Below are 54,456 nucleotides of genomic sequence, written 5' to 3'. Positions count from 1 at the left end.
TCTCTGAGCCGCTGACAGGCTCGGCGGTTCAGGGAAGGTTTGAGATTGCTTCACCCCTGCGTGGTTCGCAATGACGTTTTTGTGTCACTGCGAGGAGGGCGAAGCCTGACGTGGCAGTCTCAAAGGAGAAAGGATGTATGGATTGTCCGAAATGCGCTTTTGAAGATACGAAAGTTATAAGCACCAGCAGCTCTACAATCAAGGAGCGCACAAGGAAATGCCCTGTGTGCGGATATGTTTTTGCCACTGTGGAGTTGCCGAAGGTGGATACATACCTTGAGGACTACGCCAGAGAACTGCTGAAAGGGGATAAAAAGCTGATTGAGGCTATCGGCGGAAAACAGAAGGACAGGGAAAGGGGCATTTTATGAAGCGTTATTTTGCCTCTTTTCTTCCGCAGACACCGCCGCCGAACGAGGTATGCACCTGCGGAGCTTTTAAGGAATACCGCTATCACGGGGGAGAGTGGCACGAAACCGAGTGCGAAAACTGCGCAAAGGCAGCCGCCGAGAAGCAGAGGCTTGAGCATATCAAAAGCAATATCGGCTCTGTTCTGGAGCTTGCGGGTGTTCCGGCGAGGTACAGGGCAGTGACAATAAACGATATGGAGAACCTTTCTGCCGCCGCTATGGACGGCTTTTTTCAGGGCTTGCAGGGCAAAAGCCTTGTTCTGCACGGCGGAGTGGGCAGCGGGAAGACCATGCTCGCCTGCTGTGTTCTGCGGGAGCTGGCACTTAAAGGAAAAGAGGTTCTTTTTCGCACTGTGCCGAACCTTCTGGCGGCTGTGCGCAGCGCAATGGACGAAACAGGCAAGCTGCCGGAAAATGTGCTTAGAGAGGTTATAACCGCCGAAGTTATCATTCTGGACGACTTAGGCGCAGAATATACCACAGAGTGGGCTAAGGAGTGCATCTACCGCATAGTGAACGACAGGTATAACGAAATGCGGCAGACCATTTACACCAGCAATTTCCGCCCTGATTCGGGCGGAGAGATAGCCCGCACACTGGGAAGGCGTGTTACCTCCCGCCTTGCTGCCTGCCGCTGCATCCATGTGGGTGAGCAGGACAGGCGAAGCGGAAGAGGATAAAACGGATGGCAGTTCAGGAAAGAGACTCTTCGCATTTGCTCAGAGTGAAGAAAGCCAGTATAAAGAAAATTCGCCCACAGGTTGAGTTACAGCTTTATTTCACATAACAATTATGTTATTATGGCAATATAAATATTTGGTGTATCAATGGAAAGCAACGAAAACCCCGTTAAGAAAGTTTGCAGGGAATTAGGCATTAACCAGAAGGAACTGGCTGAGGAGCTTGGGGTTACTCAAAATACTGTAACTACTTGGGCAACGGGCAAGATAGAGCCTCCTGCCATTGTTCTCAAATGTTTAGAGCTTCTGATTATTGAAAAAAAGTTTAACCAGCTTAAAGAAATTTTCAACGAAGAACTTAAAAAGTGAAAGCCCCGCTTATTTAGCGAGGCTGATTTGTTTTAGTCTTTGTCTGTGAGCTTGCGAAACTCGTTACGGTATTCTAACGGTTTTGATATATTTGGGATTGCTGCCTGCGGGTTGCCCGCACCTGAGACCACTATGCTGCCGAAATTAAGAATACGTCCGAAGATGCCTTGTTCAACCTGAAGGCTTTCTATTTTTTCCAGCCTGATTTCAATCATTTTTCTTTTGATAAGCCCTGTTTTTGCAACAACTTTTTTATTTGTGATGGCTATCTCTGTCGTAATGTATTTCAGGGCTGCGATGAGGATAAAAATAAGCCCAAGAAAAATATCAGAGAAAAAGAGAATTACTCCCAGAAAGATATAAAAACTAAGAGACCATAGGCTTACCTTTGCATGATAGATTATCTGTTCGCTGTTTCCTAATGTGTTTTTGATAAATCCCTTATCTTTAAATGCGAAAGCGAGCAGAACAAGGAAACCCAAAAATATAGTTAATGTAAAGGGTGTTAAAGAATTTACTGCGGCAGTATTTTCCATATGCTTTTCTCCTGAAAAAATATCATTAATCGTACTTTAAATTTTCACAATGATAAATATGCTATCACAGTGTTTGATAATAAACAATATTTCGGTGCTAGATAATCTCCTTAATACTGATTTTAATGGTTTTTGTGGCGCTAAAATCAAGATAATAGTGATTTGCATATTGACACAATACCGTTTTTCTGTATTATAGGCTCATCAAATCAAGGAAATAGGGAGGAAATAATGTCAACAGACCTTCTTCAAATAACATTCGCAGACACCACACTGGAAGTTTATCAGTCTAAGCTTTTTTCTTACCTCGTCTCCACCGAGGAAGTGGCGAGAGGGTACGGGGTAACTTCTCACAATATCCGTCAACACAAGTTGCAGCATAAAGAAGAGTTAAAAGAAGGGGAGCATTTCATCACCAGTATCAGTGTTCCTCTTAGTGAGAATTTCAATGCTTCAAACACTGATTCATCTAACAGCGTTAGTAATACTAACACTGAGAACACTTCAAATGCCCATTCCCCTAACAGAGTGACAAATTGTCACGCTAAAACAAGGTATACCAAGAGAATCCTCTGGACAAAGCTTGGGGTTATTTATCTTGGTTTCTTCATTAAGTCTGAGCGGGCTAGGAATTTCCGTAGGTTCGCCGCCGACCTTGTGCTGGGTGAGGCTTACAGCCCACCTGCTTGCGTCAATGATGACACCGCAACACTGTTAAAGGGGGTTGGGCTTGGCGTTGAGCTGACCGACCTTGCGCCTATGCACCTTATAAACCGTGTGTGCTACTTCCGCAACCTTGGGCTTAATCAGGACGAGACGGCGAAGCTGACCATGCTTTACCCCAAGACTGTTTCGCAGATTGAGGCGAAGCTGAGGGAACTGGGGGTGGAACTGAAAAAGATACCCCACGGACCGAGACGGAAGGCGGATATGCAAAATGCGCTTAAACTGGCACTGAAAGGGGGTAAGTGATGGGCGGGAAGAACATGGAACTGAGCGACAGCTTAGAGGTGATACTCTGCCAGCTTGCGGCTCTGCGGCATTTTACTGTTCTGTGCGGTGACGGAGGCAATGAGCAGGTGAAAACAGGCTTGGGCTACCTTTTTGACCATGTGGAGCGGGATATAGAGAAGCTGAATATATATACCGAGATAAAGGAGAACTGCCATCCGTAGGCTTATTTTTTGAATGCGTAAACTTGCCCCGCCGTAAAAAAAGCGGGGCTTTTTTCGTTTATGGTATTGTCAAGGTGTTATCTTTTAGGTAAACTTGTTTAATTCACGATAGTTCATGAGGGTAATATGAAAAAGCTTTTTCTGACCGGGTTTATATTTCTTATTTTTTCCTTATCTGCCTATGCTGAACAGTGCCTTGTATTCCTCGGACCTGATACGAAGGTGATGAGCGAGGAATATGGCTATGTGAAGGTATCTGTTAAGGTTGAGGTACGCAATACTTGCAGCCGTGAGGTTTCGGCATGGGTGCGCTTTAACGGGCTTGAGAGAGGTTTTTTGGTTGATTACAAGCCGTTCCGTGTAAAAGTTGCTGACCGTGAGTGGAAAACAGTAAGCGAGATATGGTCAATAAAGAGAAGCGAGTTTGATAAGATAGATACGTACACGTTTGAATCGAAAGAGTGAGTTATAGATATTGAAGGTGTAAGAGTTCAGGTTACTCACACAGAGGTAAAAAGTTTTTAAACATAAAAGTTGTTTATAAGCAACAACTAAAACACCCTTTTATATAGTTTTGTATAGAATATTATATATTATTATGCAATAAACTCTATGGAAAGGAGGTTTGCTATGTTTGAAGCGGCAGAATTCATGCCTTTGTATGCCCATTTTTTTAATATATCGAATCTCAGGGAGATTATTTATAAGAAAAAACCTGAATTTATTTCAAATGTTTTGAAAAATAGTGGTTTTTGGGATTACTACCGCAGGGATATGACTCTTTTAGATGTGTTTAATATCTCATATGAGCTTTTACTTGATAAATATAGATGTGAATATGTTTATAAAAATAGACTTCTTGTTCATGAGCTTGTTGAAAAGAAGCATCCCAAACTTATGAATATGTTTACAGAAATTTATATTAACAAGTCCAAAGCTGATATGTTAGTTGTCAATGGCACATTAACATTATATGAAATAAAAACAGAAATAGATAACTTTACGAGACTGCGTAATCAGCTTGAAGATTATACAAAAGCTGTTGAAAAGGTTTATGTTGTTGTTCCAGAGAAGAAGCTCAATGCTTTAGAAAAGGAGCTTGAAGGGTTTGAACAGGTTGGGGTGCTTATCATGGGTGATAGCCACGAAATGGAGATTGAAGAATACCGCCCAGCATGCTCAGATTTAGAGAAAATATCACAAGAACATATTTTTAATACCCTTAATGGGCAAGAAATACGGAAAATATTTCCTGACGCAGAATACCAAGAAGCAAAAAAACTGTTTTTAGAAAAGAGCAAAAAAGATTGTTTTGAAATATTCCATAAATTTTTAAGCAAAAGAAAAAGTTACAGGCAAGAGTTTGTTTCTGCACTGCCGTTCTCTTTGAAGATGGCAGGATTTCAGGTGAGTAAGCTAACACAGAAGGAGAGGGGTTATTTTGTAGATAAAATATATCAAAATTTTGAGAGGTGACTTATGTACTTTCCGTTTCTTATGGCAAGAGGTGTTGAAAAAAACGTTATAGTAAACACTATTGCAAACCGAAGACTTGAGAATGTTGTCCCAGTTATTACGCCTTACCTCGGTCTTGGAGAATCTCTGGCTAGTAATACGAATTACATAGCTATAGCCGAAGCTCTAGTCGAAAATGAGAAAAGGTTTATAACAATTTGCAGACCTAATGAGGCAGCAGAACTTAGAGAAAAGATAAGTAACTTTGACAATTTTTGCATATATGGGTTATATGCAACTGATATAGATGGGCTGTCACAAGGTTATAACTTTGCGCTCATCCATGATTTCCCGTCTCCAACAACGATTGACAGAGACAATATCACTTATCATCTATTTTTACCAAGCGCACTCGCCTCTTTTAGCTATCTTGAGAAATTCCCTCATTATAAGCGTGTTGCCATCGAAAATGCTTTCTCTGCTCAGAATAGAAATGCTGACTATCCATTTGAAAGTTTTTTTTCATCCTTATTCTCTATATTCAGAGAACGTTTTGTTGGTTTCGGGGATTATACTGTCCAGTCTATGGACTTTGAACCTGCCAGTGGAAGTAACATGACTTTTGTTTCCCCTGCGATACATCTATCATACGTGAGAGATAGTTCAGTGTTTGTGAGGCATTACATAACAACTCCTGCTGAAAGCCCAGATTTTAACACAAGGGTACGATTCTCAATGAGCAAAGCATTAATGGATAAAAATATATTTTTTTATTCAGCGGGCATCAGAGAGTTGGAAGCAAAAGCCGCACTTGGGGCAACAAATTTAGCAAAATTAAAAGAGATAGGAATGCAACACCATATTGAATTAATGAACAACCTAATTAATTGATAGTACCGAAGGCGGTCGATGACCGCCTTTTCTTCACTCCTCTAACTTCCGTTCAATATACCTGATTATCCCCTTCTGTAAGCTCGGCTCAAGCTGACCGGACTTGCTGACGGGGAGGAACGGGCGGGCGGGAATGCTCGTCCTTCTGCCTCTGCCTGCCTTACCGCCGAAGTGGTGTATGCGGGCGTAGACTTTGTTTGTGCCTACTGTTACCGAATCGCTATCTGCCTTTACCGTGAAGGACATACCTAACTGACCGCTGGCGGTGAGTATCTTGCGCCCTTGCAGGTAGTTGTGGGTTTGTTTGGTTTCCCTGCCTTTTTTGCCTGTGAGCCTGCCCCGCACCCCCGCCAGAACAGTGAACACGGCTAAGGGTTGCCACCTCTGCCCGAAGGGGGACTGCTCCCGCTCAAAAGCCTGTTCAATATCGTTCCGCACCATGTTGCCCACCTCCAGCAGGATGGGACGGAGGTTTTTCAGCTTTTTCTGCAGGCTTGTCAGTTTGCGTTTCAGCTCTTCGTCCTGAATTTTGATGTCGATGTCCATAAAATCCCCCTCTATCCCCCTTTGACAAAGGGGGAAGGTGTGTTATATTAGCTTTAGTTGGTGATGTGTTTTTCGTAAGTCTCAAGCGGGTAGAGCGGGGGGCGGGTTAACCGTCGCCGTGTTGGAGGTTCGAGGCCTCCCGAAACACATCACTTTATCTCTTCATAAATCTTTTCTGCGGTCAGGTCTTCCGGCTGAACCTTTCCGCTGGTCAGTATCATGTTTCTTTTTCCCTTTGCCGTGCTGTAGTTTACTTCCACTGCTATTTTGTTCTTTTTGCCCTCTTGCTCGCTCTCAAAGATGTAAAGCACGTTTCCCTTAACCTTATCAAACAGCACCTTAGCCGCCATAGCGGTGAGAACCTGCGGAAAGTGCATTATCTCTGCCTGTGTGAGGGCGTTTCCCGTGCCTTTTTTGGTTTCCCTCAGCATATGGGTTAAGCCCTTTTTTGTGAGCCAGATGTGCGGCTCTGCGGGGGTGATGCCCTTTGTGCTGAGAAAGCCGTAAACATCGGCATCTATATACCCCGCCACAGCCTCATTCACCGGAGAGGTTACATCCGCCGTGACTGCGGACACAAACTTCTCATACGCCTTAGCGTCAAAATTCGCCCTGAGATCGCTCAACGCTGTTGCAAAAGCCACACGCCCCAAGCTGGAGCCTTCCGCCGCTGTGAGGGCGTTTTTGGCTTTCTGGTAATAGGTTGTCTCCAGCTCTGCCGATGCGCCGATGCGCACGTCATATGCCCAGTCGGGGTGTGCGCCTTTATACTCCTCCGGCAGGGGCGTTTCCGGCGGAGTAACCTTGTAGCCTCTTTGGGCAAGCTGCTCCCTGTTAAAAGCCTGAACCTTGCACCTGCACCGCCATGCGTTTGGCGGGCTGTTTTTCACCCAAAATGGGTCGCTTTTGTGCCTTACCATGCCGTGCAGGGCGGCGTGGGAGGGGCGCACCTTGTGGTCAAGGATAGCCACATAACGCCAGTAAACAGCGTCCGGCAGGTCGTTAAACTGTTTATAACGCCCTACGTTGTAAGCCACCCGCAGGTTGGTTTCGTATATGTTTCGCAGGCGGTAGGGGTTTACGTTTATCTCCTTCACCTCGCCTGTTTTTTCGTCTGTTACTTCGGTTTTGCCGTACCAGCCTTTTTCCTGCAATGTTGGGCGGAGTTCCCTTTTCCACTGCTCAAAGGGTTTGCCCTCTTCCATAGCGTTGATAAGGCTTTGGTGAACATCGTTCAGCAGGTCGAGGCGGGTTATCTTCGCCACCGTAAACGCTTTATGGTGCTGTTCGTGCATCATTTCTTCATAATCAAAGGTGAGTTCAAGCCCTTTTGATTTCAGGTATGTCAGTGCGTCCTGCGGGGGAAGGTTAAAGCTGAACATGGAATGCCTCTGAGACTGCCGCACCCCTGCGGGGTTCGCAGTGACTGTAAATCATCATTTGCCGCCTTCCTTTTTCACTTCTGCTCTGCCCAGTATCTCGGCGTTTGCCATGTAGTCTGCTAGGTTTTGCTCCAGCTCATCAAGGGAGAAAGTGGGATATGCCGCTTCCAGAGCGTGGATAGCTTCCTCATAGGTTGTTGCTTTTTTCAGAATATCAGCCAAACCTGCGACCATTTTATTCTCAACGGGCGTTGTGCCCAGCTTATCGCTCTCTTTATCCAGATTATCAGCGGGCAATGCGGCGTTATGTTCTGGCTGGAGATTCTTCGGCTGCGCCTCAGAATGACTGAACAAGGGTTTGTGAGATTCTTCACCCTGCGGGTTCAGAATGACGGAAGAGCGGGAATTGAACCCTAATCCGCCGCCTTCCTGCCTTTTCAGCACCTTTTCCCCTTTTGTGGGTGAGGGAATGCGGAAGAAACGGCGCACATGGCTTTCCGGTATCTCCAGCCCTAAGTTTGAGAGGCTGGTCAGCACTTCGGCTGCGGTCTTTTCGTCCCGGTATTCGTTTACATCAAAGCTGAACACAGGGTATTCCCGCACGTTTGCGAAGTTCATATCCAGAATGGTTTTGAAGAGGTCGTTTACTGTTTCCTCCACCAGCAGCGCATCCGCCTGCATATACTCAAAGCGCACTGTTTCGTGCGTTTTTGCGGCGGCGTAGCTGCCTGAACCGTTCATCTGGCTGGTGAGGGTTGAGCCTAAGATAGCCTCAGAAAACAGCGTGTCGGCATATTTCAGAAACTCCATGAAGAGCGTGGGGTTGCCCTTGCCCTCCAGCAGGGTGATGACCGACTCACGGGGGAATGCGCCCACGCCTGCGCTGCGGAGTTCCAGTGCAGCGTCCACAAGCTCGGTCAGTTTGTCGCTGTCGGACTGGATGATTATGGGCGGAACGCCTAAGTTCTCGGTGTATTTGCCGTAGTTAGCCATTATGAAGCTTTTCAGCGTGAAGAGCCAGACCAGCTCCTTCATAAGGGCGTAGTCAGTTATGTCTCCCGTGTCGTTGGGGTGCAGGTGGACAAGGAACTTTTGCTCGTCTGTTATGTAAAGCTGCTGTCCGGTTGTGAGCTGAACGTAAAGCCCGTTGTTGTCCGCATTAAAATACTTCTGCGGAATGAAGTAAGGCGTGGGGGTGAAGGTTCCCGCATCCCTTTGCCAGACAAGGTCAAAAACCGAAAAGCCATAGGCAACGCCGCTCATCATATTTCGCAGAAGGTGGTTCAGCTTTGTCTTTTTTGCCCATGCTTTTATGAACTCTGCCTCTTTTCCCTCGCCCTCTATAGCCCAGCCGCAGGAGAGAAGCTGCTGGGTGCGCTTGCGGAGTTCGGCGGAAATGTGCAGCTCACGCTTTTTCATAAGGCTGTAAAACTTGGTGAGCTTTTGCAGGTCGTTTTCATTCAGCATCCGCTTTACATAGTCCACGCTGATTACGCTGAAATTCTCATAGATGTAAGGCGAGTAGTTTATTTTTGATGTCAGGTGTTTATTGCTCATGCGAACTCCTCCCTTTTGAGCAGGTGTTTTTTCTTTTTAAGGGCTTTTTTGAAGGCGGCTAGGTCGAAGCTGTTTTTCTTCATCTGCCTGAAAGCCATCTCCACAGCGTCCAGAATGTCGTCGTGGGCAGACTTGGGAAAAGTTTTCAGCTCCTCCGCCAGCAGGGTGTCGTTCCGGTTAAAGCTCAGTGTGCCGTCGCTCACATAAGGCGAAAGGCTCATAATGCGCATTTCCTTTGCTGTTTTATGCTTTACCTCCACTATGGGCAGGTAGACATCATGCTCCGCTGCCGCCTCTTTCAGGTGGTCTTTATAAAACTCCTGAAAGGCCACTGTCTCCATCACAAGGAACTTGGGCATATAACGAAGATAGAGGGTGATTATACGGCTTATCATTTCCTTTGGTTTCAGCCTGAACCCGTTTGCATAAACACAGAAAAACCGCTTTTGCTTTGCGCTTTTGCCAACTACCGCCACGCCGAAGAGGTCGCCCTTCTTCTTGCCCAGTGCAGGGTCACAGGCAAGGCAGTAAACAAGGTCGTCCGGCAGGGACTCATAAAAATGATGCTGGCTGAACGGTGCGCCCTCCGCACTGATGGGCTGCTGCTGAAACTCGCTGAAAAAGCTGTCTATGTCCTCAAAGTAGTCCATCATTATTTCAAAGGGGTCTAGGGCGGGGTCGTCCAGCACCAAGCCTTTGTCATAGTGCGCCTTTTTCCTGCGGTATATTTCTTCTGCCTGTTTTTGGTCGGGGTTTTGGAAGAGCTTTTGCCAGCCGTCCATATCATCCGGAAAGGACTTCACCAAAGGAAAGGTGAAGCTTTTGAAATCACGGCGGTTTTCCAGCCTTTTCAGCACAGCGTCATAGTGCAGCAGAGTGCCGATTATTATGATATTGTAATGGCTGCCCCTTGCGGGGAGCTTCATTATTGCCTTTTTGAACCAGTTTTCCAGTTTGTCACGCTGGAGCTTGCTTTCCACGTTTTCATCGTTCTCTATATCATCCAGAATTATGAGGTCGGGGCGTTTTCCCAGATAGTTCTGCCCCCTGATTTTCTTTCCGCTGCCGAATGCCTTGAACTTTGCCGTGCGGTCGGGAAATTTCAGCGTAAATTCATCTGCCCGCCATGTGTCCCCCTGCTGAATATCAAAATCTGCAATGAGTGAGGCGTTGTCCTCAAACTCGGTCTGGATAAACTCTATGGAGTTTTGCGCCACGTCTATCGTGTCGGAGATTATGGCGGGAAAATGCTTTCTGCCTCTGCACACTTCCCACATCACAAAAAGCCGTGCCAGCAGGGTTGTTTTTGCCCCGCCCCTGTAAACGAAGAAGAGCAGGTTTTTCTGCCTTTCGGTGAGGGTGTCTATATCGCTGTAGATAAACTGGCGGAACTCGCTTGTTTCAACCTCTGAAACATGGTGCGGGAGGTAGGTTTCCACAAAACAGCGGAAGTCCGCCTTCGCTTTTTTCACCCTTCCGGCTCTGCCTTTGTCTGCCAGCTTGGGGAGGGTCTGGAGGTATTGTTTTAACTCCTTAACATCTTTAAAACCCATTATTTATGCTTCCTTGCCAGAGTGCGTTCTATTATCTCGTTGCCGTTTTCATGGAGAAAGCTGATAACATGGGTGTTTTCTTCCTCTATGGCTATCTGGCTTATTTCGTAGATTGTGCCTGTTATTGCGTCTATCACCGCCTGCTTGCTGTCGGTTTCTTTCGGTGCTTTCAGCTTGTAGTAGGCGTTGATGTACTTCGTGAGGGTGTCCAGCTTTTTCACCGGGTCGGTCATTTCCTGAATGTCCTTCAGGGCTGCTTCAAAAGCGAGAATCAGCGTGTTAAGAAATTCGGTTTCCTTCGCCGCTAGATTTCGCTCACTGCGAAGGTTTGAAAGACGCAGGGACTCTATATCCGTTCCGTCTTTTTCCATTGCTTTTTTGTGGTAGTAGAATGTGTCTCTGCTGATGTTGAGCGAGGCACATATGTCCGTTACGCTCATTCCGTCAATGTAAAAATTCTTTAGCTGCTCCTTCTGGAGCTTTGTCATTCGTGCCATTCATCCCTCCTTTTTTCTTATTTCCTGCCTAAATCAGTACGTCCTGTCTGATTCAGGCACACGCTCACGCCTTGCAGAGCAAGTCTTCACTTCGCACGGCGAACTCCCATCCGTGGGAGTTTTTTCAAAATAAATCAAAAAAAATATGCTGTTTACCCAGATAGCCCGTATCTGGAATGACCCGCCTTTTTATTCATGTTTTGATGCACTTACACGGAGGCAACAGCATGGGAATCAGAATCAGACCTATTGAGCTGAACTTTAAACAGGGGGAAAAAGTGCGTGTTTCCCCTGTGGGCAATTTCTCCGGTTTGGACGGCAGAAACTATGTTCTGGACGGCAAGGCAATCATAGCCTCCATTCAGAAAAACGGGCTGCATATACCCCTTGATGAAAACCACCGCTACGGGCGGGCTATGGGCTGGTTTGACTTCAACAGCTTTGAAGAAAGGGAGGACGGCATTTACGCATCCCTTGAGCTCACTGCGGAGGGTGCGGAACTGGTGGAAAAGAAGGCTTACCGCTACCTCAGCCCCGCTTACATCATGGGGCAGAACCGCATAGTGGCGGGGCTGGACAGCGTAGGGCTTGTGAACACGCCAAACCTGAGTAAAGACGCACTCAACAGCAGAGAAAAGGAGGGAAACGTGGGCGGAGAAAAGAAAGAAGACACCACCACAGAAGAGAACGGCTCACTGAAAAAGGAGCTGGAAACAGCACAGCAGAGCCTTACGGAAGCTAACAAAAAACTGCGTGAAGCCAAGCTGGAAGCGGCAGTGAAAGAGGGCAGACTTCTGCCGAACCAGAAGGACTTCGCTGCCCTGCTTACCGATGAGCAGCTTGACAAATACCTTGAGACCAACGCCGTGAACCTCAAGCACCTTGAGCAGAAAACGGATGTGAACTCAGGCGGGAAAGATGTTGACGCAAAAACGCTGGATTTCTGCTCATCCATCGGACTTACGAAGGAAGATGTGCAGAAATACGGCGGGGAGGAGTAATCAATGGCGCTTAATCAGGAAAACCTGCGCACAATTTCCACAGGCTTTAAGGCACTGTTCGGCAAAACATTTAACGAAACAGCCCGCCTTGCGGAAAAGATAGCCACTGTGGTTCCCAGCAACAACCTTCAGGAGACTTACCCTTGGCTCGGTGAGATACCCCGCATGACGGAGTGGGTGGGCGACAGAACCGTGAAGGAACTGAAGGACTACAAATACACCCTTGCCAACAAGAAGTTTGAGGCAACTGTGGGTGTACCTACGGAGTACATAGAGTACGACAATGCGGGAATATTTGCCCCTGCGATTAAACAAATGGCGCAGGAAGCCAAACAGTACCCCGATGAACTGCTCTCTGACCTTGTGACAAATGGCGGCACAAACCTGTGTTATGACGGCAAGGCGTTTTTTGCTGAGGATCACACAGTGGGCTCTGACACATACGCCAACATAGCCGACCTTACCCTAACGCCCGGTAACCTTCTGGCTACTGAGGCTTTTATGCGCTCCATAAAAACCGACAGCGGCGGCTACATGAAGGTTATGCCGAACATGCTTATGGTCGGCCCCGGACAGCTCGGCAACGCCATCAACTGCATTGACCTTGCGGATGACGGCAAAAACCCCACCTACAAACGCTACAGCTACATAATTAACCCTGCGCTGGAGGGCAAGAAGTGGACGCTTCTGGACACTTCAAAGGCTATCTGCCCGTTTATTCTCCAGCTTGCCAAAGACGGCGTTTTTGCTGAGGACAGCGGCGAGAAGTTTATGAAAGGGCGTGTGCTTTACGGTGCGGAAAGCTTCATGAACGCAGGCTACTCACTGTGGCAGCTTGCTTTCTTCTCAGAAGGCGGTGTGTAGATGGCTAAAAAGAAAACTGCCTCAGAAGAAACCCCCGCCGAACAGGCGGAAACCGCCGCAGAGCAGGAAACGGAAACTGCACAGGAAGAGCCGGAAGCCGAAGCGGGCGAAGAGTCAGCGGAGAAAGAGCAAAACACCGCAGCCCCCGCAGAAGAAGAGGAAGAACCGGAGGCAAAAGCCCCTGCGAAACCCTCAGGAAAGCACCGCAGCGTTAAAGATTTTTTAAGGAAGTAAGCATGTTTGAAACCGCACTGAAAGAAAGGGCAATGCGCAACCTGACAAACACGAGTGTTATCACGGATGAGGTTATCGCCATTGCCGCCGCAGAGACAGAGGAAATCTGCCTGAACCGCACTGTGCCGCAGTGGGCAAAGCTGGACATAGGCATTTACAGGCTGAAAGTGAACCTGAAAATCGGCATTTCGGATGCGGACGAATTTACCATGAAAGAAGCCATGCGGGAGGTGAAAGCCTCCCCGCTGGCTGTTTCAGAGACAGAGACGGTGACAGGCGGCGCAGTTGTTAAAAACGGGGGCAACTCATGGCTGTGAAAGAGTGTGCGGAGCGCATTGAGGCTCTGCTTCCCGTTACGGTGACAAAGACGGACAACCTGCCGGAGGAGATTGGATTTTTCCTCGTTTATGAAGGATTCAGCCGGACTAACGGAGTGTTTGAGCGGCGGTTCGGGCTTTACATAAACGGGGTAAGCTTCAACGGAATTTTGGGCTACGCAGAAGAAGCAGACAACATAGAAACAGCACTCGCAGAAGCTTCCGAGGGCTTGGCAGACATAGAGCTGACAGGCGGCGAGCTTGTGGACTTCCGTGAGGACGGAACATTTACATTCAGGATTCAGGTTATGGTGCGGGAGTAAAGCTGTCCACGGACGGACAGCCGCCGTGCGAAGCGTAACCGCATTTATTGCGGTGCGAGCGTGTGCCTTAAAAACACAGGAGGTAGTTTTTAAGGCGGTAAAAAAAAGAGGCGGGAATGAGCGAATTTGAAAAAGATAAATTAGCCAGTGAGATAGCCGAAAGAGTGGCGCAGAAGCTGATGGAAAAGCGCAACTGCCCCTGCGGGTTGGGCGAGAGGCACATAGAAAACCACAACGAACACCATGCCTTCATAGCCGGACTTATGGACGGAGTAAGGAATGTGAAAAAGTCTGTCATCAATGTGGTGGTCGCTACCACTGTTGCCGCTGTTCTCGGTCTTATCTGGCTGGGTTTTAAGGCAAATGTGAGGTGAGGAAATGGCGAATAATAACAAAGTTCCCACAGAAGGGAACTCGCCGTGCGTAGCGAAGGCAGGTTTTACCTGCCGTGAGCGTGTGGCAGAAAACCGCCGTTTAGATTTCGGCGGTTTCTGCACAGAGCTTGCTGGCAAAAACACAGGAGGTAGTTTTTATGCCTAGTTTAATCGACCAACTTATTCTGCACGAAGGGCTTAGATTAAAGCCTTATCGCTGTACAGAAAACAAACTGACCATAGGCGTGGGCAGAAACATTGAGGAACGAGGCATAACAGCGACAGAGGCTATGTTTCTGCTGAAAAATGACATTGAAGCGGTTGAAAAGGAACTGAGCCGTTTTGCTTGGTTTACGAAGCAGGATGAAATACGCAGGCGGGTGCTTATAGACATGGGGTTTATGGGTGTTCCCCGTCTGCTTGGGTTTAAGAAGATGATTCAGGCACTTGTGGCAGACGACTATGAAAAAGCCGCCGCCGAAATGCTTGATTCTAAGTGGTCTCGTCAGGTCGGCGGGCGTGCTGTACGCCTCGCAGAAATGATGCGAACAGGGAAGGACTATGACACGGAATAAGCTGTCCATGGACGGACAGCCGCCGTGCGCAGCGAAGGCGGGTTTAACCCGCCGCGAGCGTGTGCCTTGAAAACCGCCGTTTAGATTTCGGCGGTTTCTGCACAGAGCTTGCTGGAAAAACACAGGAGGTAGTTTTTAAGGCGGTAGTTAAGATGCGAACAGGGAAGGACTACGATTCCAAGGAGGTTTAATCGTGGAAAAAAAGAAATGGTATCAGAGTAAAACAATGTGGGTGAACCTCGGTGCTGCTGTTACGGATGCGGCACTCTCCGTAGTTACCGATTACGGAACGGGCGGGGTTGTGACTGTTATCTCCGCAGCAAACATGCTTCTGCGCACATTTACCAAAACCCCCGTGACGAAGTAAGGAGCTTTCAGCATGAGTCAGGCAAAGGGAATGCGGGCTAGGCTGCTTCTGGACTTTGAGGACTCTTACGGGGTAAGCCCTGCCGTGAAAAGCGGCAGGGTTATTAAATTTAACTCCGAGAGCTTATCCGCAAGTCAGGAAGCCGAAGAACCCGCCACAATAACAGGCAGGCGAGACAGCGTTGAGCCGATACTGGGCAATATTGATGTAAGCGGTTCGCTTACTCTTCCTGCGGAGCTTATCAGCATGGGGCTTGTGATGAAGGGGCTTTTCGGCGCACCGGAGACAGCGGCGGATGGCAGCCTTTACCGCCATGTGTTTAAAACATCTGCCGAGCCGCCCAGCATGGTTATCGAAAAAGGGCTTACGGACATCGGGGCTTATTTTCTTTACAACGGCTGCAAGGTTTCCGGCTTTGAAATGACAGTGGGCGGCAGCGGAGAACTGACCGCATCAGTAAGTATCATGGGCGGCAAGCGCACTCTGAACACAGAAAGCTATGACGATGCGCCTGTGAACCTGCCCTTTGTCCGTTTGCAGAACTTCAAAGCGAGCATACACGAAGGCGGGGTGCTTATCGGCAATGTTTCCAGCTTTTCGGTGAACATAAACCCTAACCTTGAGAACGACAAATACGCCATAGGCGGAGATGGCTTCCGCACGGAACTGCCCGAAGGCTTGTTAAGCGTGAGCGGAAGCATCAGCACATTTTTCAGGGATGTTTCCCTTCTGGAAAAGGCGGTGAACTCCGCAACAACAAGCCTCAAGCTTAGTTTTGACGCAGGGGTTAAGGGGGCTTTTGAACTGCTTTTCCCCGAAGTGCGCCTTGAGCAGAAAGACCCCGAAGTTTCGGGGCCGGGCGGAATTATGGCTACTTTTAACTGGAAGGCGCATTACGAAGCATCCGCCGAGGGCAGCAGTGTTGTTGCTACGCTGGTGAACGAAGTCGAAAGCTACTAGGAGGAAGGCATGGCACTTAAAGCAAGGGCATTGAAAAGAAAGGAAATAAAGGCACTCAAGGCGCAGGGGATAAACCTCGCACAGGCAGGGAACACAGACGCTCAGGAACTGGTAGACACAGTGCTTGACATGGCTTTTGCGGATAAGCAGGACGAGCTGGATGAGATGGACTACAGCGAGTGTCTGAAGCTTTTTAAAAAGGTGGTAGCTCTCACCTTCGGCACGGATGAACAGGAAAAAAACTGACAGAGGTTGTCCGGCACGGCATGAGGTACGGGGCTTACTGCGCCGAGTGCCGCAAGCTGGGCAACCTGAAATGTGAGGGCTGCGAGTTGAACATAACTTGGGAACTGGACACAGCGGCGGCGGATGCGCTCACGCTTTTTGCGGATGTTCATGCGCAGGTAAAAACTGTTGGTAAGCAAATTCTGGGGCTTGATTACGGAGCATTGTTTCAGGTGGCGGATGTTTACTGCATGGAAGTAACCCCAGCCATATGGCGTTATATAAAAGCGATAGAAGAGGAAGTTTTCAACAATGGCAAACACTAACGTAGGCATAGTTATAACAGCGAAAGACCTTACCGCAGGGGCTTTTAACTCTGTGCGGTCAAGCCTTAACCGTGTAACGGATATGATGTTTTCATTGAAAACTGCTGTTGCTGCGGTTGGCGGCGGTGCTTTAGCAGGCTCTGTTATCAAAACAGGGGCAGGCTTTGAGCAGATGGGCGTTTCTATGAAAACTGTTCTTGGTTCTGCAAAGGCGGCAGAGGAGGCTATGAGCTGGATAAAAGACTTTGCCGTACAGACCCCATATGAGCTTAAAGAGGTTAATGACGCATTTATCAAGCTGTCTGCCTACGGTATTGATGCCGCTAAAAATATGCAGTGGATAGGCGACACTGCCGGAGCAATGGGAAAGCCGCTTAATCAGGCTGTTGAGATGGTGGCGGATGCCATAACAGGTGAGTTTGAACGCCTTAAAGAGTTTGGCGTAAGAGCCAGTCAGGAAGGAGAGAACGTAACCTTTGCATGGACACAGAACGGAGAGCAGCTTACCAAAACAGTCAGCAAAACATCCGAAGACATAAATACCGCCTTGCAGGAGATTTTCAGCCGCTTTAAAGGGGGAATGCAGGAGCAGTCACTAACCATGAACGGCATTGTTTCCAACATACAAGACAAGTGGTCGGAGTTTATGCTGAAAATAGCCGAAGGCGGAGCTTTTGACGGTGTGAAAGCTGCACTTGAGGAGGTACGGAAAAAGCTTGATGAATGGGCAAATGACGGCACAACGGACGAAATAGCCGCCAAAATTAACGAAGGTTTTCAGATTGCTGTGCAGGTTATAGAAGTGGCTGCTAAGGGTGTTCTGGCTTTTAAGGCGGGGCTTGATGCCGCTTATGCTATAGGCGCAAAACTTGTTGAGGTTATTTCAACAGGGTTTCAGAAAATTTATGACCTTTCCGCAAAGGTTGCTGACGGCTTGGGTAAGGTTTTCGGCTGGCTTGGTAAAGGTGCTGACTCTATCGGGCTTGACTCTGTGGGTGACTTTTTTAAATCTGCCAAAGAGGGGGCAGAAAACGCAAGCGCACAGTATAAACAAACCTCGGAAATGTTTGCCAACCTTGCAACAGCCGCTAACGAGGCTGTGGATGCCGCCTTGCAGAGAATTGTTGAAGTCAGTGAGGCGATGGACTCCGTGAGCGAGTTTTCCCAGAAAATTCTTGAAGCCATGCAGGAAGCCAGCAAAAAAGCGCATGACGAAATGGCGAAAAATGCCGCAGACAACTACGAAAAGGTAAAAAAGAAATGGCTTGAAATGATAGACCTCACCGACAGGGTGAACGGTATCTCAAATTCTTCCGTATCAGGCGATAACGGAAGCACAACAACCTTCGGCTTTGCTAACGGCGGGGTTATCTCCGGCGGTTTTCGTGCGTTTGCCAGTGGCGGAATAGTCACCCGCCCCACGCTGGGCTTAATAGGTGAAGGCAGATACAACGAGGCGGTTGTTCCCCTGCCGGACGGTAATAAAATACCTGTAGATTTACGCAGTGCAGACAGTCCAAAGACTTCCGGCGGCGATATACACTTTCATATCACTGCCCTTGACTCCAAAAGCTTTGAACAGTATGTCCGTGCAAATCCGCAGGCAATAATAAAGCTTCTTCTGGAAAAGCTGAAATATGGCGGAGACTTTGCCGATGCAGTAGCAAGGGTGAAGGCATGATTTATCCTTTAGTTCCCGCTCCTGTTTCGGCAGTAGCTTACACCACCAGTTATGATGTGCTTATAACCTCCACAGGCACAAATGCGGAACAGCGCAGGTTAAAGCAATATCGCCCCAAGCGGGCGTTTGACCTGCAATACGCTTCAAAAGACCTCACCGCCATAGAAAGCTTTTACCACAGGGCAAAGGGCGGGTTTGCGGGCTTTCTTTTCCGCTTTCCCCGCATTGGTTCATATGCGGCGGAGTTTGTGGCGAAGCAGACGGGGACAGGAACAGTTTTTGACCTGCCCTGTGTGAGTGCCGAAAACCTTAAAGTGTACGTGAACGGCGTGGAAACGCCAGTAACTCTTCAAGAGAGCGCAGGAACAGACGGCAGAGACCGTATAGTTTTTGAAGCTGCTCCCGCTCTCGGTGCGCTTATCACGGCGGATTTCACAGGCTTTCTTACGCTTAACTGCCGCTTTGAAGGGGAATACTCAGGCAGTGTCTTGCCTCTCTCTTTCAGCGGTTCTCTAAGGTTGGTGACGGTATGAAATTTTTAACCACTCACTTCCTGAACAGTCTGAAAGCCGAAGCCGCTTCCGACTGCCTTCTCCTTGAAATAAAATACCGCAGCACAGGGCATGTTTGGCGTGTAACTGACTATGATATTGAAATAATAAACAGCGGTGTTGCTTACTCTCCTTTCGCCTTCACTGTGGAGGATTTCAGCCTTGATTCCGGAACGGAGATTGACCGCATCAGCCTGAGCCTTGACAACACTAATCAGGAGCAGACAGGCATATACCTGAACAATGATGAGCGTAATTCATCACTGCGCCTTGTATTTGCCGCACTGGATGAAAAGACGGCGGTTATAGACACTTTATGCCTGTTTTCCGGCTATCTGGAAAACTTTGAGATTGAAGGCTCGCAGATAACACTCACCTGCGTTTCGCCCTTGTTTAAGACCATGAAGCGCACCCTGAACCATTTCTCCGCAAGCTGTATAAACAAGTTCCGTGACGGAGTCTGCGCTTATTCAGGCACGGATAACTTCTGTAATCACACATACACAGGCTGCGCAGCGAAAGGAAACACGGCAAATTTCAGAGGCGGCATAACCGCATCAAAGGTAAGCGGAACTATGGCTGCGGGAGAGATAAAATGATTATTCCCGTTGTCTACGGTAAGGCGGTCATCAAGCCTTTTCCCGTTTACCGTTATGACGCTGAGAACCGCTCATACTTTGCTTACGGCGTTTGTGAAAACACGGTAAGCAGTATAACTCTTTATGCCAGCGGCGCAGAGTATGAAGGCGTTTATACAGTTTCTCATCAGGGAGCGGTCAATCTTGTTATTCCTGATGATGCGGAGCTTCATTACCCGCACATAAATTCACTGCTGGCGGAATTTCCGGCTAGTCTGTTTGAGGAGTACGGCTCAAGGGAGATAGATGTAGCCTGTGTTGTGGACGGCTCTGTTATTTATGACCTTGTTACCGGAACAATGAAGGCGAGCTATAACCCCGTCAACTTCATATACGACTACTTGACAAACACCAAGTACGGCATAGGCATTGACCCGCTTATGCTGAACACAGCCTCTTTCATCACCGAAGCGGAATACGCAGTAAACTACGGACTTATAAATACCTGTGATTTCGGTATTGTCCTGAACTCTGAAAACACAGCCGAAAACCTGTCAAAACTGAAACAGCACGCAAATGCAGTGCTTTATCTTTCCGAAGGGCTTATTAACATAGCGATACGCCGCCTGCGTCCGGTATCTGCGGTTATTGATGATGAGGTTATAGTTTCGGGAATCTTCCGGAAGGGGCTTCTTTCCGAAACAATCGGGCTTATGCACATGAAAACCCACAGCCTGCCGGACTGGAACACAAACCAGTATACCCTTGACAGCGAGCTTGACTACGCCGAAGGGGAGCAGACGCTGGAGTTTGATTATATAGAGGATATTTCCCTTCCGCTCACCTTTGCCCGCCGGATGATGGATCAGGCAAACCACAACGACACGCTGGAACTTGAGATTTTGCAGTCCGGCTTACAGCTTGATTTGTATGATGTTGCTGAGGTTAGTTACTCCGAGCTTGGGCTTAGCGGCGGGCGGTGGCTGGTTAAAAGTATCTCTTACCCCACAAGTGCCACAGTTCGCCTTACTCTCACGCCAGACCCTGAAAGCCTTTATGACAATATAGAGGGCAACTTTGAAGGCGGTGACTACACCATTCGGGACAACAGCCTGAAACCGCCTGCGAAACCCGCAGGAATCAGCACCTCTGAAACTGTGCAGACCCTTGCGGACGGTTCTTATCTTACTGTGCTTGCCGTGTCATGGTCAGTCTCCGCAGGGGCAGCCAGCTACAAGGTATCTGTAATTAACGGAGGTGTGGAACAGGGTTTAACTGTGAGCGGTTTATCAGCTTCGTTCCGTGTTGTGCCGGGCAGTGCGGATATAAGCGTTTGGGCTGTTTCCTACGCCGGAGCGGAAAGCGGTGCGGAAACGATAAGCGTCACAGTCTCCGGCTTGCCCGGCATTCCGCAGGATGTGGCAGGGCTTGATTATGTTCTCACCCGTGAGGGGGCTGTTCTCACTTGGCAGCCGTCAGGAACTGCGGACTTCTCGCATTATAATGTTTATCTCGGCTCTGAAAAATGGCTTGGGCGCATAACTGCAAACAGGGTAGTTTATTCTGTTACGGAGGCGGGCTCTTTCGTTTTCAAGGTAACTGTGGCGAACCGCTACGGACGGGAGTCTGACGGGGTGAGCATTACGGTGAATATCCTTCGTCCGGCAGCAGTCACAGGCATTATAACTGTTCCGAAAACTTACGGCATAGGGCTTGAGCTGGCATACGCCAAAGGTGATTTCTTTGACGGCGTGGAACTGTGGGCAAGCCGGACAGACGACCTCATGACAGCATTTCATCTCGCCACAGTGTACGGAGGCTATTTTCAGCATACAGACCTTGACACAGTGGATGCCTATTACTACTGGGCAAGGGTTAAAAGTACATTCGGGTTGTATTCCGACTGGTTCGGAAGCGTCAGGGGCGAAACAGACGCAGACCCCGCCAAGCTCCTTGAAATACTCACTGGCGGGCTCACACCGGGGCAGTTTACTAACGATATAAGAGAAGGCTTTGAGCAGATAGGCAGCCTGCCTTACATCGAAAAAGCCATAGCGGGCATATTCGCCTATGAAAATGATGTGTATGAAGATGTCTATGAAGACTCTGTAAGGGATGTTGAGCCTATTGACCCACGTATTAAGCTTCAGGCACAGCAGATTGCAGGGAACAACGCCAAAATTACGGAGCTTACTCTCACAGCGGAGGGTATCACACAGCTTGTGGCGAACACTGCGGAAGGTTTGTCAACACTCACCGAGCAGACAAACATCCGTTACACGGCGGTTATTGTTGATACGGAAGCAGGGGAGATAATAGGCGGCTTTCAGATGGGCGCAGACCCCGAAACCCGCATAACAAAAATGCGCTTCATGGCTGACCAGATTGAGTTTGTAAACCCTGACGACATTAATAATTTCTTTGCGCTGTTTAATATGTCAGGCGGGCAAGTCGGGCTGAATATGGACGTTATCATAGACGGAAGTGTCACCACTGGCAAGCTTGCGGCAAGTTCCGTCACAACGGATAAACTCAGCGCAGAAGCAGTAACCGCCGAGAAAATCAAGGTCTCCGAGCTTGAAGCGGGCGGGAATATTTCTATCGCTGACGGCTCTATAAATACACCGCATCTCAAAGCCGGAGCTGTCGAAGGGCAGCACATTAAAGCGACTACTCAGATTACGCTGGATGACGGCGGTAAAATCATTGTCGGCAATCAAAATGTTATCATAGACTCCGCAGGGAGCGGCACAGGCTCAATAATAATCGCACCTGACGGCGGCACGGCAGGGCAGAACTACGCCAGTCTCAAAAACGGCGAGGTTGAGTTTTACTACTGGGATTCTATCAACTCTCAGCATGTTTTATACAAATCACTCCGCAGGGTGGAGACAGGAACAGCGGTAAACAACACCACGGTTAATATTCCGGGTATATTCCGCAGTCAGCCTAAGGTGCTTCTTTCTCCTGCAAATTTGCAGTCTTATTCCGGCGCACATTCGGCGCAGAGCCAGTCCTTCCTTCTGTCTGTTACTAATATGCAGGTGGCAAACGGACGCTGGAGCTTTAAACCCCTCGCACAGCTTGTATTGTCCGCCAGTTCGCTGACAGAGGTTTACAATCTGACTGCGTCTAATACGGCAAACAGCACGTATTTCTCAACAACACCTGTGAGTTCTCCCGAAAACACAGTCAGAATCAGGGTTAATGTCCGCATGAAATCTGTTTTATCAACCGGGCAAAACGGAGTTTACAGGTATAGGCTTGTTTTCTGGCAGGTTATGTACTCAGGCGGAGCAAGCGACACTAAAGATACAGAAATCGGGGCAACAGTTGACTATGTCAGTGATTATATGGAAGTCGATATTCCTCAAGGCACTCATAGTATTACTATACGGGCAAGAGCAAGCACCCTTGATATAGGCACGTTTTCAACAGGCGGGGCGCAGTATGAATATTGGAACGCATTAAGCGACTATTTTGATAAAGACCCGCATCCGGTTGTTCTGCTTACATCGCTCACATCAAAACAGATGATTCTGCCCGCACTCAGTATTCCCTCCGGCTACTCAGTTTATGAAGTCAACTGGGAGATTACTTACATGGGCTATGGCTATGTTTCATGCGGAGTGGCAAATAAGGTTATAAACCGCTCATCCTCAAGCCCTGCGCCCAGCGGCACAGTCATAACATCCACCAGCACATCGTGGAGCAATACGGTTGTTTTCACCCCTTCGGGCAGTCTGCCAAACATGACAATACAAAGGGTTAAAGCCCGTGTCTATGCACGGAAGGCAGTTACATCATCAACAACTCCATATAACGAAATAGTATTTGAAACAGCAACTTACGACATTACAGGTTCAACTATCCTCGCAGAGGGAACAGTGAACTGGATGGCAGCAGGAGAGTAAAATGGCAAGAAACACGACAGTTAATTTAGTAAGCGAGAAAGGACGGAAGCTCACGGCAGAAGAGCATGACGAAACTATAGGCAACCTCAAGCAGACGGCGGATGAGGCGTTTAACAACGCAGAGACATTGCAGAGCGAAATGTCCGAAGGGTTCGACTTTCTGTTTGATAATAAGCTGGATAAAACCGAACAGGCGGCGGACTCTGCGAAATTGCAGGGGAAGGCAATCGGCACAGCAGAGGGTGATGTTCTCACGCAGGGTGCCACGCACATTGTAAACAGCACATCTGAGAATCTCGCTTGCGCTGTTTCATCTGTAGCTCGTTCAGGGGCGGCAAGTGGTTTCTTCGGTTTCAAAGCACAGTATAGTGTAGCATCAAATACAATTTTCAAACTCTCCGGGACAAGATATTCGGGTTCGCAGTATGTGCCTTTTGAGGTAAAAATTACATTCTATACTGGTTCAGACGGAGTTGGTCAAATTGGCATATGTGAATCAAGTGATTTGAATTTGCCTGTCGTCTTTTATTACAAGCACAGTACAAGAGAAATTATAATCGGTGTGAATCAAAATAGTACATATAGAAACTTTAATATGTCAATCAGTTATATATCTTGGAGAGCAAGATGCTTTTTTGAAAACATAACAGAAGTACCTGCTGATTTTTCATTATATACAATTTCTTACAGGCAAATTGTATATAATGACACTGTAGACGTTCTAGCTAACAAGAAAATCAGCTTTCAAAACACAAATGATGTGGCAGCAAATATACTCGATTGGTATGAGGAAGGCAGTTTTACGCCCGGAATCTACGGTTCAAACTCGTCCGGTTCAGGCACATATTCAGCGCAGTCAGGCTTTTATCAGAGAATAGGAAATAGAGTGCATTTTCAGTTGCACATAGTCTGGTCTGCGCACACTGGAACTGGAACTATCAGAGTGAGCGGACTACCGTTCACCCCAAACAATATAGTATCAGTACCATGCAATTTTTTGGCGCAGAATATCGCTTTCGCGGGGACAGTCAAAGGTGCTGTCGGAGCAACTCTTCCAGTCATCGTAGTCTATACTGAGCAATCTGGAGGTAATTGGGATGAAGTTTTAATGTCGGGGGCTGGTGAATTAAGAATATCCGGTTCTTATCGAGTATAAGGAGGTAGTTATGAGTTTGACAGAAAACAGGATTCAAAAATCGATTAATATTATTAACACAGGTTATGGCATGGCAGCAGAAGTGCTGTGGATAAATCAAGTCATTAAAGCAGAAACAGTTATTGCTGAGAGTAACGAGCGTTGCGCATACTCTGAAGAAGACAAAGAGCGTTTTCTTGCTGATGTTGAAAACGCTGAGCAGTATCTCGCTGTGCTGTGCTGGGAATAGATAGTTCAAAAGGTCGCAGAATCGGCTGAACTTTTCGGCTGATTCTGCTGTTAAGATGGTCGCAAGTTTCACTGAACAGGTCGCAGATTATATTGAATTTGGTCGCAAAATTAATTGAACGCTGTATCAATGTAGTCAGATGTAGTCATTTCATGAATAAAGGGTTTCAAAGAAAAAATCTCTGAAACCCTTTATTTATAGTGCCCGAAGCCGGAATCGAACCGGCACAGAATTAAATTCCGAGGGATTTTAAGTCCCTTGCGTCTACCTATTCCGCCATTCGGGCTAAACCTTATAGAATCGGTTTAGTTTTATATGCTGAATTGTATTGTGTGTCAATTACCAACGGAAATTTATCATCCACAAAAAAAGGGGAACCGGAAATCCGGCTCCCCTCTGGAAGTTTTCTTAAAAAAGTCCGCTTACTTCGCGGCGAGTTCTTTGCATGCCTGATAGATGCATTTGAAGAGCTCTTCGCTGTCGCCAACCTCAACACATGAGAAGGCTATGCGCAGGTCTGTTTTGCTGGAGGAGATAGTGCCTATGCCGTATTTATCCAGCAGGTGAATGCGGAGTTCCTCAGCGTCCACAGTGTTCAGCTTAAGGCACATAAAGTAGCCTGAGTTGAAGGGGTAGTAAGTGAACTGGTCTGTGAATTCGCCTCTGTTAAGGATCTCTTTAAATTTAAGCGCTCTTTCTTTGAGCACCTCGAATTTCTGTTTTCTCTGTTTCTCGAAGTCGGGGTGTTCCAGAGACTTGAGAACAAGTGTCTGCGAGGGGTGGGGGCAGTTGGAGATTGTTCCCCTGATGAGGCCTGTAACCTTTTTCTCGATAGCGGCAAACATTTTGGATTCGTCCGCGCTGCTTGTGGCGCCGAAGGTGATAAAGCCCACACGGAAGCCCCATACGAACTCCTCTTTTGTGGCTCCGTCAAGTTTGACGGGGAGAAGGTTTTTGCTTCTGCCCACAAGCTGACCGTAGATAGATTCTGTTATGCTGTCCTCATAGAAAAGTGTGAAGTAAGCATCGTCAGTGACCACAACAAGCTTGATGCCTTTCTCGGCGATGGCTGTGAGGCCGTCCGCTATTGCTTTTGCCTCAGCGGGCACGGGTGTGTAGCCTGAGGGGTTGTTGGGGAAGTTGAGGATAACAACAGCCTTCCCTTTTATTTTGCCGCATTCCTCAACCTTGGAAAGCAGAGCCTGAACATTAAACCCGCCTTTCTCAGTGAAGGTTTCATAAGTGGCGATTTCTGCGCCGTTGATAACGGAGAATGTCAGCCTGTAGTTGCCCCAGAACATAGAGGGGAGAACAACATAGTCCCCTTTATCAAGAAACATGTCCGCAACAACGTTAAGGCCGTGGGTAAGCGCGTTTGTAACAACGGGCGAACCTATATTTTTCCCTGCGAGAGAGGGGTTTTCATCGTATATTTTCTTTCTCCATCTCGTTCTCAGTTCAGGCTTGCCTGAAGAGGGCGCATAGGTGAAAACATCCTTAGCGGGGAGCCCTTTGAGATGGTCATAGATGCACTGGAGGTACATGGGTTCGCCCTTCTCCATTGCTATACCTATGGTAGCGTTAAACTTATGAGCCTTTTCCTTAGCCTCTGCCGACTGAGTGATAATGCCTTTGGGCATGTAAATGTTCTTTCCGAGGTCGGAAAGCATTTCGTAAACGGCTGGGTTTACTCCGGCTATAATCTCGTTAAGTTCTTTTGCGAGAGCGTTCATTATATTGCCTCCAATTAACGCATGCTACGGGTGGTTTTAACAGTTGCGAATATACAAAAATTATACACAATTTTAAAGAAGAATATTATACTGTGTATAAGCATAACACTATCACCTACGGAGGATCCGGATGAATCTTGAACTACTTCAAGCACTAAAGACGGCACACGACGCAGAGGTGGAGGGGATGAGGTCCTATCTCAGCTTCGCCAAACAAACACAGGTTGCAGGCGGCAAGAATATTCTTATCCAGCTTGCCATGGACGAAATCGACCATATGGAGCTCATCAACAAGTTTATGGAACGCATGCTGAAAGGCGAAGTCTACCAGACGGTGGATGTGCCGAAGGCAAGGCTGGACAAGTTTATGCCCAAGGTTGCTGATGCCAGCCTTCAGAAGATGGATAAGGCTGATGTGGGCGATCTGGACGCGCTGAAAATTGCCCTTGCACATGAGGAAAAAGCGCGCCTCTTCTACCTTGATCAGGCTCAGAAAACAGACAACCTCCAGGCGAAAAAGCTCTTCACCGACCTTGCCGCTGTCGAGCAGAAGCATTATGACATTCTTCAGGCCGAAATCCAGTTCATCCAGCAGGATGGTTTCTGGTTTGACATGATGGAGTTTTCTCTGGAAAAATAAACCGTGACAATAAGATATAATCGCAGATATTTTTTTGACAAATCATATTGACAAACAAATCCGCTGTTGTTATATTCGTCTCTCGTTACGGTTGTGACGGTTATAATTCCCTGATAGCTCAACCGGCAGAGCAAATGACTGTTAATCATTAGGTTGCAAGTTCGAGTCTTGCTCAGGGAGCTTACAGAAAAGCCCGATTCCTCACGGAGTCGGGCTTTTTTCGTTCAGGTTTATCTGAAACAAATAACGCCCCCTTTTCAGGGGGCGTTTCTACCTGCGTTATCAGATTTATGGTACTAAAGCCCGCTGATCATCTCTGCGGCTTTTTTGGGGTTGTGCGGAAGGATCTTTCTGGCAAGCTTAACCTTCTCCAGCTTCTCCTTGTCGTTCTTATTGGCAAGCTCAAGCCTGTGGAGCTTCGCATAAAGAAGGTTGTAGTCGCCAAGTGCGTCTGCGTATTTCTTGTCATCAAACGGAATTGACATATCAATCCCTTTAACATCCCACACATTGCCGGAATTTACGAAGGGCATGAAATCCTCAACATCGCGCTCATCAACAGTGACCGGGGTTTCGTTCTTCCAGTCGGTGAAAAACAGGCCTTTCTTTGTTGCCTTGATGGTGTAGCTTCCGTTAAAGGTTTTCTTCACATCGTTCATGTTGTCATAAGTCCACCATGAGGTAGCTATCTGGTCATGTGATGAGTGGCAGGATTCGCAGTTCCTTGCCTTGCCTATGGAGTGGCTCATTTTGTCCATCTGAATCCATGCAAGCATCTTGCTGTTCTTTTTCAGCTTGGATGTGCCGTTCATAATGTACATATCGTTCACTTCGTCCGGCTTCCTCTCGACCGTAAAATCCTTCTCGCCTATTTTCGCATTGCCTTTGACAGTCATGGGCTCTATCTCGCGGAGGATAAGTTTATTCACCTTTTTCACATCCTCTTTGATGTTCAATACAGCCATAGGATAGGGCTTCATGGGTATCCACACGCCTCTTTCGGGGTGTTTCACAAGCGTGGGCATGCTTCTTGTGCCGTAATATTCTTTATGTTTGGTCAGCGCCTTCACCTGCCCTTCCTGCTTGCCGGGGCCCCAGAAGGTGAACTGGTATGCGCCTACAGACTGAATGTGGCAGGATGTGCAGTCCACATTGCCGTGATCCTCGCTTTCAAGAGCGGCCTGATAAATATCCTCATGGCAGTTTTTGCAGGATTCGCGGGCGGACTGGGAGCTCAGGTGGCCGTAGCTATGGTTTTCCATCTTGTGGCAGTCGTTGCAGGTAACTCCGTTTGCCATGTGCACATCATCCGGAAGCTCATTCACGGGAAAAGCAAACGCGCCCCTCATGTAGCCTGCGCCTCTTCTCCTGTCCATGGGGCCGGCATGGCAGATTGTGCCTTTGCCGTTTCCGTAGCATGAAAGGGGTTCGGGATCTTTTTTGAAGGTGTGGCGGGCGTTTGATGCCTTATATCCCTGATAGTGGCAGTCATTACAGCTTGCGTGGCACTGGTTGCAGTTTCTGGCTGAGCCGTCGTTGTGCGCCTTCGGGTATTCCACGGCAAGTTCGCCGCTGATAGCCTCATGGTTGTCACCGAACCATGCTCCGCAGTTCTGGGGGCCGGGTTTCAGATCGCTGAATTTTTTGTACCCTCTCTGGTATCTGTTCTGACCCATGCTGGAGACATTGTATTCTTTAACCTCATTCTCGTGGCATTTTCCGCAGGTTTTTTCCGCAATTGAGGGGTCATATGCCATGGTTTCGGGATCGTGGTCATGGTAGAAAAGCTGTGCGAGAACAGCAATTCCCTGAGCTTTGGCTTTTTCGGGATCAGGCTTTCTCATAAGGTATGCGAAGGGAACTTTTCCCTGAGGCTGAATGGGGTCGTAATTTGTGATGTCCCTGCCGACTGCCTGATACTTGTGGTTTTTGCCCACAGCCGCATAAAAGGGACGGGGCATTCCTTTGTGCGCCTCTTCCGCAGTCATTCCGGCGGGATTACCGAGGTGACAGTCCTCACAGGCGACTTCGCCCATGTTAACTTCCTTTTCAACCTCAGCAGGGTCGAGATAAAGCTGTGGGTAGCCGAGTTTTTCCATCTCCGCCTTGCTTCCGTGACATGTGATGCAGGATGACTTCTCCGCAGCCTGTGCGGCGCCGAAGCTGAAAAGCATCATAAGACAGACTATTATAAGTTTTTTCATAAAATAAACCTCCGTGTACTGCGATCTGTTGAGCAACACACATGCCACGGAGGCAGAAAATATTATGACAGAAATTCACCTGATTTGATATGAGTTTATGGTTCATGCAAAGGCTAGTTTCCCGCTAGGAATCTTGCATTATGCAAATGCTGTTTCTTGCAATTTGCAAAGAACTGCTACTTACCGTCCTTAATTTGGCTATGGTACTTGACATAACCTTCTTCATCAAAATTAAAATTATCGTTAACAATATATCCATCGGGAACTGAATCTAAGAATACATGCCAAATTTTTCCTCTGTATGTTTCAACAGTACTTTCTGCCCATCTTATTTTGTGCTGGACTTCTCTTAAAGTGAACGCCCTGTTCTGTTGCTTTGCATCATTAAAAAAGTGAAAAACTGCTCTTGGCTTCCTACTTCTGTCTCTTCCCATACTTGTTACCTCATTTTTAGTTAAAAGCGGGCAATAAGCATATGCTAACAAAAAATTATGGAAAGATCATGCCAAAGTCAAAAAACCTCACCCTATGCCGTATTCCTTGAGCCTGCGGTATATGGTGGAAGCGTCTATGCCGAGAATTTCGGCGGCTTTTGTCTTGCTTCCTCCGGCTTCGCTCAGTGCGGTCAGTATATGCTCCCGCACAACATCGTCCAGCTTCCGGGAAGTGCCTCTTCCCGCCGGATCAGGCATATGGAGTGACGCAGGCGATATAATATGCCCTGTTTCCAGTATCACCGCCCGTTCTATGATGTTCGAGAGTTCGCGGACATTGCCCGGATATGAATAATTTTCCAGAAACCTCACGGAATCTGCCGAGAAGCCCTCTATCTTCGGGTTTATGTGGCGGAACCTGCCGAGGAAATATTCAGCCAGCGGCATTATGTCCTCTTTTCTTTCCCTTAACGGCGGAACCTTAATCTCCAGCACGTTCAGCCTGTAGTACAGATCCTTGCGGAAAGTGCCGTTTTCCGCCTCCTCTGCGGGATTGCGGTTGGTGGCTGCGATGAAGCGGACGTTCGCTGTTTTCTGCTCAACAGAGCCTAAGGGGTAGTAGGTTTTTGTCTCTATAAAACGCAGAAGCTTTGCCTGCGAGGGGAGGGGGAGCTCGCCTATCTCATCCAGAAAGAGTGTTCCCCGCTCCGCAGCAGAAACAAGCCCCCGCTTATTGGAATCTGCTCCGGTGAATGCCCCCTTGCGGTAGCCGAAAAGCTCGCTCTCGAAAAGCTGTTCCTGCATATTGCCGCAGTTCACTGCCACGAAGGGCGCAGTTCTGCGGGCTGATACACCGTGTATGAATCGGGCGATTATCTCTTTTCCGCTCCCTGTTTCCCCGGTGATGAGCACGCCGCTGTCCGCCTTGGCGGCACGGGCGGCAAGCTGCATTATATCTTCAAACCTGCGTGATTTATAGACGGGTGCGAAGCTTCCGGCGCTCTGTCTGCCGAAGTCGATGAGGGTTCGTATCTGCTCCAGCTTTTTTATGAGAATGTCCGGATCCACAGGCTTGAGGATATAGTCGTATGCTCCGCTTTTTATGGCGTTTACCGATTCGGTGACAGTGCCGTAGCCGGTCATCAGTATCAGGCGCACTTCGGGCATCTCCTCACGCAGGGCTTCCAGAAGCCCAAACCCGGTCATCCCCGGCATACGCACATCAGAGACCACAGCGTCCGCACCGGAGCTCTTTATATGCGCCAGCGCCGTTTCCGGCTCATAGAACGCGGTAACGTTAAACTCGTTCTCAAGGCTCTTTTTCAGAAGCCCGCAGAGTGTTCTGTCATCCTCAACTATAACTACTTTCATTAAATTCGCACCTTACCGCAGTCCCTTTCCCTTTCTCGCTTCTCACGCTGATTTTTCCGCCGTGTTCGGTTATTATCCTGTGGGTGATGGAGAGTCCGAGACCTGTTCCCTTATCCGGCGATTTTGTCGTGAAGAACGGATCGAATATCTTCTCCAGCTTTTCAGGCTCAATGCCGCTGCCGTTGTCCTCAGTATCAAGAATAACCTTTCCGTTCTCCCTGAAAAGGCGGAACACCACCCTGCCGGACGGGAAAACAGCGTCCACCGCGTTCACTGCGATATTCAGAAAAGCCTGATTTATCAATGTCCGGCAGCCATCAATATATGCGTCCTCAAGCTCGGTTTCTATAAACACCCCGCCGCCGGCACGCATAAACCGCACAGTTTCACCGACTATTTCCTTAAGGTTCAGCCGCTCCTTGGTGCAGCTGTCATATCCGTCCGCCACAAGGCGCTTCATGGAGGCGATGATCCCGACACACCTTTCCGCCTGTGCCTTAACCGCCCGAACCTCGTCAGTGGAGCCGCATTCCTTTTCTATGATCCCCGCCGCAAGGAGGATGGAGTTCAGCGGTGTTGAAAGCTCGTGGGAAACTCCTGCGCTGAGTATGCTTAAGGATGAAAGCCTGTCTGCAAGCTCCATCCTTTTCTGCGCCGTTTCCCTCTCTTTTATATGATTCCGCAGGGATACCGCCATTTCCTGAACCTTGGCGGCTATGTCCCCCAGTTCGTCTGTATAGTCCTCTTTTATCTCGTAATCCAGATTTCCCCTGCCGTAGTTTTCCAGAGCCTTTTTCAGCCCGCCCAGCGGCTTAAGGAACTTTTCCGCGAATATGAAGGCGGTGAGAACTGCCATAAAAACAGACAGTGAAAGGACGAGTATGAACCCCGTTTTAAGAGCGCGGAGATTGCGAAAGGCGTACTTTGAGTCGATCACCGTGCAGACTTTCCATGAAATATCCGTCCCTTCGTAGGGGTAAACCGTGGTGTATCCGAGGAAATCGCCGTTTTTCAGGCGGATTATGCCGTCCAGCCCTTTGATTACTTCATCAAAGACATCCGCTCCGTAAACCGTCTGGAAGCGGTGGTCATGCTGCATCTGGTTTGCAAATTCGTAGCTCTTGTTTTTATGAAAAAGGAAAATTCCGTGGCGGTCGGGGTTGATCTTGTTTTTCTCCACTATGAAAGAATGCCCTTCATTGCGGTTAAGCCTGTTCACCACCTCGCCGAGGCGTTCGCCCCAGTAGTTCACCACCAGATACCCCGCATGCCCTGAACCGGCAAAGTAGGGGACAACAGTGCGGATCATGGACGGGCAGAAGCTTACCGCATCGGGAAGAAAGCCCCGCTCAAACTTGCTGAACAGAATCTCCGGCCTGTCAAGCTCAGCCGCATCCTGTATGAAATCCTTGGAGGAAATATCTATGGGTTCGTAGTCAGCTTCGCCGGAAAGGTTTTCGCACTCACGCATGAAAACCTGAATCTTTCCCTCCTTATCCACAAGGCGTATCGCCTGAACCTCACGGACATTATTGCAGTAGTCCATGAAAAGGGTTTCGGCGCGTTCCTTCCCCTCACCGTGGAAAATGAAGCGGCTGTTGACCGGGTTGGTGTAGAGACCGTAGGTTACGGAGCGGATATGCCCCAGAAAATCGGAGACCGTGCGCTTGTCCGCCCGCAGGAGCTCGGCAGTGCGCTTCTGTATCTCAAAGAGAACAGCCTTCTGCGACTGCGAATAATAAACACCTGTGGAAAAAACAAGAACCACAGTGACAAGAATGCTGATCCATACCGCAAGTTTTTTGCTCATTGCAATATATAAACTCCGCTGCCTGTTTTAGTCAAACTTATTAAATCTGTTGCGTTAAGCGGCTTAATAATTTTTAATAGGCTAATCAACCCGCGGCGGAGAACGGATGTTTATTCTTTACATCATCTATATCTTTTACGGTCTGGCTTTTTTTACACTGGGAGTTGCTGTTCTCACCAAAGACACAAAGCTCAGCAGTCTTGATATTGCGCCGATCCTCTGGCTTCTGGGCTTATTCGGCGTGGTGCATGGACTTCATGAATGGATAGAGCTTTACATGCACATGAATAAGGCTGACCCTCAGTTTAATTTCATGAGCTGGAAGATTGTCCGCCTGCTTATTGTGGAATCATCATATGTTATCATGCTTGTTTTCGCTCTGGAGCTCATGCTTGTTGTATCAAACAGGGCAAGGCTTTTCGCCAGCAGGAAAAACGCCAAGCTGTGGGGCGCTTTCATAATTCTTATCCTCACTGCGGCGGTGTTCCTGATCTCTGTGGAATACAGGCATGACAAGCTGATCCGAAATCTCATCGGCTTCACAAGTTCTATATTTGCGGGCATCGGCCTTGTGCTTTATTCAAAATCGGTTATGAGCGTGTCAAAAAGCGGTGCGGCAAACTTCCGCTATGCGGGCTTCTCGCTGGTTGCGTATGCGTTTCTCACCGGGGTCATACCTACAGGAACCATTATCCCCCTTATCGGCATAAATGTTGTGCTTCTGCGCGGACTCAGCGCCCTTTCCCTGATGTTTTTCATGCTGAGGGCAATGAAAACCTTTGATGAAGAGCAGTACAGGCTTATAGAAAAGCGGCTCCAGCTTCTGGCGCAGAGCGAAAAGCTCACTTCCATCGGCAAACTGGCGGCAGGCATAGCCCACGAGATAAACAACCCGCTCTCCAATGCGCTCCTGAGTACGGAAATACTGAAAGGCAAGGTAGAGGGGAACGAAAAGGCTCTTGCACGTCTTGAGTCCATAGAAAAAAATATAGAAAGAGCAGGCAGGATAGCCAGAGAGCTTCTGCTTTACTCAAGGGAGAAAGGTGTGGAGTTTACCGAAATCTCCACGGAATCGCTCCTTGAGAGTGTAAAAACCCTGCTGAGCAACCAGCCTTTTTATAAAAATATAAGGTTTAAATGTGAGCATCCTCTGTATTTTCAGGGCATTTTCTGGAAAGCGGAGGAGGTTTTGATCAACCTGATCATGAACGCCGCCGAGGCATGCCCGGAAAATCCCGAAATATCAGTGGAATGCTCCGAAGAGGAAGGCTTCGCGGTGATAAAAGTGCGGGATAACGGCCACGGGATTCCGGAAAATATAAAAACAAAGGTCTTCGATCCCTTTTTCACCACAAAAGAGGTCGGCAAAGGTACGGGGATGGGGCTTTACGTCACTTACAACATAATGAGGCTCCACGGCGGAAGCATTGAAATTTTGAGCGAGGAAGGGAAGGGGACGGAGGTTTCCGTGCGTTTTCCCGAAGAGGCTTGTGATGGCGGAAAAAATACTGATAATTGACGATGATGCCGAACTAAGGGAAAATATTGCGGAAATCCTTTCCGAAAGCGGCTTTGAAACGGACGAAGCCTCCTCAGCGGAAGCAGCTTTGGAAATTCTGAAAATATCTCAGCCGGATATTATCCTCACCGATTACATCATGCCGGAAATGCTGGGCACAGATCTTATCTCCTATGTGAAAAAGAATTATCCGGGGATAAGCGTAATAATGATCACCGCGTTTGCCACAGTCGACAACGCTGTGGAAGCCATGAAAAGAGGCGCGGACGATTATATCGCCAAGCCTTTCAGGAAGGATGAGCTTCTGATAAGCATCCGTAAGAACATAGAAGAGAGCAAATTTTCAAAATGTATCATCAATGCAGGCATGGACGAAACTCTCTCCTGCATATCAAACACCATAAGACGGCGTATTATCCTCCTGCTGTTTGAGGAGAAAAGGATGCGCTTCATGGACATTACCCGGAGCCTAGGCATTGACGACCACACCAAGGTGAACTTCCACCTTAAAATTCTCCGTCAGTCGGACATAATTTCGCAGGATAATGAGAAAAACTATATCCTGACCAAGGCAGGTGAAAAAATAGTCCACTGTCTCAAGACTATCTCTCAAAACATAACATCCTTGTAATAAAAATCTTTTTTCTTCTGTGTGAAATCCGTTTCACAGAAACTGTGCAAACTGTCAAGATCATTTTTCTGGAACTCTGCCTCCTGTTGAAAGTAATCATTCATTATGCAGCTTTTTATAAGCTGCCTGATGAAATCAGGAGGTTGATTTATGATGCGAAATGGTATCGTTTTTTTTGCATTGGCTCTGCTGGCGGTTTTTACCGCGTCAGCCGAGGCAAAAGACTCAAAAGGCTATATGTCATGGAAAACAGAAGGCTTTGCAGGTCCTGAAAAATGCGCCGAATGCCATGAGGATGTTCATGCTCAGTGGGCCACAAGCTGGCACACAAAAAAAACCGAATGGGGACCCGCTTACCCTGAATATTCCGCAGGAAGGGATTATCCGTGGGGAAAAGAAAAGATATACCCATGGGTAAAAAGGGACTGGGACAAGCTTGACACTTACATGATCCTCGATAAAAAGGATGACAATACCAACTACATAGCCATAGACAAAATACAGTTCAAGAATGTTGAGCTTGTTGTCGGCTCCCAGCGCAAGCAGAGATACGCTGTTTATTATGACGGCGCACCCCGCAAGGCATGGCTCGCCGCAACAGAAGACGGCGGTATTTCATGGAAGCTTGACAAGACAAAGACTGTGGACTACCCCGGCAGTAAAGAAAGAGCCGGCTACCATTTCCTTTTCATAGAGGTTAAGCCTAAAGACGGCGAAATGAACAAGGCCAATTACGGCGAGTTCCGCTCATGGCAGGAACGCTGTATAGCCTGCCACTCCACAGGATTTGATGTAAACGCGTGGAATAAGGCAAAGGCCGACTATGTAGCAGGTAAACGCAAGGATCTGAGAGACACATTTGTTTCAAGCATCAGCATATCCTGTGAGGCCTGTCACGGCGGCGGCGCGGTACATGCCGAAAACCCGTCAGCAGACAATATAATAAACCCTGCCAAGCTCACTGATGTCAAAGAAAGACAGATAGTATGCTCCCGCTGTCACACAAGAGCCCAGACAAATACCGCCCACGGCAAGGGCTCTAACGACAACAGAGGCTTTATCCTCGGCAAAAACAAATACGAGGATGTAATGCAGTACACCCGTCCCTCATGGGGCAAAGGCAACCGTCAGGTTTCAATAGACGGCAAAGGCAGACGTGACCACCAGCAGGATATGGACATAATGCTCAGCGCCACAATAGTCGGCGAGCACAGCACCCATGCAAAAATGGCATGCTTTGACTGCCACACGTCCCATAATGTGGGCAATAACCCCAAAAGCCCGTGGCTGTTTGATAAAACACCGGCGGAAGTCTGCGCAAAATGCCACGGCTCAAATGCCGAAGCTGTTCTTAAGGTGCTTGACGGACGCAGCGGCTGGAAAAAATCAGGCTATCCCGACTGGGCTACCGAATACGGCCGTGAACCTAACAAGCAGCACATATTCAATTTCGATGCGCAGGGAAGATCCTTCGGCATAACACCCGAACAGTACCACTGGGCGCTGAAAAAAGAAGGTGATGCCGCCAAAGCATCCGACTGGGAAGCTATATGGCCATGGGAAAAAACAGCAGCGGAAAAAGCAGGGCGTACAGTGTTCATAGGCGCTGACCCTGTAAAGAAATAATCTTTTCTCCTTAATAAACCGACAAAAAACCCGCCGGAGCATTCTTCGGCGGGTTTATATTTATCAGCCGCTGAGGCTGAAGCGCACGGGGAGTTCAACAATAACTTCTTCCCCGGTGTGATTTTCGTACGGCGCCGCACGGTAAACGCTCTCAAATGCCTCTTTGTCCAAAGCCTTAAAGCCTGAGCTCAGTATAATCTCTGTTTTTTCAACCCCGCCGTTTTCCGTGAGGTAAACCCTCAGCATAACTGTTCCGTTCCAGCCCATTCTCCTTGCCAATTGAGGATAAGTAAGCTGCGAACGCACCTTCTGCCGCATGTGTTCGGTGAGGAAACTCATTTCCTGTTCGGTAAGAACAGGGGCAGCAGCCTCAGGCGCCGATTCCGCAGACAGGGCGGAGGGGAAATGCAGTGCCGCCGGTTTTTCAGCAGGCTCAGATTCCGCATCTGTTTTTTTCTCTCTTCCGGAAACAATTTCCGCACCGGATTCATCGGGCTCTTCGCGGAGTATCTGCTCAACGGCTTTCGCTGAGACAGCGGGATGCTCTGCGGGAGGTTTCGGTTTTCGGGATACAGAGGCAGAGGAGGACGGAGCTTTTGCTTCTGAGACGAGGAACTCATGCTTAGGCTCCGCCGCCCTGTATCTGCTTATGAGTGTTACGGCAACGGAACCCCCGGATTCCGCTGTACTTTTTATCTGAATCGGTTCCGCAAGATGCAGAACCATAATATGAACCAGTACGGAAAAGCCTGTGAAAACAATCAGGCGGGAGTTTCCGTCATTGCGCCTGTCTGCCTGTATCTTCAACATCATATATTTCCACATTTCTGAGACCGTAGCGGGAGCATACTGCATCAACTAGGTTCTGCCTCACAGTTATGACGGGTATCGCGCCTCCGGCTGTGACCTTTTTAAGAAGGCTGTCCCATCCGCCGCCCCGAATCTCATAGCGTCCTATTTCATCAAGAACCGTATAAACATTTTTATACGGGACGTCACCCATGCTTTTTTCCCCGAATGCCAGTCCGTCGGCATCAAACACAAAACCGCTTTTACTGCGTCTGCACAATTCGGAGGATTCACCTGTTTTTATATCTCGGATCCTGTAACCTGTTTTCATACCGTCCTCATATATGCCTTCCGCTGTAAACCCCCTGACATCTGCTCCATCAGGCAGTGTTTTGAGAAAAGCCTTAAGATAAGATGTTTTGCCTCCGTTAACCTCTCCGGTAATGAGTACCGCCTTGCTTCCGCCGCTGTCCAGAACAGAGTCCATCATAACTGCTATACCGCTTACAGGGTTTCTCAGCAACGCCTTAACATTTACATGGGGAGTCACTGTGCCAACAGTGCCCCACGCAAGCTCAAGCACCGAGTCTATTCTGTCGCCGTATCTGCGTCGGAAGAAGTCTGCTATCAGCGGATGCCCCATCTCGGAGACCAGTCCGCTCAGAGCGCATGTTGTTACAAATGCCCGCACAGCAAGCCTTACACCCTCAAGAAATCCATGAGTGCTGAAGAAGCTGCCTTCCGGTGATTTCAGCACGAAACCGGAAATGAACGATACAACCGCTATTGGCAGCCATATCTTCCACGAGGCGAACCGTTTCAGAAAGTTTCTGTACCTGACAGAAACAGCCAGTGAGTAAACCAGCAGCACATATGCGAGCCACTCACTTTTATCCATAAAGCCCACGACAGCGACTATCACCCCTATGTGCAGAAACAGCCACAGGAGTGAATAACGCCCCGCGCGGCCTTGCATAACAGAGCCCAATGGAGCACCCTGCTTTATTCCGAATGTTATGGGTTCACCACTTCCCTTGCTTCTCGCTGCTGCCGCACAGCCTATGGCAGAAGCACCTGCACCGAGAACAAAACTCAGCGCAAATATAAAAACTATACCGTACACAGGGCTGACAAACGGAAGCTCAAAACCTGTGGCTGCTTTTTCAAAAAGCTGCTCATAAACAAAATATATGCTGGCTCCGTAAAGCATCAGCAACCGGATTACTTTGTGAAGTACCGCCCACTGCATGGCGAGTCCGCCGCTTAATAGGAAGCCGCTGAAATTTCTACCGAGAATGCGTGTTCCCGCCTCAAACAGAAAGCTCTCGATGGTAATTGCTATCATCGGAACAACGACCTTAGGGCTGGGTGAAAAGGTTTTCAGCATAGCGGAGGTAAGCCCCGCCCTGTAAAACATCCCCTTGGTACGCCATTTTGTTCCGAAGGCACTGAGCACAGCAATGCCTATTGCCGTGAGAAAATGCCCCTTAAAAGGGATCCTCAGATTATGAAGAAAAGAGCCGAGGGTCATCTCGGAGGTCCCCCAGACACCCCCCGCTATGGCTCCTTTTCTCCATTTATCGTCGCTGCTGTCGGCCAGTGACATATTAAATTTTCATTTTAAGCTTGGCGTAGTATGTTCTTCCCGCCTGCGGCAGACCGTATGAGAGCTCGTACTCCTCATCCGCCACATTTTCAACGCCGACCTCAATGGAGGTGTACTTAGCCGGAATAATCTCAGCTCTGAGATCTGCCGTCCAATAGGTATCCAGCTCGGTGTAGCTGTAGTCGGCTTTCTGTGAATAACGTCCTTTTTCCATATTCAGTCTGCCGCCGAGAACAAACATTTTCCCTATTCTGTATGAATGATCCAGATAGAGCTTGTGTTTAGGCACATCGGCAACCGTATCGGAATCATCACCTTCTATGCTTTTTTTCGCATCTATGTAGGCATAAGAAACTATAGTGGTGGTATTTACGGTGAAATCACCCCCCAGCATCATCTCAACGCCTTTCATTGTCACGTCATCTATGTTATCAGAAGTCTGCGCGTCTGATGAGGCATCCGGATCACTGCCGGTGTAGGGCGCTTTAGTGTTGATTTTGTCATCAATTTTTGAATAGAAGATATTCGCCTGAAGAAGAACAGTGTCAAACAGGGACTGCTTAATACCTGCCTCATAGTTCATAGCAGTTTCTTCCTTAAGCCCGGGGTTGGCAAAATAAGTTATCTGTCCGCCGTTGTTATATGAATAACTGGAGTACAGCTCCTTCATTGAGGGGAAGCGTGTCTTACGCGCCGCTTTCACATGGAATACGGTTTCAGAAGACATGTTGTAGATTACCGCAGCCTGCGGATTGAAAACCTTTATATCATCGTTCAGTTCATCCTTGCTGTCCGAAGAGATCGCGTTGTTCACCTCATAGCTGCCGCCGAGGCTGACAATGAACCTGCCCAGAGTAACCCTGTCTTCGACACCGGCGAAGTAGGTTTCCGCCACATCCTTTTCCCATTCTGCCATGGAGGCGTTTTTGGTGCGGTGAACATCTTTTTTGTATTGTCCGCTGAGGATAACGGTATTGATTGCTCCGGTTTTCAGCTCAGTATTGAGGATAACGCCGTTGGAGTGATCATCATAAGCGCTGTCGCACCATGAGGCGCTGAAGCACTCACTGTATGAAGCATCCTTATAACGGTTCATCACGTTGTAGTATTCATCCCTGTAGAGCCTTGCTGTGACCGCATAGCTGTCTTTTCTCAGACTTCCGAGGAGGTAATATGTGTCCTTGTCCCAGTCTTCGTAATTCCAGTAACGCACGGGACTGTTGTTTTTACCGTTGTCCGTTTCCTTTGTGTTCGGAGGAAGCTCAAGACTGCTCTCTATATGGTTTATGCCGAAAGCGATCTCACTTCCCTTTGCGAACTCATAGCCCACTTTTCCTGTTACAGTTGCTCTCCTGTAGCCGCTGTTATCACGCAGACCGCCGTTTTCATTGAGCTCACTGTATCCGTCCGGAAGCATGAATCCTTCCGAATCCTCATAAGCAAGGGAAATCATTCCGTATGCTTTGCCTATCTTGCTTCCAACGCCGATTCTTGTCTGATAGGTGTTGTTGGTTCTGTACATAAGCTCAACAGCGGACTCAAAAGCCTTTTCAGGTTTCGCGGTGACAATATTGACTGCACCTCCCGCGGCGTTTGGTCCGAAGAGAACTGAACCGCCTGCTGTTTCAACTTCGATCTTGTCAATCCCGAATGTGTTGTAATTGCCCAGATCAATATAGGCTTCGTAGGGCAGGGCAACGGGAATACCGTCAAAATACACCTGAATGTATCTGTCTGAAAAACCCCTGATATTAAGACGCTTCTCCCCTTTTGAGTTGGGAGCGAAGGATGCGGAAGGAAGCTGCTTGAGCGCTTCCGCAACACTTGAGGCCGACCCAGCCTCAATTTCTTCGGAAGTCACTTCCTGCATGGGCTTTGCATTAAGCCATGAAGAGGAATCGGTTATCTCTATTTCCCCAAGTTTATAGATATGCTCCTCTGCCTTTGCGGCGGAACTGAATACCAGAGCCGCGCTGAGACACGCGGCGGTCAGAATTCTTTTTTGCTTGAACATTTCAGTTTCTCCATATCGTTATTCCCCTTGGCACATAACGGATATGCGCTATATAGATCACTATATAGCGCAAGTCAAGAATAAACTGTCAGAAATTATCAAAGATTTTTAAAAAAAAGGGTTTCAGGAGAGGAGGTGTTCCAGAAGGATCTTAACGCCTATGAGTATGAGGATTATTCCGCCAGCGGCCTCAACCTTTTTGCCGAAGCGCGCCCCGATCCGGCATCCGTAAACCGTGCCGACTACAGAGAAGGCGGCAGTGATAACCCCTATGAGGAGTGCAGGCTGAAAAATATTCACATTCACCGCAGCAAGGCTCACGCCCACAGCAAGGGCATCTATACTGGTGGCGACAGAGAGGAAAATAAGACTGAGCCCTCTTGTGGGGTCGCCCTTGATATTCTCTCCATCATCGTCACTGAAAGCTTCCTTCACCGCCTTAAGCCCTATGGCGGAGAGAAGTCCGAAGGCCACCCAGTGATCCCATGCGCTTATGTACCCGCTGACGCTTCTCCCCGCGAACCAGCCTATAACAGGCATAACCGCCTGAAAAAGACCGAAATGAAAGCCGAGGCGGAATATATGCCGGAAGGAGACATGGCAAAGGAGAACACTGCACGCAATGGACACGGCGAAAGCATCCATGGACAGCCCCACGGCAATCCAGAAGACTTCGAAAAAATTCATATGAACCTCACGGGATTTTGCGGTGTTAAGGATAAGACATCAGGCGGGATCTTTCAACCCCTTAAAACCGCATAAATACGGACAGAGGTATAAATAATCCGCCTGACGTTATTTAATGGAATTTAGAAAAATCTCTTATCTGCGGCATTTGGGACATACGCCGAAGAGAATGTGGCTTCTGTTTTTTACTGAGTAACCGTATTTTTTTGCAATTTCATCCTGAGCATCACGGATTTTCTCATCCAGAAATTCTACCATTGCACCGCATTTTTTGCAGATCAGGTGATCATGGGGCTCTTTTCCGATCACGCTCTCGTAGCGGACTGAACCGTCATTAAAATTGAGCTCGCGGGCTATTTCCGCCTCAACAAAGAGCCTCAGCGCACGATACACAGTGGCATGCCCAATGCTTGAATCATGCTTTTTGAGAGCTTCGTAAAGCTCTTCTGCTGTTGTGTGTCTGCCCAGTTCAATAAAGGTTCCGAGGATGATTTCCCTCTGGCTGGTGGCGCGGAGTTTTTTTTCGGATAAATACTCAGAGAGCCTTCTCAGGGCGATGTTTTTTGTTTCTTTTTTCATAATAACAACCGTCTTCTTGTGTATTAAGACCGCATATCAACAGCCTCTAAGAAAAACTTATTAGTTTTAGTAAAAATAATCAATATTTTTTTGATGTCTGCACCTTTGGGAAAAAGATTTTATTTTACAGGTTTTTCAGCGCTCACCATGTTCACATTGACAAACTAAGTTAATGGGTTACAATATAATACTATACAACTGGGTTTCGAGCCTTTTCCGGGGTGTTTATATGTGCAGCAATTTTATTGGCGGTGAAGAGAGTGTATCTCTCTCCGATGTCAGAAAGGGAGAAAGATGCGAGATCGCAGGATTCTGTAAATGCTGCGACAGGCAGTCCGTGCGCAGGCTCATAGACTACGGCTTCATAAAGGGGCGCATCCTCGAAGTGATAGAAGATGCCGGAGACGGGAACATCACAGTGGATCTGGAAGGGAACAGGCTCTGCATATGCGGCAGCCTCTCCAGTAAGATAACCATAACCCCGTGCAGACACAGGCACGGCAGACACAGATAAGAAGGAAAAAATGGCAGATATAATAATCACGGCTGCAATTGTGACAGCGGCAGTCTTTTACCTCTACAGATACTACACAAAGCCCGCAGACGGATGCGGCGGCTCCTGCGGAGGCTGTTCAGCAGCCAGAAGCGGATGCAGCGCCGCCGAAACGGCAGAAAAAATAAGCTCCGGCGGCAGATAGTTATCTCACATCCATAGTAAACAGAGAATCGTCCATTCCCTCTATCACCAGTGCGTCCACAGGGCGGAGGCTGATTTTCTGTCCGCAGGCAACCATAACATCACCCTGTCTGGTTCCTGTTATCCACAGCTTCCCTTTCTCACAGGACAGATTCGCGCTTTTTGCACCGTTTACAGACATCATTTTGTTCTTTCCCAGAGTCATCTTAAAGCTTTTCACGCTCATCCCCGCGCCCTCCTGATATATTTTTATCTTTACCGTGAAGAATAAATATAATAAAACTGTACATAATAACAGTTACAGTTTTTTTGAAATGTATACATAACAGTTTTACTGTGAGGCAGATTATGGAGCAGCAGAGTATTTATAAATATGAAGAAGTTCAGGAACTGATAAAGAAAATCATCTCCGAAAACGGGCTGAAAGCCGGTGATAAAGTTCCCTCCATAAGGAAAATGAGCACGGATACATCATTGAGCGTTTCGACCATTATGAAGGCCTATGTTGAGCTTGAGCATCAGGGAGTGCTTGAATCCCGCCCTCAGTCGGGCTTTTACGTATCAGCCGACAACTCCATACCCAGCCTTGAAATATCTGCTGAAAAAAGAATAACCGTTGCCCGTGTGGACAAGTTCAGCATGATATACAGCGTCTGCAACGCCATGGCTGACAAGCGGCTCATACAGTTTGGCGGGGCTTCCCCCTGCCTTTCCATGCTCCCTTCCGCTGAACTTTCCAAGACGCTCAAACACATCCTCAACCATAACCAGGACTTTAACTCCTTTGAAATATTCAGGGGAAATGCACAGCTACGCAGCTGCATATCCATGCAGATGCTTTCCGCCGGGCTGGAAATTTCCCCCAATGAGATAATAATCACAACCGGGGCGACAGAAAGCCTCAGCCACATTCTCCATGTTCTTTTCAAACCGGGGGACTGCATTGTCACGGAATCGCCCCTCCACTTCGGGCATCTGCACACGCTGGAATCCATGGGGATATACGTCATAGAGATCCCTTCACGCCCTGATCAGGGCATGGACCCGGACAGGCTTAAGGACACGCTGGACAGATATGATGCAAAAGCCCTGCTTATCCAGCCCAATTTCAGCAACCCCATGGGCGGAATGATTTCAGATGAGGACAAGAAGAGAATTGTGGAAATCTGCGCCGCAAAAGGCGTGCCGATTATTGAGGATGATGTTTACGGCGAACTCTGCCATGAGGGGCACAGACCCAGATGTCTGTCATCTTTTGACAAAACCGGAAACGTGATCTACATCGCCTCCTTCACAAAAACAATCTCCCCCTCGTTCAGGGTCGGCTGGGTATGCCCCGGCAGATACTACAAAGAGGTGATGGACAAGAAGATCTCCTCCGTACTGGACACATCGCGCCTGCTCCAGCTTACGCTGGCAGATTATCTGCTCTCCGGTAAATTCAGCAGGTATCTGAACAGGGTCAGGAGGATGTACCGCAGTCAGGTTGCCGCATACCGCTCATACGTAAGCGAGTTTTTCCCCGCGGGAACAAGAGTATCCAACCCAAAAGGAGGCTATATCCTCTGGATGGAACTGCCGGAAGCGGTTGATTCCTTCCGGCTTTATGAAGAGGCTATGAAAGAGGGGATAGGCATAGTGCCGGGGTTTCTGTTCACCGCACAGGACAGGTACAGAAACTTCATCCGCCTTAACTGCGGCAGCCCGCTGGATAAGAAACACATTGAAGCCCTGCGCAGACTCGGCTCCATGGCTGTCAGGCTGGCAGAAGGCTGAAAGCCTGAATCAGGCTCCGGTGAGCGAAGCCGCATTCATTTTACGGTACTACCAGGACAGAGACTCTTCGCATACGCTCAGAGTGACCTTTACGGCGTGTCATCCTGAACGCAGTGAAGGATCTCATGCTACTCAGACCCCAAGGTTCAAATAGCTCCAAGGACGGTTTCAACAAAAAGAAAGCCTGAATCAGGCTTTCTTCCTTCTGAAAATCCCCGTTGACGCATAAGAGTACAGAACAGGAACAACAATCAGCGTGAGCACCGTAGCAAAAGAAAGCCCGAATATGATTGCAACCGCCATTGAGCTCCACCATTCCGCAGTTTCAGACCCAATCTCCCACGCAAGCCTGCGGAAGCTGAAGCTTACTCCGGTCGCCATCGGCAGCATGCCGAGGATTGTGGTCACGGCTGTCAGAAGCACAGGACGGAGACGTGTTCTGCCCGCTGTGCGTATGGCCTGATCCGGCTCCATGCCGGATGCCCTGAGCTGGTTGGCGTAATCTATAAGCACAATGGCATTGTTCACCACTACACCTGCTAGGGAGATGACACCCACCCCGGTCATAATTATTCCGAAAGGCATACGCATAATCAGCAGCCCCATAAGCACGCCTGAGAGCGAAAGCACCACTGAGGTGAGCACGATCCCTGACTGGCGTATGGAGTTAAACTGAGTCACAAGCACCAGAGCAATCATAAAAAGCGCTATAACAAAGGCCTTTTCGAGGAAAGCCGTTGCCTTCTGCTGCTCCTCCTGCTCACCGGAATATTTTATGCTGTAGCCGTTTGGCAGTTCTATTTTTGCCACCTTCTGCATTATCTCCTGCAAAGCGTCATTGCTGTTGCGTCCTTCGACACCTGCACTGACAGTGACAACCCTTTTGCCGTCCTTGCGTTTTATGGAGCCGTAGCCCGTGCCTGTTTCAACCGTTGCTATCTCAGAGAGAGGAATGGGGTTCCCGCCCGAATTAGGCACAAGCAGATTTGCTATGTCCGCCACACTGCGCCTTCTCTCCTCAGGCAGGCGGGCAACTATATCGTACTCATCGTCCCCTTCCCGGTAAACGCCAAGCTTGTAGCCGCCTATTGCGGCCTTGAGGGTATAGGAAATATCCGCAGTGGAAAGACCGAGGAGAGCGGCCTTTTCCCTGTCCACACGCACGCTTATCTCAGGCTTTGACTTAACAAGGTTATCCTTGAGATCCACTATTCCGTAGACCTCCTTCACCTCAGCCTTCACCTGATTTGTAAGGCGCTCAAGGATGCTGACATCCTCGCCGCCTATCTCTATGCTCACAGGGTCGCCCACGGGCGGCCCGTTTTCCTCTTTTTCCACCTTTATCTCAGCACCGGGGAAAAACTGTAACTTTTCCCTCAGCCTGTCCAGAACATCGCTGCTTTTGCCTTCCCTGTCGTCCTTTTCGTGAAAGCGGATGCTAACCCGGCCGTGGTTGGAGAGTCTGCTTGAACCCTCCTCCCCGCTTGGGGTTATGCCGCTGTCTGCTATGATGTATTTCACATCAGGCTCGGCCATGACCATCTGCTCCACTATGTTCACATAGCCGTCTGTCACCTCAAGTCTTGTGCCTTCTGGAGCCTTTATCCCCACATAAGCCCTTTTCGGCTGCGTATCGGGGAAGAGTTCCACACCGCTGTTGAAAGCGCCGAAGAGCATGAGTATCACAAACATTCCGCCGAAAGCGCCCAGAACGGCAACCCATCTTCGGCGGAGGGCAAAATCAAGGCTTTTCACATACATCCGCACAAGCAGGGAGTCCCTGCCGTCATCCTCATACGCCTTGTCCCTTTTTTTAGACATAAACACGGCGCATATCACAGGGTTAAACACAAGCGCCACAAAAAGCGAGGAGGTGAGGGTTATTATCAGTGTAAGGGGGAGAAACCTCATGAATTCCCCCATTATATCCGGCCAGAAAAGCATAGGCGCAAATGCGCAGAGCGTTGTCACAGTTGAGCTTATAATCGGCCAGCCCACCTCGGCGGCGGCGATGGATGCGGCAACGTTCCGCTCTTTTCCTTCCTGTATATGGCGGTAGATATTCTCCACAATAACTATGGCGTTATCCACAAGCATACCCAGAGCAAGGATAAGGCTGAAAAGAACAACCATGTTCAGCGTTATGCCCATTATCTGGAGAACGGTGAAAGACAGCAGCATGGAAAAGGGTATGGCAGCGGCGACAAAAAATGAGCTTCTCTTGCCCAGAAACATGAACAGAACAAGCACAACCAGAACAAGGCCTGACATTATATTGTTCTCAAGCTCCTCCACCATCATCCTTATATCATCCGACTGATCTTCGGTAACGGTGAGCTGAATACCCGCAGGGACAAGTGTCCGGGCTATATCCAGAATAGCCTTAACACGGTCTGAAACCTCTATTATGTTTTCCCCGGCGCGTTTCTTTATCTCTATGGAAACAGCCTGATCACCGTTAAGCCGTGAGTAGCTTTCACGGTCTTCAAAAGTGTCCTCCACATGGGCGACATCTTTCAGGTAAATCGGCTTGCCGTTTCTCGCCAGCAGAACAAGGTTGTCTATTATGGCCGGGTCTTTAAATTCTCCGGGAATACGCAGAAGGTATTTGCCGCCGCCCATGTCCATTGTTCCGCCGGGGATATTGACATTCTCCCGCTGAACCGCTGCGGCTATTTCGCTGAATGAGAGTCCGTAAGCGGTGAGACGCTCCTGATCAAACACAACGCGGATCTGCCTTTCCCGTCCGCCGTTGATGACGACCTCAAGCACACCCTGAACGCTCTCTATCTCGTCCTTGAGATCTTCGGCGACCTCTTTGAGAATATACTCCGGCACATCCCCGTGGATGGCTATCTTCATTATGGGGAACTCAGAAAGGTTAATCTCCATGATCATCGGGTCATTGTCCAGATCCGCGGGCAGATCCCCCTTGGCCTGATCAACCTTGTCACGCACCCACTGCATGGCGTTGTCAATATCAGTGTCCGCTATGAACTCCACAACGATGATGGACGCGCCTTCGGAGCTTGTCGCTCTTATCTCCTTGACATTCTTGATCCCTTTCAGCTTGCGCTCAATAGGCAGAGTGATGAGGCTTTCCACATCCTCCGGAGCCACACCCTCATACTCCGTCACAACAAGAACATACGGAATGGTAATATCCGGATCAGACTCGCGGGGGAGGGTGATGTATGAATACATGCCGACAATTATAAACAGAATCATCAGCACGAAGACCGTGCTTTTCCTTTTCAGAGAGGCATCTGTAATAAGCATATGGACTTACTCCGCCTGAACCTTCGACCCGTCAGCCACAAACTGCTGACCTTTTACGATGAGCCTGTCCCCTTCGGTGAGGCCTTCCTCAATCACTGCGCTGTCGCCTATCACGGCGGAAACACTCACGGGAATCTGAACGGCTCTGCCATCTTTCTCAACAAAGACAACTTTTCCTTCCTGTTTGTCCACAAGGCTGAAAACAGGAATAACGAATACATCCGCATACTCCCTGCGGAGGAATCTGGCGCGGATTATCATCCCCGGACGGAGCTTTTCCTTCCCTCCGGTTATCTCAAGCTTTACCCTGTATGTCTTAGTGGCGGCATCGGCCTGTTTTGCCGCATAAACTATTTTCCCTTTGTACGCCGCGCCGTCCCTGTTCACCTGCGCCTCAAAGAGGTCAACCTCTGTTCCCTCATGAAGGTAGCGAACATCTTTCTCCGGAACATCCACGATAAGCTGCATCCTGTCGGTGTTCACTATTACAGCCACAGGATCGCCCGGAGCCACATATTCACCCGCATCAACATGCCGCCTGTCCAGCCAGCCGTTTATGGGGCTTTTCAGCACAGCTTTTCCCAGCTGCGCCTCGTTATAACGCAGATCAGCCTCTGCCTGTTCAAAAGCGGCCAGCGCCCTGTCATAGGTCTGCTTGCTCACCGCGTCACTCTCGTAAAGCTGCTTAGCGCGGGCGTACTCCTTCTCAGAGAGGGCAAGCGCCGCCCTGCTGTTGTCTGCCGCGGCTTTGTACGTTGATGTATCAAGGCTGATTACAGGGGAGCCTTTCGCTATTCTTTCCCCTTCCTCAGCGTAGGTTTTTATTACTGTTCCCGCCAGATCCACAGAAACCGTGACAGATTCCCACGCCTCAACATTGCCGGGCAGGGTAAACCAGTCGGGAATATTTTTCTTTTCAAGCACTGACGTGCGTATATCTACCGGCTTTTCCTCATTTTTACGTGTTTCAGCCTGCTCAGGCTTCTGAGAGCTGCATGCCGCTATAACTGCGCTTAAAAGAACTGCTGTTAATATTCTCATGGATTCTCCGTATGTGGACAACTATGTTTGCAAAAGGAATCATACACTTTTTTTGTCAAAAATAAGCCTGATTTTTGATGCGTATTCATTTAAATCTTCTGCCGTTTCCTCTATTTTCTTTCGGTTTCTGCGGATAGCAGCTCCCTGAATATAGAGTCCGTAATCGCTCACAGGTTCAAAGCCGAATGTTTTTGCCTCACCTTTGAGCCTGTGGCCTATGAACTGAATTGATTCGAAATCATCCTTATCCAGAAGCTCCCGTATTTTCTGCGGAGTATTTTTCAGGTCTTTCAGGAACAAGGGAGTCACGTCCCTGAACTCCGGCCTGACACTGACAGCTATGAATCCGTCCTCCCCCTTTTCGGGCATGGACGGTTTTTCTATCTGCCCCTCGCGGAAGATTGCCATTGTTTTCAGCAGCATATCCTTGTTAAGCGGCTTTGCCACATAGGCATCGCACCCCGCCTCCAGACATCTTTTCGCCTCCCGCTCAAGGTCATATGCAGTTATGGCGATTACGGGCGTGCGCCTCAGTCCTGTTGTCTCCTCAAAGGCGCGTATCTCCTTTGTGAGTTCATAGCCGTCCATGCGGGGCATCTGTATATCGGTCAGCACCATGTCGTATCTGTTCTTTGAAAAAAGTTCCAGTGCGGCAAAACCGTTTTCGGCGTAATCCAGAGCACAGCCTGTTCCCTCAAGGTATGACTCAGCCACGAACCTGTTGTACTCGGAATCATCCGCCAGCAGAATACGGTAACCCGGTTCACCTCCGGACGGCTGGCGGCTGTCAGGCATCACATGACTGTCTGCCCCGGCTTCATCCGGAGGGTTCACAGCGGTTAGCCCCGCTGATGAAAGCCTGCGGCCTGACACAAAGCAGTGCATCAGGATAAACAGAAGAACACCGCAGAGAATCACGAAAAAGACGGCAGCATAAGCAGATTTCATTACCGAACCGCCCGCCTTGGCAAAGTCATATATAATTTCCAGATAATACGTCTCAGCAAAACCGCTTTCCGAACTGCTCAGCCTGAAAACAGAGTACTCATAAATCCTGTTCCCCTGCCGCTTTTCAATAACAGTTCCGATGCTGATGGGGGAGTCGCCTCCGAGGGGAAACTCCCTCCCGGAATTGAAGAGCGAATAGCCTGAAACGCGGAATTTTGTGAAAACATCCACTGATTCTGTATAAATGCATGAGCTTACCAGTTCCTTGAAGTAGTCCCGGAAATAGTAGTCATACACATCTCTTCCGTGGTTTTCGGATATGAAATCCTCAAGGTAAATGGCAGTCTCCACAATATAGGAGCTTCCTCTGGGGCTGTAGTATGAGAACATGGCAGGTCTGCCTGTGACCATCCCGATGCTGAGCCTTCCGTGGGCAAAACCGCCTTTGCCGTAAAGCGAGTTTATGAAATCGCCCAGACTCTTGCCCGCTTTTGTGAGACTTACCCCCTGTTCTCTGCGGCTTGAAGTGCTGAAAACCACACCGTTTGAATTGATAAGATAAATCTCGCCAACGCCGAGCCCGTCAGCCAGTCTGCGCAGAACATCCGGTTCAGCGGGGATTCCCTTCGCGGCGGATTCTCCCAGAATGGCATCAGCCGCCAACAGAGCCTTTTCTGCGCGCTCCTCCATTCTGTCTGCTATTACCAGCATAAAAAGGTCGAAGCTTTTCAGCTTGTCACCTGCCTGCGCGCGGACGGTTTTTCTCTGTTCCTCAATAATATTGCGGACAGCTTCATCCGCTTTATGGAGTATGAAGGCAGAGGCGGCAGAAACAAGGATGACTGCTGTGATAAAATTAAGAATAAAGTTTTTTTTCTTCACTAACGGCTCTCTTACCCTGCAATTCTATCATTAAAAATTAGCATAAGCGAGTGAACGGACAAAAATTATCGCAAAATATACGGCTGTATTAACATGAGCCACGCCGGAATACCGATGCTGCTCAGGTCTGCTCCCTCTCAAAAGAGGGTATTCTCTCCGTTCCGGTGCTGAAAAACAGGCTGCGGAGGAAGAATGCATAGCCCACAACAGCGGCTATCCCTGCGGAAGCATAGTAATACCCCAAAGGTGCAAGGAGAACCACTATCACCCAGTGAAGCAGAATGGTTTTGCCGGAGTGGAGCCTTATGGGAAAGTCGTTGAACCTGCATATCACCGCAAGTCCGCTGAGGTTCCACCCGTAAAGGGCTGTTATGCGGTGAAAGTTCAGCACCAGAGCCTTGTTTTCCGGGCTGTTGAGGCTGAAAGCGTAAAGCAGGATATAGACTATCCCCGTCACTGCCGTGATTGTAAGAAAGAATATCCCCGATGTGAGGAATGACTTCTGCTGCTCCTTAACACCGAGGGTGACGTACATTATAAGCACATTGCACACTGCAATGAAAAGTATTGACGACACCGCAAGCTCAAGCACCACAGATTCCATGAGGATAAAAACAAAGAAGATGATCACCCCCATGTTTATCACCCAGAAGCTGATGAGCTTGAGGAATCTCTTGAACGGAGTGCGCCCCTTATGCATCAGCGTGAAAATAAGGCTGAAAGTTATCAGTGACAACGGAAAGGAAAAACCGAGAAAGAATGTGTTCAGTGTGAGCTTTTCAAAATCCAGCACACGGTAATACTCCTCATTAACTATGGCAAAGGCGGATATGAGCAGCCCGGAGGAGAGGCAAAGCAGGGAAGCCTGATGAAATTTCATCGCTGTGGGAACCTTTGTGGTGAAAAAATCTGACGGAAAAATGGAAAACTTTTTTATCCTGATGTACTCCACAATGGGGATCATGCACAGTGAGACGGCTATGGCAGGTGCATAAAGCTCAAGGGACGAAAGAACAGCATATATAAAAGAGAGCACAAAAAATGTCTTCACCCTGATACTGGGCGCTCCCAGCCCTTCCGTGAAATAAAGGACTATAGTGCCCCCCGTGCAGAGGTTGAACAGGAATATATGGAGCCGCTCGAAGTGGTATCCGGGAAAGAAGTGGAACATATACCCGAACAGCAGCGCAGCGGTCATCATCACCGAGAAAAGAAGCTTTATATTCCTTGTCATAATATCCTTCCGAGAAGATGCCTTAAGGCTCCCTCCAGCTTAGGGTAGCCGAATTCATAGCCTGTGTCAGTCAATGTTTTGGGCTGAACCCGTGCTCCGCTCAGCAGAACCTCCCTGCCCATCTGCCCGTAAACCAGCCTGATGAGCCATGCGGGAATCCTGAACCTTGCTCCGGTTCCCAGAACCCTGCCGAGGGTGCGGGCGAACTCCTTCATAGTAACATTCTCCGGCGCAGTGAGGTTAACCGCACCTTCAACCTCTTCGTTATGGATGCAGTGCGTTATGCCCCGCACAACATCATCCATGGCGATCCAGCTCAGCACCTGATCCCCTCTGCCCGGCCAGCAGCCAAGCCTCATGTGGAAAAACGGCAGAAACCTCTGTAATGCGCCGCCGGAAGGGGTGAGGGCAACGCCGATACGCACAAAAACAACCCTTACGCCTCGGTCAGCCGCAGGCTTTGCCGCCTCCTCCCATTTTCTGCACAAATCAGCTATGAAGCCTTTGCCCGCAGGGGAGTGCTCATCCAGAATCTCCGTTCCCCGGTCGCCGTAGTAGCCTATGGCTGATGCGCATATGAGCACCGGGGGCGGGTTATCCATTCTTGATATAAACTCAGCTATCAGCCTTGTACCTTCCACACGGCTGTCAGTTATCTTTTTCTTTTTTGATTTTGACCAGCGCCCTTCACCTATGGGTTCCCCGGCAAGATGCACCACCGCATCGCACCCGCCGAAGCAGTTGTCGATTTCGCAGGTGTCGGGGTTCCATGAAAACTCAAACTCGGAATCGCTCTGGCGGCGCACAAGCCTTTTCACGCTGTGCCCCTGCGTGGTGAGAAACGGAACCAGATACCGCCCCACCTGTCCGCCCGCACCGGAAACAACTATATTAAGCTTCTCCGGCCTGTATTTATTAATGAAATTCATGTCACCTTCCGTCACCCTGTGGCGGTAGGCAAACATTTTCTCCAGTTTTGCGGTTACGTATCTGCCCGCGATTATGTCAGACAGCGGAGAAAAGGGGAGCCTGTAGGTTATGCAGTCCTCAAGGGCGCTTCCGCCGCCGCACTCAAAAAAAACATGGCGGTGTTCCCACTCTTTGAAAGGGCCTTTCTCCATAACATCGGTAAATTCTTCGGGATAACTGTAGTTTTTGTGAAGTGCATGCCACTCAGTGCTGAACGGCCCCGCCTTCACCCTCATTCTCACAAACGAACCGTCGGCTATTCCGCCTCTGCGCTCCAGAACATTGACATCCTCCCACGGAGGGACAAGCCGGCCTATTGCGCCGTAACGCCCGTGCCAGTCGAAAAGCTGCTCTCTGGGGCAGTCAAAGGCTTTTCTTTTTCGGAAAACAGCCATCAGATCACCTTAACTCTTTCAAGATACTGCAATAAACCCAAAGCACGTTCCTTCAGCCCTGCCGCATCGGCGGTTTCAGCTAAAAGCATCATCTCCCGTCCGGCCGCGCTCACCTCATCCAGCCCGTAGGCTCCGCCTTCACCCTTCATTCTGTGGGCAAAGAGCGCAATTTCATCAAAGCCGCCTTCCGCAGCAAGGGAGACTATGGCAGAGCAGGTTTTCTTAACATGATCAATGTAGCCCTGCGCATAGGGCAGGAGTGCCTTGTCGATTTTTATAAATACCGTTTCCATATGTACCTAAAGTTTACCAGAAACAAATCGGCTGAAAAACAGATTCCATTCGCTGAAATTTTGCTTTGCCGGAAAAGTTTTAAGAATGAAAGAAAAAACTGCTCCCTTTTTACATTTTTGATAATTCAGGTTGACATTCATCTCATGTTATATATATAAATATCCATATATAAACTAATGTTTATTCGGAGGAGAACATGGATTTATCATGGCTTGACATCTATTCAGAAAAGCTCAAGGCGCTGGGGCACCCCGTAAGGCTTAAGCTTGTGATGGGGCTCATGGGCAATGAGTGCAACGTGACCAAAATATGCAAGGGGCTCAAAATCCCTCAGGCTACCACAAGCCAGCATCTGGCTATTCTTAAAAACAAAGGAATAATCAAAGGACGCAGAGACGGCACAAGTATCTGCTACAGCATAGAAGACGAAGCGATCAAAAAAATGCTCAAAATACTCATGGAGGAAACGGGATGCGATTTGGGAGACTGCCATCCGGAGGATTAATAGCCCTTATCCTGCTTTTTTCAGCCTCCGCACAGGGGGCTGAACGTCTGGGCTATGAACAGGGCAA

At 48.6% G+C, this 54,456-nt stretch carries 58 protein-coding genes and 2 tRNA genes (1 of these 60 running past the window's edge); 36 read left to right on the top strand and 24 right to left on the bottom strand.

Annotated elements, in window-relative coordinates; translation table 11 throughout:
• Window positions 1–137: 137 nt before the first annotated feature.
• The 3 genes from OSQ85_RS01860 to OSQ85_RS01850 all read left to right on the top strand — a co-directional run bounded on the left by OSQ85_RS01860 (window position 138) and on the right by OSQ85_RS01850 (window position 1,459).
• Window positions 138–371, top strand: coding sequence for an NrdR family transcriptional regulator (locus OSQ85_RS01860; protein ID WP_265820950.1), 234 nt, complete (start codon window positions 138–140; stop codon window positions 369–371).
• Complete coding sequence (locus tag OSQ85_RS01855; protein ID WP_265820949.1) at window positions 368–1,090, top strand: ATP-binding protein; 723 nt, start codon at window positions 368–370, stop codon at window positions 1,088–1,090. Before OSQ85_RS01860 ends, OSQ85_RS01855 begins: the two co-directional genes overlap by 4 nt.
• Before the next feature lie 147 nt (window positions 1,091–1,237).
• Entirely contained in the window at window positions 1,238–1,459 is a 222-nt protein-coding gene (locus OSQ85_RS01850) for a helix-turn-helix domain-containing protein (RefSeq protein WP_265820948.1), read from the top strand.
• A 32-nt stretch (window positions 1,460–1,491) separates the two neighbouring features.
• On the opposite strand, the gene OSQ85_RS01845 is transcribed toward OSQ85_RS01850, so the two are convergent.
• Window positions 1,492–1,995: a PH domain-containing protein gene (locus OSQ85_RS01845; protein WP_265820947.1), complete on the bottom strand. Its 504-nt coding sequence runs from the start codon at window positions 1,993–1,995 to the stop codon at window positions 1,492–1,494.
• Between the two features lie 231 nt (window positions 1,996–2,226).
• On the opposite strand from OSQ85_RS01845, the gene OSQ85_RS01840 reads away from it, so the two are divergent.
• The 5 genes from OSQ85_RS01840 to OSQ85_RS01820 all read left to right on the top strand — a co-directional run bounded on the left by OSQ85_RS01840 (window position 2,227) and on the right by OSQ85_RS01820 (window position 5,516).
• A complete protein-coding gene (locus tag OSQ85_RS01840) occupies window positions 2,227–2,967 on the top strand; it encodes a hypothetical protein (RefSeq protein ID WP_265820946.1) in 741 nt (246 codons plus the stop codon).
• Window positions 2,967–3,170 carry a hypothetical protein gene (locus OSQ85_RS01835; RefSeq protein ID WP_265820945.1) on the top strand — a complete coding sequence of 68 codons (204 nt, stop codon included), beginning with the start codon at window positions 2,967–2,969 and terminating at the stop codon, window positions 3,168–3,170. The genes OSQ85_RS01840 and OSQ85_RS01835 overlap by 1 nt, the downstream gene beginning before the upstream one ends.
• A 126-nt stretch (window positions 3,171–3,296) precedes the next feature.
• Window positions 3,297–3,635, top strand: coding sequence for a hypothetical protein (locus tag OSQ85_RS01830; protein WP_265820944.1), 339 nt, complete (start codon window positions 3,297–3,299; stop codon window positions 3,633–3,635).
• 165 nt (window positions 3,636–3,800) lie between these two features.
• On the top strand, window positions 3,801–4,646 hold the full coding sequence (locus OSQ85_RS01825; RefSeq protein ID WP_265820943.1) for a sce7726 family protein: 846 nt from the start codon (window positions 3,801–3,803) through the stop codon (window positions 4,644–4,646).
• A gap of 3 nt (window positions 4,647–4,649) precedes the next feature.
• Window positions 4,650–5,516 (top strand): sce7725 family protein, encoded by an 867-nt coding sequence (locus tag OSQ85_RS01820; RefSeq protein ID WP_265820942.1) that lies wholly within the window; start codon window positions 4,650–4,652, stop codon window positions 5,514–5,516.
• A gap of 33 nt (window positions 5,517–5,549) precedes the next feature.
• On the opposite strand, the gene OSQ85_RS01815 is transcribed toward OSQ85_RS01820, so the two are convergent.
• The 5 genes from OSQ85_RS01815 to OSQ85_RS01795 form a co-directional block, all read right to left on the bottom strand.
• Entirely contained in the window at window positions 5,550–6,062 is a 513-nt protein-coding gene (locus OSQ85_RS01815) for a phage virion morphogenesis protein (protein ID WP_265820941.1), read from the bottom strand.
• A gap of 149 nt (window positions 6,063–6,211) precedes the next feature.
• Window positions 6,212–7,444: a phage head morphogenesis protein gene (locus OSQ85_RS01810; protein ID WP_265820940.1), complete on the bottom strand. Its 1,233-nt coding sequence runs from the start codon at window positions 7,442–7,444 to the stop codon at window positions 6,212–6,214.
• A 54-nt stretch (window positions 7,445–7,498) separates the two neighbouring features.
• Window positions 7,499–9,001, bottom strand: coding sequence for a phage portal protein family protein (locus OSQ85_RS01805; protein ID WP_265820939.1), 1,503 nt, complete (start codon window positions 8,999–9,001; stop codon window positions 7,499–7,501).
• Window positions 8,998–10,554: a phage terminase large subunit gene (gene terL / locus OSQ85_RS01800; RefSeq protein WP_265820938.1), complete on the bottom strand. Its 1,557-nt coding sequence runs from the start codon at window positions 10,552–10,554 to the stop codon at window positions 8,998–9,000. The genes OSQ85_RS01805 and terL overlap by 4 nt, the downstream gene beginning before the upstream one ends.
• A complete protein-coding gene (locus tag OSQ85_RS01795) occupies window positions 10,554–11,051 on the bottom strand; it encodes a helix-turn-helix domain-containing protein (protein WP_265820937.1) in 498 nt (165 codons plus the stop codon). Before OSQ85_RS01795 ends, terL begins: the two co-directional genes overlap by 1 nt.
• Before the next feature lie 227 nt (window positions 11,052–11,278).
• On the opposite strand from OSQ85_RS01795, the gene OSQ85_RS01790 reads away from it, so the two are divergent.
• The 18 genes from OSQ85_RS01790 to OSQ85_RS01705 all read left to right on the top strand — a co-directional run bounded on the left by OSQ85_RS01790 (window position 11,279) and on the right by OSQ85_RS01705 (window position 24,726).
• Complete coding sequence (locus OSQ85_RS01790; protein WP_265820936.1) at window positions 11,279–12,052, top strand: phage protease; 774 nt, start codon at window positions 11,279–11,281, stop codon at window positions 12,050–12,052.
• A gap of 3 nt (window positions 12,053–12,055) precedes the next feature.
• Window positions 12,056–12,916 carry a Mu-like prophage major head subunit gpT family protein gene (locus OSQ85_RS01785; RefSeq protein ID WP_265820935.1) on the top strand — a complete coding sequence of 287 codons (861 nt, stop codon included), beginning with the start codon at window positions 12,056–12,058 and terminating at the stop codon, window positions 12,914–12,916.
• Window positions 12,917–13,150, top strand: a complete 234-nt coding sequence (locus OSQ85_RS01780) for a hypothetical protein (protein ID WP_265820934.1) — start codon at window positions 12,917–12,919, stop codon at window positions 13,148–13,150. It abuts the gene before it with no gap.
• A 2-nt stretch (window positions 13,151–13,152) separates the two neighbouring features.
• On the top strand, window positions 13,153–13,467 hold the full coding sequence (locus OSQ85_RS01775) for a hypothetical protein (protein ID WP_265820933.1): 315 nt from the start codon (window positions 13,153–13,155) through the stop codon (window positions 13,465–13,467).
• Window positions 13,458–13,790: a hypothetical protein gene (locus tag OSQ85_RS01770; RefSeq protein ID WP_265820932.1), complete on the top strand. Its 333-nt coding sequence runs from the start codon at window positions 13,458–13,460 to the stop codon at window positions 13,788–13,790. The genes OSQ85_RS01775 and OSQ85_RS01770 overlap by 10 nt, the downstream gene beginning before the upstream one ends.
• 116 nt (window positions 13,791–13,906) lie before the next feature.
• On the top strand, window positions 13,907–14,164 hold the full coding sequence (locus OSQ85_RS01765) for a hypothetical protein (protein ID WP_265820931.1): 258 nt from the start codon (window positions 13,907–13,909) through the stop codon (window positions 14,162–14,164).
• A 4-nt stretch (window positions 14,165–14,168) separates the two neighbouring features.
• A complete protein-coding gene (locus OSQ85_RS01760) occupies window positions 14,169–14,330 on the top strand; it encodes a hypothetical protein (protein WP_265820930.1) in 162 nt (53 codons plus the stop codon).
• A complete protein-coding gene (locus OSQ85_RS01755) occupies window positions 14,323–14,739 on the top strand; it encodes a glycoside hydrolase family protein (RefSeq protein WP_265820929.1) in 417 nt (138 codons plus the stop codon). The genes OSQ85_RS01760 and OSQ85_RS01755 overlap by 8 nt, the downstream gene beginning before the upstream one ends.
• Window positions 14,740–14,932: 193 nt before the next feature.
• The gene (locus OSQ85_RS01750; protein WP_265820928.1) at window positions 14,933–15,106 is read left to right on the top strand and encodes a hypothetical protein; all 174 of its coding nucleotides are present in this window, start codon (window positions 14,933–14,935) and stop codon (window positions 15,104–15,106) included.
• Between the two features lie 12 nt (window positions 15,107–15,118).
• Window positions 15,119–16,066 (top strand): phage tail tube protein, encoded by a 948-nt coding sequence (locus tag OSQ85_RS01745; RefSeq protein ID WP_265820927.1) that lies wholly within the window; start codon window positions 15,119–15,121, stop codon window positions 16,064–16,066.
• 9 nt (window positions 16,067–16,075) lie between these two features.
• Window positions 16,076–16,312: a hypothetical protein gene (locus OSQ85_RS01740; protein ID WP_265820926.1), complete on the top strand. Its 237-nt coding sequence runs from the start codon at window positions 16,076–16,078 to the stop codon at window positions 16,310–16,312.
• 20 nt (window positions 16,313–16,332) lie between these two features.
• Window positions 16,333–16,617: a hypothetical protein gene (locus OSQ85_RS01735; RefSeq protein ID WP_265820925.1), complete on the top strand. Its 285-nt coding sequence runs from the start codon at window positions 16,333–16,335 to the stop codon at window positions 16,615–16,617.
• A complete protein-coding gene (locus OSQ85_RS01730; protein WP_265820924.1) occupies window positions 16,604–18,298 on the top strand; it encodes a tape measure protein in 1,695 nt (564 codons plus the stop codon). Before OSQ85_RS01735 ends, OSQ85_RS01730 begins: the two co-directional genes overlap by 14 nt.
• Window positions 18,295–18,831, top strand: a complete 537-nt coding sequence (locus OSQ85_RS01725; RefSeq protein ID WP_265820923.1) for a DUF2460 domain-containing protein — start codon at window positions 18,295–18,297, stop codon at window positions 18,829–18,831. Before OSQ85_RS01730 ends, OSQ85_RS01725 begins: the two co-directional genes overlap by 4 nt.
• Window positions 18,828–19,448: a baseplate hub domain-containing protein gene (locus OSQ85_RS01720; RefSeq protein WP_265820921.1), complete on the top strand. Its 621-nt coding sequence runs from the start codon at window positions 18,828–18,830 to the stop codon at window positions 19,446–19,448. Before OSQ85_RS01725 ends, OSQ85_RS01720 begins: the two co-directional genes overlap by 4 nt.
• Window positions 19,445–23,341, top strand: coding sequence for a phage tail tip fiber protein (locus OSQ85_RS01715; RefSeq protein WP_265820920.1), 3,897 nt, complete (start codon window positions 19,445–19,447; stop codon window positions 23,339–23,341). The genes OSQ85_RS01720 and OSQ85_RS01715 overlap by 4 nt, the downstream gene beginning before the upstream one ends.
• Before the next feature lies 1 nt (window position 23,342).
• Window positions 23,343–24,497, top strand: a complete 1,155-nt coding sequence (locus OSQ85_RS01710) for a hypothetical protein (RefSeq protein WP_265820919.1) — start codon at window positions 23,343–23,345, stop codon at window positions 24,495–24,497.
• Window positions 24,498–24,507: 10 nt separating this feature from the next.
• Window positions 24,508–24,726 carry a hypothetical protein gene (locus OSQ85_RS01705; protein WP_265820918.1) on the top strand — a complete coding sequence of 73 codons (219 nt, stop codon included), beginning with the start codon at window positions 24,508–24,510 and terminating at the stop codon, window positions 24,724–24,726.
• 201 nt (window positions 24,727–24,927) lie between these two features.
• Here OSQ85_RS01705 and OSQ85_RS01700 read toward each other — a convergent pair.
• Both OSQ85_RS01700 and OSQ85_RS01695 read right to left on the bottom strand, forming a co-directional pair.
• Window positions 24,928–25,012 (bottom strand) — tRNA-Leu (locus OSQ85_RS01700).
• A gap of 136 nt (window positions 25,013–25,148) precedes the next feature.
• Window positions 25,149–26,459 carry an aminotransferase class I/II-fold pyridoxal phosphate-dependent enzyme gene (locus tag OSQ85_RS01695; protein WP_265820917.1) on the bottom strand — a complete coding sequence of 437 codons (1,311 nt, stop codon included), beginning with the start codon at window positions 26,457–26,459 and terminating at the stop codon, window positions 25,149–25,151.
• Between the two features lie 130 nt (window positions 26,460–26,589).
• On the opposite strand from OSQ85_RS01695, the gene OSQ85_RS01690 reads away from it, so the two are divergent.
• The gene (locus tag OSQ85_RS01690; RefSeq protein WP_265820916.1) at window positions 26,590–27,099 is read left to right on the top strand and encodes a ferritin family protein; all 510 of its coding nucleotides are present in this window, start codon (window positions 26,590–26,592) and stop codon (window positions 27,097–27,099) included.
• Window positions 27,100–27,206: 107 nt separating this feature from the next.
• Window positions 27,207–27,279 (top strand) — tRNA-Asn (locus OSQ85_RS01685).
• Window positions 27,280–27,395: 116 nt separating this feature from the next.
• Here OSQ85_RS01685 and OSQ85_RS01680 read toward each other — a convergent pair.
• From OSQ85_RS01680 to OSQ85_RS01665, 4 genes are all read right to left on the bottom strand, one after another.
• Window positions 27,396–29,303 carry a cytochrome c3 family protein gene (locus tag OSQ85_RS01680; protein WP_265820915.1) on the bottom strand — a complete coding sequence of 636 codons (1,908 nt, stop codon included), beginning with the start codon at window positions 29,301–29,303 and terminating at the stop codon, window positions 27,396–27,398.
• A 176-nt stretch (window positions 29,304–29,479) separates the two neighbouring features.
• The gene (locus OSQ85_RS01675) at window positions 29,480–29,737 is read right to left on the bottom strand and encodes a hypothetical protein (RefSeq protein ID WP_265820913.1); all 258 of its coding nucleotides are present in this window, start codon (window positions 29,735–29,737) and stop codon (window positions 29,480–29,482) included.
• Between the two features lie 87 nt (window positions 29,738–29,824).
• Window positions 29,825–31,108, bottom strand: coding sequence for a sigma-54-dependent transcriptional regulator (locus OSQ85_RS01670; RefSeq protein WP_265820912.1), 1,284 nt, complete (start codon window positions 31,106–31,108; stop codon window positions 29,825–29,827).
• Window positions 31,089–32,918, bottom strand: coding sequence for a sensor histidine kinase (locus OSQ85_RS01665; RefSeq protein WP_265820911.1), 1,830 nt, complete (start codon window positions 32,916–32,918; stop codon window positions 31,089–31,091). The genes OSQ85_RS01670 and OSQ85_RS01665 overlap by 20 nt, the downstream gene beginning before the upstream one ends.
• 106 nt (window positions 32,919–33,024) lie before the next feature.
• Between OSQ85_RS01665 and OSQ85_RS01660 the strand changes: the two genes are divergently transcribed.
• The 3 genes from OSQ85_RS01660 (at window position 33,025) to OSQ85_RS01650 (ending at window position 36,694) form a co-directional block, all read left to right on the top strand.
• Entirely contained in the window at window positions 33,025–34,437 is a 1,413-nt protein-coding gene (locus OSQ85_RS01660; RefSeq protein ID WP_265820910.1) for a sensor histidine kinase, read from the top strand.
• Window positions 34,412–35,068 (top strand): response regulator, encoded by a 657-nt coding sequence (locus OSQ85_RS01655; protein ID WP_265820909.1) that lies wholly within the window; start codon window positions 34,412–34,414, stop codon window positions 35,066–35,068. The genes OSQ85_RS01660 and OSQ85_RS01655 overlap by 26 nt, the downstream gene beginning before the upstream one ends.
• A 150-nt stretch (window positions 35,069–35,218) precedes the next feature.
• Window positions 35,219–36,694, top strand: coding sequence for a multiheme c-type cytochrome (locus tag OSQ85_RS01650; RefSeq protein WP_265820908.1), 1,476 nt, complete (start codon window positions 35,219–35,221; stop codon window positions 36,692–36,694).
• Between the two features lie 63 nt (window positions 36,695–36,757).
• Here the strand turns inward: OSQ85_RS01650 and OSQ85_RS01645 are convergent, their stop codons facing one another.
• From OSQ85_RS01645 to OSQ85_RS01625, 5 genes are all read right to left on the bottom strand, one after another.
• A complete protein-coding gene (locus tag OSQ85_RS01645; protein WP_265820907.1) occupies window positions 36,758–37,507 on the bottom strand; it encodes an energy transducer TonB in 750 nt (249 codons plus the stop codon).
• A complete protein-coding gene (locus OSQ85_RS01640) occupies window positions 37,473–39,089 on the bottom strand; it encodes a nucleoside-triphosphatase (RefSeq protein ID WP_265820906.1) in 1,617 nt (538 codons plus the stop codon). The genes OSQ85_RS01645 and OSQ85_RS01640 overlap by 35 nt, the downstream gene beginning before the upstream one ends.
• A gap of 1 nt (window position 39,090) precedes the next feature.
• Window positions 39,091–41,103, bottom strand: coding sequence for a TonB-dependent receptor plug domain-containing protein (locus OSQ85_RS01635; protein ID WP_265820905.1), 2,013 nt, complete (start codon window positions 41,101–41,103; stop codon window positions 39,091–39,093).
• Window positions 41,104–41,226: 123 nt separating this feature from the next.
• A complete protein-coding gene (locus OSQ85_RS01630) occupies window positions 41,227–41,790 on the bottom strand; it encodes a manganese efflux pump MntP (RefSeq protein ID WP_265820904.1) in 564 nt (187 codons plus the stop codon).
• A gap of 135 nt (window positions 41,791–41,925) precedes the next feature.
• Entirely contained in the window at window positions 41,926–42,369 is a 444-nt protein-coding gene (locus OSQ85_RS01625; RefSeq protein WP_265820903.1) for a Fur family transcriptional regulator, read from the bottom strand.
• A 229-nt stretch (window positions 42,370–42,598) separates the two neighbouring features.
• Here OSQ85_RS01625 and OSQ85_RS01620 point away from each other — a divergent pair, with 229 nt between their 5' ends.
• Both OSQ85_RS01620 and OSQ85_RS01615 read left to right on the top strand, forming a co-directional pair.
• Window positions 42,599–42,883, top strand: a complete 285-nt coding sequence (locus OSQ85_RS01620) for a FeoA family protein (RefSeq protein WP_265820902.1) — start codon at window positions 42,599–42,601, stop codon at window positions 42,881–42,883.
• A 10-nt stretch (window positions 42,884–42,893) separates the two neighbouring features.
• Complete coding sequence (locus OSQ85_RS01615) at window positions 42,894–43,067, top strand: FeoB-associated Cys-rich membrane protein (RefSeq protein WP_265820901.1); 174 nt, start codon at window positions 42,894–42,896, stop codon at window positions 43,065–43,067.
• Here OSQ85_RS01615 and OSQ85_RS01610 read toward each other — a convergent pair whose 3' ends face one another.
• Window positions 43,068–43,292: a DUF2917 domain-containing protein gene (locus OSQ85_RS01610; RefSeq protein ID WP_265820900.1), complete on the bottom strand. Its 225-nt coding sequence runs from the start codon at window positions 43,290–43,292 to the stop codon at window positions 43,068–43,070.
• Between the two features lie 122 nt (window positions 43,293–43,414).
• On the opposite strand from OSQ85_RS01610, the gene OSQ85_RS01605 reads away from it, so the two are divergent.
• On the top strand, window positions 43,415–44,842 hold the full coding sequence (locus OSQ85_RS01605; protein ID WP_265820899.1) for an aminotransferase-like domain-containing protein: 1,428 nt from the start codon (window positions 43,415–43,417) through the stop codon (window positions 44,840–44,842).
• Window positions 44,843–45,031: 189 nt separating this feature from the next.
• Here the strand turns inward: OSQ85_RS01605 and OSQ85_RS01600 are convergent, their stop codons facing one another.
• The 6 genes from OSQ85_RS01600 to OSQ85_RS01575 all read right to left on the bottom strand — a co-directional run bounded on the left by OSQ85_RS01600 (window position 45,032) and on the right by OSQ85_RS01575 (window position 53,883).
• A complete protein-coding gene (locus OSQ85_RS01600) occupies window positions 45,032–48,121 on the bottom strand; it encodes an efflux RND transporter permease subunit (RefSeq protein WP_265820898.1) in 3,090 nt (1,029 codons plus the stop codon).
• A 6-nt stretch (window positions 48,122–48,127) separates the two neighbouring features.
• The gene (locus OSQ85_RS01595) at window positions 48,128–49,162 is read right to left on the bottom strand and encodes an efflux RND transporter periplasmic adaptor subunit (RefSeq protein ID WP_265820897.1); all 1,035 of its coding nucleotides are present in this window, start codon (window positions 49,160–49,162) and stop codon (window positions 48,128–48,130) included.
• A 39-nt stretch (window positions 49,163–49,201) separates the two neighbouring features.
• The gene (locus tag OSQ85_RS01590) at window positions 49,202–50,992 is read right to left on the bottom strand and encodes a response regulator (RefSeq protein WP_265820896.1); all 1,791 of its coding nucleotides are present in this window, start codon (window positions 50,990–50,992) and stop codon (window positions 49,202–49,204) included.
• Between the two features lie 121 nt (window positions 50,993–51,113).
• A complete protein-coding gene (locus OSQ85_RS01585) occupies window positions 51,114–52,226 on the bottom strand; it encodes a hypothetical protein (protein ID WP_265820895.1) in 1,113 nt (370 codons plus the stop codon).
• A complete protein-coding gene (locus OSQ85_RS01580) occupies window positions 52,223–53,590 on the bottom strand; it encodes a TIGR01777 family oxidoreductase (protein WP_265820894.1) in 1,368 nt (455 codons plus the stop codon). Before OSQ85_RS01580 ends, OSQ85_RS01585 begins: the two co-directional genes overlap by 4 nt.
• The gene (locus tag OSQ85_RS01575) at window positions 53,590–53,883 is read right to left on the bottom strand and encodes a hypothetical protein (RefSeq protein WP_265820893.1); all 294 of its coding nucleotides are present in this window, start codon (window positions 53,881–53,883) and stop codon (window positions 53,590–53,592) included. Before OSQ85_RS01575 ends, OSQ85_RS01580 begins: the two co-directional genes overlap by 1 nt.
• A gap of 197 nt (window positions 53,884–54,080) precedes the next feature.
• Between OSQ85_RS01575 and OSQ85_RS01570 the strand changes: the two genes are divergently transcribed.
• Entirely contained in the window at window positions 54,081–54,389 is a 309-nt protein-coding gene (locus OSQ85_RS01570; protein ID WP_128465293.1) for an ArsR/SmtB family transcription factor, read from the top strand.
• Window positions 54,356–54,456 carry the 5' portion of a TolC family protein gene (locus OSQ85_RS01565; RefSeq protein WP_265820892.1) on the top strand. It continues 1,228 nt past the right edge of the window, so 101 of the gene's 1,329 nt are visible here — the first part of the coding sequence; its start codon is at window positions 54,356–54,358; its stop codon lies beyond the right edge, outside the window. The genes OSQ85_RS01570 and OSQ85_RS01565 overlap by 34 nt, the downstream gene beginning before the upstream one ends.

The organism is Geovibrio ferrireducens (assembly GCF_026226615.1).
Classification (GTDB): Bacteria; Chrysiogenota; Deferribacteres; order Deferribacterales; family Geovibrionaceae; genus Geovibrio; species Geovibrio ferrireducens.
Note: the sequence above shows the minus strand (reverse complement) of the source record. Positions and strands in the feature narration are given on the sequence as shown.

Bases quoted from the DNA above. Each gene is read 5' to 3' on its own strand.
- OSQ85_RS01860 (WP_265820950.1), top strand. From the start codon at position 138: ATGGATTGTCCGAAATGCGCTTTTGAAGATACGAAAGTTATAAGCACC.
- OSQ85_RS01855 (WP_265820949.1), top strand. From the start codon at position 368: ATGAAGCGTTATTTTGCCTCTTTTCTTCCGCAGACACCGCCGCCGAAC.
- OSQ85_RS01850 (WP_265820948.1), top strand. From the start codon at position 1,238: ATGGAAAGCAACGAAAACCCCGTTAAGAAAGTTTGCAGGGAATTAGGC.
- OSQ85_RS01845 (WP_265820947.1), bottom strand. From the start codon at position 1,995: ATGGAAAATACTGCCGCAGTAAATTCTTTAACACCCTTTACATTAACT.
- OSQ85_RS01840 (WP_265820946.1), top strand. From the start codon at position 2,227: ATGTCAACAGACCTTCTTCAAATAACATTCGCAGACACCACACTGGAA.
- OSQ85_RS01835 (WP_265820945.1), top strand. From the start codon at position 2,967: ATGGGCGGGAAGAACATGGAACTGAGCGACAGCTTAGAGGTGATACTC.
- OSQ85_RS01830 (WP_265820944.1), top strand. From the start codon at position 3,297: ATGAAAAAGCTTTTTCTGACCGGGTTTATATTTCTTATTTTTTCCTTA.
- OSQ85_RS01825 (WP_265820943.1), top strand. From the start codon at position 3,801: ATGTTTGAAGCGGCAGAATTCATGCCTTTGTATGCCCATTTTTTTAAT.
- OSQ85_RS01820 (WP_265820942.1), top strand. From the start codon at position 4,650: ATGTACTTTCCGTTTCTTATGGCAAGAGGTGTTGAAAAAAACGTTATA.
- OSQ85_RS01815 (WP_265820941.1), bottom strand. From the start codon at position 6,062: ATGGACATCGACATCAAAATTCAGGACGAAGAGCTGAAACGCAAACTG.
- OSQ85_RS01810 (WP_265820940.1), bottom strand. From the start codon at position 7,444: ATGTTCAGCTTTAACCTTCCCCCGCAGGACGCACTGACATACCTGAAA.
- OSQ85_RS01805 (WP_265820939.1), bottom strand. From the start codon at position 9,001: ATGAGCAATAAACACCTGACATCAAAAATAAACTACTCGCCTTACATC.
- terL (WP_265820938.1), bottom strand. From the start codon at position 10,554: ATGGGTTTTAAAGATGTTAAGGAGTTAAAACAATACCTCCAGACCCTC.
- OSQ85_RS01795 (WP_265820937.1), bottom strand. From the start codon at position 11,051: ATGGCACGAATGACAAAGCTCCAGAAGGAGCAGCTAAAGAATTTTTAC.
- OSQ85_RS01790 (WP_265820936.1), top strand. From the start codon at position 11,279: ATGGGAATCAGAATCAGACCTATTGAGCTGAACTTTAAACAGGGGGAA.
- OSQ85_RS01785 (WP_265820935.1), top strand. From the start codon at position 12,056: ATGGCGCTTAATCAGGAAAACCTGCGCACAATTTCCACAGGCTTTAAG.
- OSQ85_RS01780 (WP_265820934.1), top strand. From the start codon at position 12,917: ATGGCTAAAAAGAAAACTGCCTCAGAAGAAACCCCCGCCGAACAGGCG.
- OSQ85_RS01775 (WP_265820933.1), top strand. From the start codon at position 13,153: ATGTTTGAAACCGCACTGAAAGAAAGGGCAATGCGCAACCTGACAAAC.
- OSQ85_RS01770 (WP_265820932.1), top strand. From the start codon at position 13,458: ATGGCTGTGAAAGAGTGTGCGGAGCGCATTGAGGCTCTGCTTCCCGTT.
- OSQ85_RS01765 (WP_265820931.1), top strand. From the start codon at position 13,907: ATGAGCGAATTTGAAAAAGATAAATTAGCCAGTGAGATAGCCGAAAGA.
- OSQ85_RS01760 (WP_265820930.1), top strand. From the start codon at position 14,169: ATGGCGAATAATAACAAAGTTCCCACAGAAGGGAACTCGCCGTGCGTA.
- OSQ85_RS01755 (WP_265820929.1), top strand. From the start codon at position 14,323: ATGCCTAGTTTAATCGACCAACTTATTCTGCACGAAGGGCTTAGATTA.
- OSQ85_RS01745 (WP_265820927.1), top strand. From the start codon at position 15,119: ATGAGTCAGGCAAAGGGAATGCGGGCTAGGCTGCTTCTGGACTTTGAG.
- OSQ85_RS01740 (WP_265820926.1), top strand. From the start codon at position 16,076: ATGGCACTTAAAGCAAGGGCATTGAAAAGAAAGGAAATAAAGGCACTC.
- OSQ85_RS01735 (WP_265820925.1), top strand. From the start codon at position 16,333: ATGAGGTACGGGGCTTACTGCGCCGAGTGCCGCAAGCTGGGCAACCTG.
- OSQ85_RS01730 (WP_265820924.1), top strand. From the start codon at position 16,604: ATGGCAAACACTAACGTAGGCATAGTTATAACAGCGAAAGACCTTACC.
- OSQ85_RS01725 (WP_265820923.1), top strand. From the start codon at position 18,295: ATGATTTATCCTTTAGTTCCCGCTCCTGTTTCGGCAGTAGCTTACACC.
- OSQ85_RS01720 (WP_265820921.1), top strand. From the start codon at position 18,828: ATGAAATTTTTAACCACTCACTTCCTGAACAGTCTGAAAGCCGAAGCC.
- OSQ85_RS01715 (WP_265820920.1), top strand. From the start codon at position 19,445: ATGATTATTCCCGTTGTCTACGGTAAGGCGGTCATCAAGCCTTTTCCC.
- OSQ85_RS01710 (WP_265820919.1), top strand. From the start codon at position 23,343: ATGGCAAGAAACACGACAGTTAATTTAGTAAGCGAGAAAGGACGGAAG.
- OSQ85_RS01705 (WP_265820918.1), top strand. From the start codon at position 24,508: ATGAGTTTGACAGAAAACAGGATTCAAAAATCGATTAATATTATTAAC.
- OSQ85_RS01695 (WP_265820917.1), bottom strand. From the start codon at position 26,459: ATGAACGCTCTCGCAAAAGAACTTAACGAGATTATAGCCGGAGTAAAC.
- OSQ85_RS01690 (WP_265820916.1), top strand. From the start codon at position 26,590: ATGAATCTTGAACTACTTCAAGCACTAAAGACGGCACACGACGCAGAG.
- OSQ85_RS01680 (WP_265820915.1), bottom strand. From the start codon at position 29,303: ATGAAAAAACTTATAATAGTCTGTCTTATGATGCTTTTCAGCTTCGGC.
- OSQ85_RS01675 (WP_265820913.1), bottom strand. From the start codon at position 29,737: ATGGGAAGAGACAGAAGTAGGAAGCCAAGAGCAGTTTTTCACTTTTTT.
- OSQ85_RS01670 (WP_265820912.1), bottom strand. From the start codon at position 31,108: ATGAAAGTAGTTATAGTTGAGGATGACAGAACACTCTGCGGGCTTCTG.
- OSQ85_RS01665 (WP_265820911.1), bottom strand. From the start codon at position 32,918: ATGAGCAAAAAACTTGCGGTATGGATCAGCATTCTTGTCACTGTGGTT.
- OSQ85_RS01660 (WP_265820910.1), top strand. From the start codon at position 33,025: ATGTTTATTCTTTACATCATCTATATCTTTTACGGTCTGGCTTTTTTT.
- OSQ85_RS01655 (WP_265820909.1), top strand. From the start codon at position 34,412: ATGGCGGAAAAAATACTGATAATTGACGATGATGCCGAACTAAGGGAA.
- OSQ85_RS01650 (WP_265820908.1), top strand. From the start codon at position 35,219: ATGATGCGAAATGGTATCGTTTTTTTTGCATTGGCTCTGCTGGCGGTT.
- OSQ85_RS01645 (WP_265820907.1), bottom strand. From the start codon at position 37,507: ATGATGTTGAAGATACAGGCAGACAGGCGCAATGACGGAAACTCCCGC.
- OSQ85_RS01640 (WP_265820906.1), bottom strand. From the start codon at position 39,089: ATGTCACTGGCCGACAGCAGCGACGATAAATGGAGAAAAGGAGCCATA.
- OSQ85_RS01635 (WP_265820905.1), bottom strand. From the start codon at position 41,103: ATGTTCAAGCAAAAAAGAATTCTGACCGCCGCGTGTCTCAGCGCGGCT.
- OSQ85_RS01630 (WP_265820904.1), bottom strand. From the start codon at position 41,790: ATGAATTTTTTCGAAGTCTTCTGGATTGCCGTGGGGCTGTCCATGGAT.
- OSQ85_RS01625 (WP_265820903.1), bottom strand. From the start codon at position 42,369: ATGAAAAAAGAAACAAAAAACATCGCCCTGAGAAGGCTCTCTGAGTAT.
- OSQ85_RS01620 (WP_265820902.1), top strand. From the start codon at position 42,599: ATGTGCAGCAATTTTATTGGCGGTGAAGAGAGTGTATCTCTCTCCGAT.
- OSQ85_RS01615 (WP_265820901.1), top strand. From the start codon at position 42,894: ATGGCAGATATAATAATCACGGCTGCAATTGTGACAGCGGCAGTCTTT.
- OSQ85_RS01610 (WP_265820900.1), bottom strand. From the start codon at position 43,292: ATGAGCGTGAAAAGCTTTAAGATGACTCTGGGAAAGAACAAAATGATG.
- OSQ85_RS01605 (WP_265820899.1), top strand. From the start codon at position 43,415: ATGGAGCAGCAGAGTATTTATAAATATGAAGAAGTTCAGGAACTGATA.
- OSQ85_RS01600 (WP_265820898.1), bottom strand. From the start codon at position 48,121: ATGCTTATTACAGATGCCTCTCTGAAAAGGAAAAGCACGGTCTTCGTG.
- OSQ85_RS01595 (WP_265820897.1), bottom strand. From the start codon at position 49,162: ATGAGAATATTAACAGCAGTTCTTTTAAGCGCAGTTATAGCGGCATGC.
- OSQ85_RS01585 (WP_265820895.1), bottom strand. From the start codon at position 52,226: ATGACAAGGAATATAAAGCTTCTTTTCTCGGTGATGATGACCGCTGCG.
- OSQ85_RS01580 (WP_265820894.1), bottom strand. From the start codon at position 53,590: ATGGCTGTTTTCCGAAAAAGAAAAGCCTTTGACTGCCCCAGAGAGCAG.
- OSQ85_RS01575 (WP_265820893.1), bottom strand. From the start codon at position 53,883: ATGGAAACGGTATTTATAAAAATCGACAAGGCACTCCTGCCCTATGCG.
- OSQ85_RS01570 (WP_128465293.1), top strand. From the start codon at position 54,081: ATGGATTTATCATGGCTTGACATCTATTCAGAAAAGCTCAAGGCGCTG.